This is a genomic window from Aeromonas sp. R6-2 (genome assembly GCF_040908155.1).
Taxonomy (GTDB): Bacteria; Pseudomonadota; Gammaproteobacteria; order Enterobacterales; family Aeromonadaceae; genus Aeromonas; species Aeromonas schubertii.
In genome coordinates this window covers 1-51,202 of the sequence record NZ_JBFODE010000037.1, presented here as the reverse complement: position 1 = coordinate 51,202, position 51,202 = coordinate 1, and the positions used below count along the sequence as shown (strand labels likewise).

Annotated in this window: 41 protein-coding genes; 27 read left to right on the top strand and 14 right to left on the bottom strand. The window is 62.0% G+C overall.

Annotation, left to right across the window (positions count from 1 at the left end; all coding sequences use genetic code 11):
• Positions 1–18: 18 nt before the first annotated feature.
• Genes AB5Y48_RS09020 through AB5Y48_RS09005 form a run of 4 tightly spaced genes read right to left on the bottom strand, consistent with a single transcriptional unit; the run spans position 19 to position 4,682 of the window.
• Positions 19–1,455 carry an HD domain-containing phosphohydrolase gene (locus AB5Y48_RS09020; RefSeq protein WP_224159526.1) on the bottom strand — a complete coding sequence of 479 codons (1,437 nt, stop codon included), beginning with the start codon at positions 1,453–1,455 and terminating at the stop codon, positions 19–21.
• A gap of 46 nt (positions 1,456–1,501) precedes the next feature.
• Positions 1,502–2,638: a beta-ketoacyl-ACP synthase III gene (locus tag AB5Y48_RS09015; protein ID WP_368164246.1), complete on the bottom strand. Its 1,137-nt coding sequence runs from the start codon at positions 2,636–2,638 to the stop codon at positions 1,502–1,504.
• Positions 2,639–2,673: 35 nt separating this feature from the next.
• Complete coding sequence (locus AB5Y48_RS09010) at positions 2,674–3,837, bottom strand: VWA domain-containing protein (protein WP_050666050.1); 1,164 nt, start codon at positions 3,835–3,837, stop codon at positions 2,674–2,676.
• 2 nt (positions 3,838–3,839) lie between these two features.
• A complete protein-coding gene (locus AB5Y48_RS09005) occupies positions 3,840–4,682 on the bottom strand; it encodes a MoxR family ATPase (RefSeq protein WP_050666049.1) in 843 nt (280 codons plus the stop codon).
• Between the two features lie 150 nt (positions 4,683–4,832).
• Between AB5Y48_RS09005 and cysK the strand changes: the two genes are divergently transcribed.
• From cysK to AB5Y48_RS08965, 8 genes are all read left to right on the top strand, one after another.
• A complete protein-coding gene (gene cysK / locus AB5Y48_RS09000) occupies positions 4,833–5,801 on the top strand; it encodes a cysteine synthase A (RefSeq protein ID WP_050666048.1) in 969 nt (322 codons plus the stop codon).
• Between the two features lie 451 nt (positions 5,802–6,252).
• Entirely contained in the window at positions 6,253–6,510 is a 258-nt protein-coding gene (locus AB5Y48_RS08995) for an HPr family phosphocarrier protein (protein ID WP_005338266.1), read from the top strand.
• A 50-nt stretch (positions 6,511–6,560) separates the two neighbouring features.
• Positions 6,561–8,288 (top strand): phosphoenolpyruvate-protein phosphotransferase PtsI, encoded by a 1,728-nt coding sequence (gene ptsI, locus AB5Y48_RS08990; RefSeq protein WP_050666047.1) that lies wholly within the window; start codon positions 6,561–6,563, stop codon positions 8,286–8,288.
• A 44-nt stretch (positions 8,289–8,332) separates the two neighbouring features.
• Complete coding sequence (gene crr / locus AB5Y48_RS08985; protein ID WP_005356937.1) at positions 8,333–8,842, top strand: PTS glucose transporter subunit IIA; 510 nt, start codon at positions 8,333–8,335, stop codon at positions 8,840–8,842.
• Between the two features lie 151 nt (positions 8,843–8,993).
• Positions 8,994–12,302: a mechanosensitive channel MscK gene (mscK, locus tag AB5Y48_RS08980; RefSeq protein WP_368164245.1), complete on the top strand. Its 3,309-nt coding sequence runs from the start codon at positions 8,994–8,996 to the stop codon at positions 12,300–12,302.
• Positions 12,303–12,502: 200 nt separating this feature from the next.
• Complete coding sequence (locus tag AB5Y48_RS08975) at positions 12,503–13,033, top strand: SRPBCC domain-containing protein (RefSeq protein ID WP_368164292.1); 531 nt, start codon at positions 12,503–12,505, stop codon at positions 13,031–13,033.
• Between the two features lie 38 nt (positions 13,034–13,071).
• Positions 13,072–13,383 carry a PTS fructose transporter subunit IIB gene (locus tag AB5Y48_RS08970; RefSeq protein ID WP_050666044.1) on the top strand — a complete coding sequence of 104 codons (312 nt, stop codon included), beginning with the start codon at positions 13,072–13,074 and terminating at the stop codon, positions 13,381–13,383.
• Positions 13,370–14,152, top strand: coding sequence for a PTS sugar transporter subunit IIA (locus tag AB5Y48_RS08965; RefSeq protein ID WP_136613024.1), 783 nt, complete (start codon positions 13,370–13,372; stop codon positions 14,150–14,152). The genes AB5Y48_RS08970 and AB5Y48_RS08965 overlap by 14 nt, the downstream gene beginning before the upstream one ends.
• Here the strand turns inward: AB5Y48_RS08965 and AB5Y48_RS08960 are convergent.
• Positions 14,130–15,011, bottom strand: coding sequence for a helix-turn-helix transcriptional regulator (locus AB5Y48_RS08960; RefSeq protein WP_050666042.1), 882 nt, complete (start codon positions 15,009–15,011; stop codon positions 14,130–14,132). The genes AB5Y48_RS08965 and AB5Y48_RS08960 overlap by 23 nt on opposite strands.
• Positions 15,012–15,114: 103 nt before the next feature.
• Here AB5Y48_RS08960 and manA point away from each other — a divergent pair, with 103 nt between their 5' ends.
• Entirely contained in the window at positions 15,115–16,302 is a 1,188-nt protein-coding gene (gene manA, locus AB5Y48_RS08955; protein ID WP_368164244.1) for a mannose-6-phosphate isomerase, class I, read from the top strand.
• Positions 16,303–16,359: 57 nt separating this feature from the next.
• On the opposite strand, the gene AB5Y48_RS08950 is transcribed toward manA, so the two are convergent.
• Complete coding sequence (locus AB5Y48_RS08950) at positions 16,360–17,283, bottom strand: exopolyphosphatase (protein WP_368164243.1); 924 nt, start codon at positions 17,281–17,283, stop codon at positions 16,360–16,362.
• A 156-nt stretch (positions 17,284–17,439) separates the two neighbouring features.
• Here AB5Y48_RS08950 and kch point away from each other — a divergent pair, with 156 nt between their 5' ends.
• The 3 genes from kch (at position 17,440) to AB5Y48_RS08935 (ending at position 22,513) form a co-directional block, all read left to right on the top strand.
• On the top strand, positions 17,440–18,639 hold the full coding sequence (gene kch, locus AB5Y48_RS08945) for a voltage-gated potassium channel protein (protein WP_368164242.1): 1,200 nt from the start codon (positions 17,440–17,442) through the stop codon (positions 18,637–18,639).
• Positions 18,640–18,887: 248 nt separating this feature from the next.
• Positions 18,888–20,621, top strand: coding sequence for a hypothetical protein (locus tag AB5Y48_RS08940; RefSeq protein WP_368164241.1), 1,734 nt, complete (start codon positions 18,888–18,890; stop codon positions 20,619–20,621).
• A 626-nt stretch (positions 20,622–21,247) separates the two neighbouring features.
• On the top strand, positions 21,248–22,513 hold the full coding sequence (locus AB5Y48_RS08935) for a RidA family protein (RefSeq protein ID WP_136613019.1): 1,266 nt from the start codon (positions 21,248–21,250) through the stop codon (positions 22,511–22,513).
• 67 nt (positions 22,514–22,580) lie between these two features.
• Here AB5Y48_RS08935 and AB5Y48_RS08930 read toward each other — a convergent pair whose 3' ends face one another.
• Positions 22,581–24,197, bottom strand: coding sequence for an NAD(P)/FAD-dependent oxidoreductase (locus AB5Y48_RS08930; RefSeq protein ID WP_368164240.1), 1,617 nt, complete (start codon positions 24,195–24,197; stop codon positions 22,581–22,583).
• A 264-nt stretch (positions 24,198–24,461) separates the two neighbouring features.
• Between AB5Y48_RS08930 and fdxA the strand changes: the two genes are divergently transcribed.
• Positions 24,462–24,785 carry a ferredoxin FdxA gene (gene fdxA / locus AB5Y48_RS08925; protein ID WP_050666035.1) on the top strand — a complete coding sequence of 108 codons (324 nt, stop codon included), beginning with the start codon at positions 24,462–24,464 and terminating at the stop codon, positions 24,783–24,785.
• Between the two features lie 79 nt (positions 24,786–24,864).
• On the opposite strand, the gene AB5Y48_RS08920 is transcribed toward fdxA, so the two are convergent.
• From AB5Y48_RS08920 to AB5Y48_RS08910, 3 genes are all read right to left on the bottom strand, one after another.
• The gene (locus AB5Y48_RS08920) at positions 24,865–25,599 is read right to left on the bottom strand and encodes an RNA methyltransferase (RefSeq protein ID WP_060584489.1); all 735 of its coding nucleotides are present in this window, start codon (positions 25,597–25,599) and stop codon (positions 24,865–24,867) included.
• Between the two features lie 51 nt (positions 25,600–25,650).
• Entirely contained in the window at positions 25,651–27,396 is a 1,746-nt protein-coding gene (locus tag AB5Y48_RS08915; RefSeq protein WP_368164239.1) for an ABC transporter substrate-binding protein, read from the bottom strand.
• 229 nt (positions 27,397–27,625) lie between these two features.
• On the bottom strand, positions 27,626–28,597 hold the full coding sequence (locus tag AB5Y48_RS08910) for a Gfo/Idh/MocA family protein (protein WP_368164238.1): 972 nt from the start codon (positions 28,595–28,597) through the stop codon (positions 27,626–27,628).
• A gap of 382 nt (positions 28,598–28,979) precedes the next feature.
• On the opposite strand from AB5Y48_RS08910, the gene AB5Y48_RS08905 reads away from it, so the two are divergent.
• Entirely contained in the window at positions 28,980–30,881 is a 1,902-nt protein-coding gene (locus AB5Y48_RS08905; protein WP_136613016.1) for a fructose-specific PTS transporter subunit EIIC, read from the top strand.
• Between the two features lie 60 nt (positions 30,882–30,941).
• Here AB5Y48_RS08905 and AB5Y48_RS08900 read toward each other — a convergent pair whose 3' ends face one another.
• Complete coding sequence (locus tag AB5Y48_RS08900) at positions 30,942–32,279, bottom strand: protein-tyrosine phosphatase family protein (protein WP_224159514.1); 1,338 nt, start codon at positions 32,277–32,279, stop codon at positions 30,942–30,944.
• A gap of 192 nt (positions 32,280–32,471) precedes the next feature.
• Here AB5Y48_RS08900 and AB5Y48_RS08895 point away from each other — a divergent pair, with 192 nt between their 5' ends.
• Positions 32,472–32,882, top strand: coding sequence for a CesT family type III secretion system chaperone (locus AB5Y48_RS08895; RefSeq protein WP_050666029.1), 411 nt, complete (start codon positions 32,472–32,474; stop codon positions 32,880–32,882).
• Between the two features lie 64 nt (positions 32,883–32,946).
• Here AB5Y48_RS08895 and AB5Y48_RS08890 read toward each other — a convergent pair whose 3' ends face one another.
• A complete protein-coding gene (locus tag AB5Y48_RS08890) occupies positions 32,947–34,224 on the bottom strand; it encodes an NAD(P)/FAD-dependent oxidoreductase (RefSeq protein WP_368164237.1) in 1,278 nt (425 codons plus the stop codon).
• A 235-nt stretch (positions 34,225–34,459) separates the two neighbouring features.
• On the opposite strand from AB5Y48_RS08890, the gene AB5Y48_RS08885 reads away from it, so the two are divergent.
• The 8 genes from AB5Y48_RS08885 (at position 34,460) to AB5Y48_RS08850 (ending at position 42,823) form a co-directional block, all read left to right on the top strand.
• A complete protein-coding gene (locus AB5Y48_RS08885) occupies positions 34,460–35,848 on the top strand; it encodes a glutamine synthetase family protein (RefSeq protein WP_050666027.1) in 1,389 nt (462 codons plus the stop codon).
• An 11-nt stretch (positions 35,849–35,859) separates the two neighbouring features.
• Positions 35,860–37,308, top strand: coding sequence for an NAD-dependent succinate-semialdehyde dehydrogenase (locus AB5Y48_RS08880; RefSeq protein ID WP_224159512.1), 1,449 nt, complete (start codon positions 35,860–35,862; stop codon positions 37,306–37,308).
• Positions 37,309–37,361: 53 nt separating this feature from the next.
• Entirely contained in the window at positions 37,362–38,648 is a 1,287-nt protein-coding gene (gene gabT / locus AB5Y48_RS08875; RefSeq protein WP_368164236.1) for a 4-aminobutyrate--2-oxoglutarate transaminase, read from the top strand.
• A 364-nt stretch (positions 38,649–39,012) separates the two neighbouring features.
• Positions 39,013–40,362, top strand: a complete 1,350-nt coding sequence (locus AB5Y48_RS08870; protein WP_050666079.1) for an APC family permease — start codon at positions 39,013–39,015, stop codon at positions 40,360–40,362.
• 254 nt (positions 40,363–40,616) lie between these two features.
• Positions 40,617–40,748: a hypothetical protein gene (locus AB5Y48_RS08865; protein ID WP_263434456.1), complete on the top strand. Its 132-nt coding sequence runs from the start codon at positions 40,617–40,619 to the stop codon at positions 40,746–40,748.
• The gene (locus AB5Y48_RS08860; RefSeq protein ID WP_368164235.1) at positions 40,748–42,094 is read left to right on the top strand and encodes an APC family permease; all 1,347 of its coding nucleotides are present in this window, start codon (positions 40,748–40,750) and stop codon (positions 42,092–42,094) included. The genes AB5Y48_RS08865 and AB5Y48_RS08860 overlap by 1 nt, the downstream gene beginning before the upstream one ends.
• Before the next feature lie 89 nt (positions 42,095–42,183).
• Positions 42,184–42,483, top strand: coding sequence for a DUF723 domain-containing protein (locus AB5Y48_RS08855; RefSeq protein ID WP_368164291.1), 300 nt, complete (start codon positions 42,184–42,186; stop codon positions 42,481–42,483).
• A 16-nt stretch (positions 42,484–42,499) separates the two neighbouring features.
• Positions 42,500–42,823 carry a hypothetical protein gene (locus AB5Y48_RS08850; protein WP_368164234.1) on the top strand — a complete coding sequence of 108 codons (324 nt, stop codon included), beginning with the start codon at positions 42,500–42,502 and terminating at the stop codon, positions 42,821–42,823.
• Positions 42,824–42,900: 77 nt separating this feature from the next.
• On the opposite strand, the gene AB5Y48_RS08845 is transcribed toward AB5Y48_RS08850, so the two are convergent.
• The gene (locus AB5Y48_RS08845; RefSeq protein ID WP_136613011.1) at positions 42,901–43,197 is read right to left on the bottom strand and encodes a hypothetical protein; all 297 of its coding nucleotides are present in this window, start codon (positions 43,195–43,197) and stop codon (positions 42,901–42,903) included.
• A 220-nt stretch (positions 43,198–43,417) separates the two neighbouring features.
• On the opposite strand from AB5Y48_RS08845, the gene AB5Y48_RS08840 reads away from it, so the two are divergent.
• The 3 genes from AB5Y48_RS08840 (at position 43,418) to AB5Y48_RS08830 (ending at position 48,008) form a co-directional block, all read left to right on the top strand.
• Positions 43,418–44,572: a Na/Pi symporter gene (locus tag AB5Y48_RS08840; protein WP_050666021.1), complete on the top strand. Its 1,155-nt coding sequence runs from the start codon at positions 43,418–43,420 to the stop codon at positions 44,570–44,572.
• Between the two features lie 156 nt (positions 44,573–44,728).
• A complete protein-coding gene (locus AB5Y48_RS08835; RefSeq protein ID WP_050666020.1) occupies positions 44,729–46,822 on the top strand; it encodes a hypothetical protein in 2,094 nt (697 codons plus the stop codon).
• Between the two features lie 772 nt (positions 46,823–47,594).
• On the top strand, positions 47,595–48,008 hold the full coding sequence (locus AB5Y48_RS08830) for a GNAT family N-acetyltransferase (RefSeq protein ID WP_136613009.1): 414 nt from the start codon (positions 47,595–47,597) through the stop codon (positions 48,006–48,008).
• 265 nt (positions 48,009–48,273) lie between these two features.
• On the opposite strand, the gene AB5Y48_RS08825 is transcribed toward AB5Y48_RS08830, so the two are convergent.
• Positions 48,274–48,570 (bottom strand): YciI family protein, encoded by a 297-nt coding sequence (locus AB5Y48_RS08825; protein WP_368164233.1) that lies wholly within the window; start codon positions 48,568–48,570, stop codon positions 48,274–48,276.
• 608 nt (positions 48,571–49,178) lie between these two features.
• On the opposite strand from AB5Y48_RS08825, the gene AB5Y48_RS08820 reads away from it, so the two are divergent.
• A complete protein-coding gene (locus tag AB5Y48_RS08820) occupies positions 49,179–51,137 on the top strand; it encodes a M4 family metallopeptidase (RefSeq protein WP_368164232.1) in 1,959 nt (652 codons plus the stop codon).
• Positions 51,138–51,202: the final 65 nt, after the last annotated feature.

Genomic DNA, 51,202 nt, shown 5'->3' with positions numbered 1-51,202 from the left:
GGGTGGCGCCTTCTGGTATCAATGACGGTCCCGATGGCGGCTGGCGATGTCGCGAAACTGGGCCTCACAGGCGAGGAAGGCATCGACCAGCGCCGGGTCGAAGTGGCTGCCCCGCCCCCGGACGATGATCTCCCGCGCCTCTTCATGACTGAAGGCCGGCTTGTAGACCCGCGCCGAGATGAGGGCGTCATAGACGTCGGCAATCGCCATCAGGCGTCCCGAGAGGGGAATCGCCTCCCCTGCCAGCCCGGCCGGGTAGCCGCTGCCGTCCCACTTCTCGTGGTGGGTGAGGGCGATTTCCCGGGCCAGACGCAGGAAGGAGTTGGACCCCAGCTGAGCCTCGGCACTGGCCAGGGCATCGGCCCCGATCTGTGGATGGCGCTTCATGATGGCGAACTCTTCGTCGGTCAACTTGCCCGGCTTGAGCAAGATGGCGTCGGGGATCCCCACCTTGCCCACGTCGTGCAGGGGGGCAGATTTGAACAAGAGATCGATGGTGGCATCATCCAGGGGATAGCGATCCCAGTCGAGCCGACTGAGGTACTCGGCCAGCGCCTTCACATAGTGCTGGGTGCGGATGATATGGGCCCCGGTCTCGTTGTCCCGGGTCTCCGCCAGGGAGGCAAGACCGAGTATGGCCACATCCCGAGTCAGGTTCAGCTCGTCGCGGCGCGCCTTGAGCTCACTGATCATCTGGTTGGTCCCGGCGGCGATGAGGCCAAACTCATCATCCCGGGAAACCGGCACCCTGGCGTCGAGATCACCCACCCGAACCCTGGCCATGGTACGGGTCTGATAGGTCAGTGTCAGGGTCAGATTGCGCCCGTAGGCACGAATAATAAACCAGAGATAGGCAAATGCCGTCCCCATCACGAAGGCGACCTCCAACAGGATGAGAGCCTGGGCCGTCTGCCTGGGGAGCTGATGCTCGGCCGCCACCAGCCACTCCAGATCCTTGTTGAAGAGCAGGAAGAAGACGGCCCCGAGCAATACCAGAGTCGCCAGGGTGAAGAGGGAGAACTTGCGTGTCAGCGGCATACCGATAGGGCCGCTCAGCTCGAACACCTCATGGGCCTCACACTCCCTGGCCTGCAACCACTCCCGCTGCAGCGACAGCTCGGCCGCCACCAGAAAGCCCAGGGTCAACATCCCCAGCAGGATCTTGAGATGGCTCTCCAGGGGGAAGTCAAACAGAAGCGCGTTATAGAGCGACCAGAGCGCACCGCCGAGCAGGAAGAGACCCAGCTCCACGAAGAAGCCGTTCTCCTGTGCCTCCCCCCTCGCCATCAGTCGGCTGCGCAGGGCATACATGGCGATGAAAATCACCACTACCGGTGCCCCCAGCTGGGTCAGGGTCAGCCCCTCCAGGAAGGGGCAGACCTGAATGCCGTAGAGCAGAATAAGCAGCAGGCTCGCCCCGTAATGGAGGGCGGCCCTTCGATAAATTGGATGCATAGACCCACCTGAACATGTTGTGTTGTTATTGGTGGGTCTGGCCCACCTAGCGGCGCCGAAGCAACAGGCTACCGACAGAATAGCCGGCCCCAAACGAGCAGAGAACCCCACGGGCCCCGACGGGAAGGTCGCGATTGTACAGATGAAACGCGATGATGGAACCCGCCGAGCTGGTGTTGCCGTAACGATCCAGGATCACCGGCGCCTGCTCGGTAGTGGCATCCTGGCCCAGCACCTTGCGTGCGATAAACTGGTTCATGGTGAGGTTGGCCTGGTGCAACCACAGGCGCGCCAGGCTCTCACTCCCCCATCCGGCCTCGCCAAGCTGGGTCGCGACAAGCTCGCTCACCATGAGCAGCACCTCCTTGAACACCTTGCGTCCCTGCTGCACAAACAGCTTGTCGTCACCGTAGCGGGTGTCGGGGCTGCAGCGGTTGAGGAAACCGAAGTTGTTGCGGATGTTGTTGGAGTACCGGGTCACCAGGCGCGCGTCAACCAGCTCCCAGGGGTGCGGAGTGCGGCTCGTTTCCGCGCGCTCCAGCAGCACGGCGGTGCAGGCGTCACCGAAGATGAAGTGGCTGTCACGATCGCGAAAGTTGAGGTGACCCGAGCAGATCTCCGGATTGACCACCAGAGCCAGCCGGGCGGTGCCGGCGCGCAGCAGATCGGCGGCAGTCTTGATGGCGAAGGTGGCCGAGGAGCAGGCCACGTTCATATCAAAGGCGGCTCCCCCGGCCCCCAGGTAGTGCTGCAGCTCGACGGCCAGCGCCGGATAGGGGCGCGGCATGTTGGAGGCGCCGACGATGACCAGATCGATCTCTCCCGGCTCGCGGCCGGCCTCCCGCAGCGCCTCTTCGGCTGCCGCCACCGCCATCTCCACCATGAGCGAGGGCTTGTCGTCGGCCCGCTCGGGGATGAGGGGCTGCATCACTTCAGGGTCGAGCACCCCCTCCTTGCTCATCAGGTAGCGGCTCTTGATCCCCGACGCCTTCTCGATAAAGTCGCAACTCGAATACTGCTTGGCCGGGATCTGGCCGGCGTCGATGGCCGAGGCGTTCTCCTCGTTGTAGAGGTCTACCCAGCGGTTGAAGGCCTCAACCAGCGCCTCATTGGAGACGGCGTGTGGCGGGGTATAGAGCCCACTGCCGCTGATCACGATGGCGTCCGTCGTTGTCGATGTCATTTCAGCTCCTTGGATGGGCCGCTGCTCGGCCTCGCTTATAGTTGCTCCACCGCCTCGGCAAGGCCTGCCAGCGTCAGAGGATACATGCGCTCGCCCAGTAGCGAGCCCATCAATTTGATAGAGGGGTGCCAGAGCCATTCCCGACGCGGAGTGGGATTGAGCCACACCAGCTTGGGAAAGTGAGCCTGCAGCCGCTCGAGCCAGACCTGTCCCGGCTCTTCGTTCCACTGCTCGACCGAGCCTCCCGGCCAGGTGATCTCATAGGGCCCCATGGTCGCATCCCCCACCAGGATCACCCGGTAGTCACTGCCATAGGTGTGCAACAAACGCCAGGTATCGAAACGCTCCTCATGGCGCCGTGCGTTATCCTTCCACACCGACTCGTAGAGACAGTTGTGAAAATAGAAATACTCCAGATGTTTGAACTCATGGCGCAGGGCCGAGAAGAGCCGCTGCACCTGCGCCACATGGACATCCATGGAGCCCCCCACATCGAAGAAGACCAGCAACTTCACCCCGTTGTGGCGCTCGGGACGCAACTGGAGATCAAGCCACCCCTGACGGGCGGTGCGCCGGATGGTCTCGTCAAGATCGAGCTCGCTCGGGCTGCCGCGGCGCACCCAGCGCCGCAGCCGGCGCAGGGCCAGCTGCATCGCCCGCTGGCCGAGGGGCTCCTCATCGGTGAGGTTGCGGTAAACCCGCGCCTCCCACACCTTGGCGGCGCGGCCATGGCGCGACTGCCCTCCCATCCTCACCCCTTCGGGGTGGTAACCGCCATGCCCAAACGGGCTGCTGCCACCGGTGCCGACCCACTTGTTGCCGCCGGCGTGGCGCTCCTTCTGCTCGGCCAGCCGCTCATTGAGGCGCTCGAGCAGCTTGTCGAGCCCGCCCAGGGATTGGAGCAAGGCCTTCTCCTCGGGGCTGAGCAAGCGCTCGAACTCCTGGCGCAGCCAGTCGTCCGGCAGGCTCTCCGGTAGCAAGGGGGCCTCTTGCAGCCCCTCGTAATACTCACCAAAGGCACGGTCGAAGCGATCGTAGTGGGCCTCATCCTTGACCAGTACGCAGCGCGCCAGTTGATAAAAGGCCTCCATATCGACCGACACCAGGCGTGCCGCCAGCGCGCCGTGCAAGTCGAGCAGCTCGCGCAGGCTCACCGGCAGGCGGTGGCGGCGCAGGCAGGTGAAGAAGTCGAGCAGCACGACTAGGCTCCCCGGCGGGCCAGGAAGGCCAGCTTCTCAAACAGGTGCAGGTCTTGCTCGGTCTTGAGCAGGGCGCCATAGAGGGGCGGGATCAGCTTGCCCGGCTCTCGGCTGCGCAGCAGTTCGGGGTCGATTTCGTCGGCCAGCAGCAGACGAACCCAGTCGAGCAGCTCCGAGGTGGAGGGGCGCTTGCGCAGGCCCGGCACCTCGCGCAGCTCGAAGAAGAGCTCCAGCGCCTCACCGAGCAGCGCCTCCTTGAGGTGCGGATAGTGCATGCGGACGATGGCCGCCATCTCCTCTTTCTCGGGGAAGCGGATGTAGTGGAAAAAGCAGCGGCGCAGGAAGGCATCCGGCAACTCTTTTTCGTTGTTGGAGGTGATGATGACGATGGGGCGCCGATGCGCCGTTACCCGCTCGCCGGTCTCGTAGACGTCGAACATCATGCGATCGAGCTCGAGCAGCAGATCGTTGGGGAACTCGATATCGGCCTTGTCGATCTCGTCGATCAGCAGCACGGGACGCTCATCGGCGGTGAAGGCCTGCCACAGCTTGCCGCGGCGTATGTAGTGATGGATGTCGGCGACGCGCGGATCGCCAAGCTGGGAGTCGCGCAGGCGGGCGACCGCGTCGTACTCATAGAGTCCCTGCTGGGCCTTGGTGGTCGACTTGATGTGCCAGGCGATGAGCTCGCAGCCAAATGCCTCGGCCACCGCCTCCGCCAGCATGGTCTTGCCGGTACCGGGCTCCCCCTTGATGAGCAGGGGTTTCTCCAGCACCACGGCGGCATTGACCGCCATCTGCAGTGCCTCTGAGGCGAGATACTGCCCACTTCCCTGAAATTGCATCCTCGTCACTCCTTGCGCTCGAGGTGGAGAACCACAGCATAAGCTGCATAGGTTCTAATAACATATGGTTATAACAATTCGTCACTTCTCATTCAGATTCGAGGCGTTACTCTTAACCCATCTCCGACCGACACCACAGGGACCAGTACCATGAGCAAGATCTACGAGGACAACAGCCTGACCATAGGCAACACCCCTCTCGTTCGCCTCAACCGGGTGACCAAGGGACGTGTCCTGGCCAAGATAGAGAGCCGCAATCCCAGCTTCAGCGTCAAGTGCCGGATCGGCGCCAATCTGATCTGGGATGCCGAGAAACGCGGCGTCCTCAAGGCCGGTAAGGAGCTGATCGAACCGACCAGCGGCAATACCGGCATCGCCCTGGCCTTCGTGGCGGCGGCTCGTGGTTATCCTATCACCCTCACCATGCCGGCCACCATGAGCCTGGAGCGTCGCAAACTGCTCAAGGCCCTGGGTGCCAATCTGGTGCTGACCGAAGGCCCCCTCGGCATGAAGGGGGCGATCGCCAAGGCCAACGAGATCCTCGCCTCAGACCCCGACAAGTATGTACTGCTGCAGCAGTTCGAAAACCCGGCCAACCCGGAGATCCATGAAAAGACCACGGGTCCCGAGATCTGGGAAGCCACCGACGGCGATGTGGACGTGTTTGTGGCCGGCGTCGGCACCGGCGGGACTATCACAGGCGTCTCCCGCTATCTGAAACAGACCAAAGGCAAGGCCGTGGTCTCGGTCGCCGTCGAGCCGGCCGAATCCCCGGTGATCAGCCAGACCCTGGCCGGTGAAGAGCTCAAGCCCGGCCCCCACAAGATTCAGGGGATCGGTGCCGGCTTCATCCCGGGTAACCTGGATCTGTCGCTGCTCGATCGGGTCGAGCAGGTAACCAGTGATGACGCCATCGAGATGGCGCGTCGCCTGATGGAAGAGGAAGGAATCCTGGCCGGCATCAGCTCGGGCGCCGCCGTCGTGGCCGCCAATCGCCTGGCCGAGCTGCCGGAGTTTGAAGGCAAGACTATCGTGGTCATACTGCCGAGCGCCGCCGAGCGCTACCTCTCCAGCGCCCTGTTTGCCGGTGTCTTCACCGAGCAGGAGCTGCAGCAGTAAGGACTTTACCTCCTCTCCCTCCCCCCGATCACGGCGCTCACTTGAGCGCCGTGCCTCCTTTGGCTAGCCTCTTCGACACCAGACAAGAACGACGCCCTTATTTTAAGGGGTAAAATAACAACCCTTTGCACGTCGAAAAGAGCAGACAAAACGTGATAAATCTCATACTCTATGGCCCGTCACGGCATGTTTGCCGGCAAGGTATCACAAAGTAACATAGTGTTATTTTTCGTTATGAAATAATCTCCAAGCCCGACGCCGTGCGGCCTTGCGAGAGAAATGACGAGAAAAATGAGCGTTCTCCACGGAGAAGTGCACAGAAAATTGACCTGGATTAAACCTTTGCCAGTTCGATTTCGTTACTTTACAACATATGCATACTGCAACTGTCCGGAAAACGGTTACATGTGCCGAACCGGACGTGAAAATATCAATAATATGGGGTGAAACCATGTACGAGAAGTCTGTAGTCATCACTGCTGAAAACGGCCTGCACACCCGTCCGGCAGCTCAGTTCGTCAAAGAAGCCAAAGAGTTCCAGAGCGAGATCACCGTGGTTTCCGGTGGTAAGTCCGCCAGCGCCAAGAGCCTGTTCAAACTGCAGACTCTGGGCCTGACCAAGGGCACCAACGTGACCATCCAGGCCGACGGCCCGGACGCCCAGCAAGCCGTAGAGAAGCTGGTAGCCCTGATGGACGAGCTGGAGTAATCCAGCTTTTCCCTCCCCCCACAGTCTTAGGTTCTATTTAGGATAGGGTTATGATATCTGGCATTCTGGCGTCCCCCGGCATTGCATTCGGCAAGGCGCTGCTCCTGAAAGAAGAAGAGATCGTGATCAACCAGGCTCCCATTGCACAGAGCCAGGTCGAGAGCGAAATCAGCCGCTTCATCGAAGCGCGCTCCAAATCCGCAACCCAGCTGGAAGCCATCAAAGAGATGGCGGGTCGCACCTTCGGTGAAGAGAAAGAGGCCATCTTCGAAGGCCACATCATGCTGCTCGAAGATGAAGAGCTGGAAGGCGATATCAAGTCCTTCATCAAAGAGAACCAGGCTTCGGCTGACCGTGCAATCTATGAGGTCATCGAGCAGTACGCCCGCATGATGGCGGAACTCGATGACCCCTATCTGCGCGAGCGTGCCACCGACTTCCGTGACATCGGTACCCGCCTCATCAAGAACACTCTGGGTATCCCCGTTGTCAACCTGAGCACCATCGATGAAGAGGTGATCCTGGTCGCCAAAGACCTGACCCCCTCCGAGACCGCTCAGATCAACCTGAAATACGTGCTGGGTTTTGTCACCGATATCGGTGGCCGCACCTCCCACACCTCCATCATGGCCCGCTCCCTCGAGCTGCCGGCCATCGTGGGCACCAACGACATCACCAACCGTGTCAAGAACGGCGACATGATCCTGCTCGACGCCATCAACAACAAGGTGGTGATCAACCCGAGCGACGCCGAGCTGACCCAGTTCAAAGAGACCCAGGCTCGCTACCAGGCCGAGAAAGATGAGCTGGCCAAGCTCAAGGATCTGCCGGCTATCACCCTGGACGGCCATCAGGTCGAGGTGTGCGCCAACATTGGTACCGTCAAGGATACCGAAGGTGCCATCCGCAACGGCGCCGAGGGTGTCGGTCTCTACCGCACCGAATTCCTGTTCATGGATCGTGACGCCCTGCCGAGCGAAGATGAGCAGTTCCAGGCCTACAAAGAAGTGGCCGCGGCCATGCCGAACCAGCCGATCATCGTCCGTACCATGGACATCGGCGGTGACAAGGAACTGCCCTACATGAACTTCCCGAAGGAGATGAACCCCTTCCTGGGCTGGCGCGCCGTGCGCATCTTCTTCGACCGTACCGACATCATGAATGCCCAGCTGCGCGCCATCCTGCGTGCCTCCGCCTTCGGCAAGCTGCGCATCATGTTCCCCATGATCATCTCCGTCGAGGAGTTCCGCAGCCTCAAGGCAACCGTGGAACAGCTGAAGGCCGAACTGCGCGCCGAAGGTCATGCCTTTGATGAGAACATCGAAGTGGGTATCATGGTCGAGACACCGGCTGCCGCCGTGATGGCTCACCACCTGGCCAAGGAAGTGGACTTCTTCAGCATCGGCACCAACGATCTGACCCAGTACACCCTGGCCGTGGACCGTGGCAACGAGATGATCTCCGCCATGTACAACCCGCTGTCGCCCTCCGTCCTGAACCTCATCAAGATGGTGATCGACGCGTCCCACGCCGAAGGCAAGTGGACCGGTATGTGCGGCGAGCTGGCTGGTGACGAGCGTGCTACCCTGCTGCTGCTCGGCATGGGGCTGGACGAGTTCTCCATGAGCGCTATCTCTGTTCCGCGCATCAAGAAGCTCATCCGCAACACCAACTTCGAAGATGTGAAGGCGATGGCAGACCAAGCCCTGAGCTTTGCAACCGCCGCCGAAATCGAAGCCTGCGTCGATAGCTTTATCAAGCAGAAGGCAGTCTGCTAAGATCGGCAGCAAACAGCGACAATAATTCTCTAGGAGCTTTAACTATGGGTCTGTTCGACAAACTGAAGAAACTGGTCTCCGACGACAGCAGCGACACCGGCGGCATCGAAATCTTTGCCCCTCTGTCCGGTGAAATCGTACCGATCGAAGATGTGCCGGATGTCGTGTTTGCCGAGAAGATCGTAGGCGACGGTATCGCCATCAAGCCGGCCGGCAACAAGATGGTTGCGCCGTGCGACGGTACCATCGGCAAGATTTTCGAGACCAACCACGCCTTCTCCCTGGAGTCTGACAGCGGCATCGAGCTGTTCGTCCACTTCGGTATCGACACCGTCGAACTGAAGGGCGAAGGCTTCAAGCGTATCGCTCAGGAAGGCCAGCAGGTCAAGAAGGGCGACGTGATCATCGAGTTCGATCTGGCGCTGCTGGAAGAGAAGGCCAAGTCTACCCTGACTCCGGTTGTCATCTCCAACATGGACGAGATCAAAGAGCTGACCAAGCTGACTGGCGCCGTGACCGTGGGTGAAACCCCGGTAATCCGCATCAAGAAGTAAGTCGCTGACGACCACGGTTGTCGAGTGAACGAGACCGGAGCCCCCAGGCTCCGGTTTTTTTTTCGCCCCCCCACTGCGCCACCCATTTGAGCGGTGATAGAATCCGCGCGCCCAAGTGAACCACAAGCCTGATGGCTACACCGGAATCCCTATGCGAATAATGAACAGAGGCGTGCTCCAGGCCATGCTGCTGATCCTGGTCAGTCTGATGCTGACCATACCTGCGGCTCAGGCGCAGGAGCCGCCGACCCGTAACCAGATCCAGCGTCAGCTCGACGAACTCGCCAAGCAGGAGACGCTGACGGCGGGCCAGCAGGATGACCAGAAACGCCTGAACGAGGCGCTCTCTACCCTGGATGCCATCACCAAGGCCAGGAACAAGGCCAAGGAGAGCGCCCAGCAACTGCGCGACCTGCCGACCCGGCTCAAGAGCGTGACCGCAGAACTGGCGGCGCTGGGCAAGGGGAAGAGCCGGGAAGAGCTGGCCAAAGAGTATGACAAACTCCCCCTGGAGCGCCTCGATGCCCTGCAGAGCGAGACCCTCACCAACCTGCAAACCCTGCAGGAGCAGCTTGGCGCCATCAATAGCCGTCTCACTTCGTTGCAGACATTGCCCGAGCGCGCCCAGGCCACCATGAGCCGGGATTACCAACGCAGCCAGGATATTCGTAGCCGACTCACCAGCGGTGAAGCCTCGTCGGCCGCCAAACTGCAACTGCAGGCCGAGCAGGTGCTCATCGAGCTGCAGCTGGCCCAGCTGCAAAAAGAGCTCGACAGCCGTACCGGCTTGCAGGAGTTCACCACCAAGCAGCGGGATCTGGTCAACCTTAAACTCTCGGCCGAGCAGCTGAGGCTGGAGGTGCTGCAAGAGCGCATCAGTGCCAAGCGGCTGGGAGCGACCGAGAAGGCGGCCGAGGAGACCGGCGAGCTGGTTGCCAACGAAGACAGCCCCCTGATCCAGCACGAGCAGGAGCTCAACCACCAGCTCAGCCAGCAGCTTATCGCCGCCACCGGCAACCTGAACCAGCTGGTACAGAAGAACCTGCAATCCAAGAGCTGGCTCGATCGCGGCACCCAGATGGAGCGCAACCTCAACGAGCAGGTGGAGATGCTCAAGGGCAACCTGCTGCTGTCGCGCATCCTCTATCAACTCTACCAACAGCTGGAGAGCGCCCCGACCCAGCTGGTGAAAAACCTGGCCGAACAGATCGCCGACTTGCACCTGGCCCAGTTCGAGCTGAGCCAACAGCGGGATCAGCTCTATCAGAAACAGAGCTATATCGACACTCTGATCGCCCAGAGCAGCGACCCGGTCAGCGACGAGGATCGCAACCAGCTGGCAGAGCTGGTGGACACCCGGATCGTCCTGCTCGATCAGCTCAACCGGCAGCTCGATTCGCAGCTCACCACCGCCATCAGCCTGCAACTGACCCAGCAGCAGATCCAGCGGGTCTACAGCCAGATAGAGTTCACCCTGCAGCAGCACATCTTCTGGGTAAGCAGCAACAAGCCTATCGACGGCAAGTGGCTGATCGCCTGGCCGGGTCTTGCCTTCAAGCAGTCGAGCGAGTGGGCATTGCGACCGGACTGGAGCCAGTGGGGCGAGATGCTGCTGCCGGTGAGCCTGCTGGCCCTGCCCATGCTGCTCCTCGCCGCCCTGCTGCGCTGGAAGCGTCCCTTGCTGCAACACAAGCAGGAGAAAATCCGCAAGGATCTCGGCCGCTTCCGCCAGGACAGTCAGTGGCACACCCCCAAGGCCCTGCTGTGGGTCCTCATCACTCGCCTGCCCGGCAGCCTGACCATAGGGGCCGTCGGCCTGCTGCTCACCTACTGCGGCCTGCTCAGCCCCAAGCTCATCTTCGTGATGACGGTCAACCTGGCCCTCGGCTACCTGGTCTTTGGCCTCTATCTCGATGTGATGCAACCGGGCGGCATCGGCGAGAGCCACTTCCGCCAGCCCAAGGCCGAGCTGCAGGCCAAGCACGCCAGCATGCGCTACCTCTGGCTACCCTTGCTGCCGCTTATCATGCTCTCCACCAAGGGGACGGTCGAGCCCTCCACCCTGGCCAATGACGTCATCGGCCAGGCCCTCACCATCGCCCTGTTGGCCCTGACCGCCTACCTGGTCTTCCCCATCAGCCGTGCCCGCATCAAGGGCGAGGCGAGCCTGGGGCAGAACCTGTTGGCCATGGCGCTGGCGCTGGCCCCCCTGGCCCTCATCGTGCTGGTGGTGATGGGCTACTACTACACCTCCCTCAAGCTGACCGGCCGCCTCATCGAGTCCTTCTACCTGATGCTGCTGTGGAGCCTGGTCTACCGCACCGCCCTGCGCGGGCTCGAGCTGGCAGCACGCCGTCTGGCCTGGCGCCGCGCCGTCGCCAAGCGCGAGCAGAAGGTCACCGAGGATGCGGAAGGAGGCGAGACGGTTGAAGAGCAGCCCATGGCACTGGAAGAGGTGAGCCAGCAGTCTCTGCGTCTGGCCCGCATCGTGCTTCTTGGCATCTTCGGCTTCGCCTTCTACTGGCTCTGGTCCGATCTGGTGGCCGTCTTCTCCTACCTCGACGGCATAGTGCTGTGGCACAAGAGCGAGGGCACCGGGGCCAATGCGGTGCTCTATCCGGTCAGCCTGCGCGATGTCATGGCCGGCCTCTTCATGCTCGGGGGCGCCTGGTCGCTGGCCCGCAACCTGCCCGGCCTGCTCGAGGTACTGGTGCTATCGCGCCTGCGCCTGGGCCAAGGCACCGCCTACGCCATCACCACCATGCTCAACTATGTGCTGCTGAGCGTGGGCGTGCTGGTCTCCCTCTCCCTGATGGGGGTGCAGTGGGACAAGTTGCAGTGGGTGGCGACCGGTCTGTCGGTCGGTATCGGCTTCGGCATGCAGCAAATCGTGTCGAACTTCGTCTCGGGCATCATCATCCTGTTCGAGCGTCCGGTGCGGATCGGTGACACCGTCACCATCGGCACCTTCTCGGGCACCGTCTCGAAGATCCGGATCCGGGCCACCACCCTCACCGACTTCGACCGCAAGGAGGTGATCATCCCGAACCAGCAGCTGATGACCGAACGTCTCATCAACTGGTCACTGAGCGATACGGTCACCCGGGTGATCGTCCGGGTCGGGGTGGCCTATGGCTCGGATCTCGAGATGACCCGCAAGCTGCTGCTGCAGGCCGCCCAGGAGAACAGCCGGGTGCTCAAGGAGCCGGAGCCCATCGTCTATTTCCTCACCTTTGGTGCCAGCACCCTGGATCATGAGCTGCGCTTCTTCGTCAGCGAATTGGGGGACAGAAACCCGGCCATCGACGAGCTGAACCGTCGCATCGACCTGCTCTTCAAGGAGCATGGCATCGAGATCGCCTTCAACCAGATGGATATCTACATCAAGAACATGAAGGGGGACGAGCAGAAGATAGAGTCACGCTCTTCCCTCCCTCCCGCCGACGAGGCCAAGGGTTAATCCCCTAGCCTGCCCAGAGGCCCGCTCCGTGCGGGCCTCTCTTATTTCGGCCCCCCACGATCCTGGCCCTCTTCTCCCCCTCCCTCTATGTTTACTGACAAGGTTATCGGACCACTTCTGACGGCCACATTTTGGCCTCCCCCCTTGGAGGCAGATGGAGCTATACTGGTCCGACTGCATGACCCAGGAGGGCGTACGTGATGGAAAACAAGCAGCTTGAAGGTAGTATTCTCATCCCGGCCCCGGTCGAGGCGGTCTGGAATGCCTGGACCACGGAGCATGGTATCCGCAGCTTCCTGGCCCCCGATTGTCTGGTGGTGGCCGAACCCAACGGTCCCTTCGAGATCTATTTTCGCCCCGACGAGGCCCACGGCCTGCGTGGCACCGAGGGGTGCCGTATGATGGCGGTGATGCCCTATGATCTGCTCAGCTTCAGCTGGAACTTTCCACCCCATCTGACCCATATCCGTCATCAGAAGACCCAGGTCTGTCTGCGCTTCGCCCCGGAGGGGATGAGCACCCGCCTCCACTTCGTCCAGACCGGCTGGGCCAACGATCCGGAGTGGAATCAGGGTTTCGAGTTCTTTCAGGACGAGTGGTTCAACCTCTTCCTGCCACGCCTGCGCTGGTACTTCCTCAATGGTCCCGTTGACTGGCGCGATCCGCCGAGCCTGGAGGCACTCGCCACCACGGGTGCCGACTACTGCGTCATTGGCTGCGCCACGGTTTGAGGCTATGCTGGGGGCCCGTTGTCAGCAGCCCTCAGCCCATGAATATCGTCGCCGTCACCGCCTGCCCTACCGGTATTGCCCACACCTACATGGCCGCCGACGCCCTGCGCAAGGCGGCCAATGCCCTCAACATGAAGATCAAGGTCGAGACTCAGGGCGCCATGGGGATCGAGAACATCCTCACCGCCCACGACATCGCCCGGGCCGATCTGGTGCTGCTTGCCTCCGATATCGAGGTCGAGCAGAAGGAGCGCTTCCTCGGCTGCCCCCAGCGTCGGGTCTCTCTCGAGGCGGTGCTGCTCGATCCCATCGCCGTGCTGCAGGCGGCAGGTGGCCATGCCCCGGCGTGAGCTCACCTTCTACTGCCATCGCCCCCTTACCATTCCCCAGGCACGCCAGCTGCGGCGGCTCGGGGGCATGTTCCGCGCCCGACTCTGCCTGATTAACCTGAGCCGTCGCCAGCAGGGGGACCCGGCGCAACTGCTGGCCCTGCTCAGCGCCGCCGCGCGTCAGGGGGATCTTTGCCAACTGGTGATCGAGGGAGCGGATGCCGAGCTGGCCCACATGGTGCTTACCTCCTGGGTCACCGAGCTGGGACACTTGCTGGGCGGCAAGCGCCCCGGCTTCGCCCAGGCCCAGAGCCGGCTCGAACGTGCACTGCCCGGCTATCGTCTGACGCCGGCCATGGTGAGTGAGCGACACGATCCCCTCACCAAAGAGCAGGCGTTGGCACATCTGGTGGGGCGACTCCCTGCCGATATCCTGACGGACCCGGAACAGCTGCTCCGTCAATTGCAAGAGCGCGAGCAGATCTCTCCCACCCTGATCCGCGCCGGGCTCGCCATGCCCCATGTGCTGAGCGAGGCGGTGCAGGCCCCCGCCCTGACCCTGCTGCAGAGCCCGCTCGGACTGGAATGGGGCTCCCCCCTCGGGCCAGTCAATACCCTGATCCTGATGGCGGCCCCGCGTGCGCTCCCGCCCGAGCGACTGCGCCCCCTCCCCACCCTGGTGCAAAACCTGCTGGGAGAGACGCTGGGCCCGGCGCTGCTGCGCGCCTCCAGCGCCAGCGCTCGTCACGCCATCCTGGTCGAGGGTCTCACCACTTGGGTGACGCTGTAACGGCCCCCTCTCCCGGCTGGCTCAGCTCCCGGTATTGAGAGGGCGTCAGGCCAGTCTTCTGCTTGAAGACCCGGCAGAAGTAGTTCACGTCCCGATAGCCACAGCGGCGGGAGACCTCCTCGAGGCGAAAGCGATACTTCTTGAGCATGAATTTCGCCCGCTCCAGCCTCACCCAGCCTATGTAATCAGCCAGGCGCATGTGTCCCTGCTGGCGAAACAGGCGTGACAGGTGGCTGGCCGAGAGGTTGAAACGTGCCGCTATGCTCTCCCGGCAGATGGGGCGGTGGAAGTTCTCCTGAATGTAGATGCAGATGCCGTGGAACAGATCCGCCCCGCGGGCGCGTCCGGCGGCAGACTCCAGCAGCAGCTGGCGGCTCCCCGCCAGCAGGGCCAGTAGCAGGTAGTTATCCATCGGCGCCGTCACCGCCTCCCGGGCCAGGGTGTCGAGGGCCTGCAGTGTCGGATCCAGGGCGCGCCCGGTGGCCCCCGGGATACTGTGTTTCTTCACATCGGCAAACCCCGTCTCTCCCCGGCGCTTGACCACCAGGCTCAGCCCCAGTTGCCGCTTGCCAAAGAGCAGACTCAGCACGGTGCACTCCCGCTCCCAGTCCGGCTTGTTCCAACCATTGGGGGGAATATAGAGGGCCTGGCCCGGCAGCACACTCACCTCTCGCACCTCTTGCTCGGGGCACCAGAGCCGGTTCACATACTCGCCGTCGAACACCAGCTCGAGACGGGGAAAGTTGACCTGGTAGCTAAAGCTGGGGGGGACCCCGCGATCGGCGGCAAACCACACCCGCTCAAAGCCGGCGTCGGCGCCGAGCAGCCCATCCAGCAACTGGGTAAAAACAAGGCTCATCAATGATCTCGCTCAAGGGGAGCGACCACGCCGTTGGGTCGCGCCATCCCCGCCATGTTATAGTCCGCACCTGTTCCGTTGATGCCGTATGAGGAGCCCATCCATGAGCCAGTGCGCCTTCTTTCCGATGACCAACCCCATCCAGGGGTATGAGTGGGGCAGTCGCCATGCCCTGACCCGGCTGTTTGGCATCGCCAACCCCGATGAGCAGCCCCAGGCCGAGCTCTGGATGGGTGCCCATCCCAGCGGCTGCTCGCTGGTCGAGCAGGAGGGTCAGCTGATTCGTCTCGACGCCCTCATCGCCGCCGATCCGGCCGCCATGCTGGGCGAGGCGACGGTGACGCGCTTCGGTACCCTCCCCTTCCTGTTCAAGGTGCTCTGCGCCGAAAAGGCCCTCTCCATCCAGGTGCACCCGAGCAAGGCCCAGGCCGAGGCGGGGTTTGCCCGGGACAACGAGGCCGGGCTCGCCCCCAATGCCCCCCATCGTAACTATCGGGACGACAATCACAAGCCCGAGCTGGTCTTCGCCCTCACCCCTTACCAGGCCATGAACGGTTTTCGGCCCCACGCCGAGATCCTCGCCCTGTTCGAGCGCCTCGCCTCACCGGCCCTGGCCCCTCTGGTAGAGGCCTTCGCCCGCGCGCAACATGAAGCGGGTCTGGCCACTCTGTTTCGTGCCCTGCTGACTCTGCAGGGGGCCCAAAAAGAGGCAGCCCTGGCCGATCTGGCCCGCACCGCCGCAGCCTGTCGCACGGAGGAGACCTTCGCCCTCATCCTGCACCTCTTCGAGCAGTACCCCGGGGATGTGGGACTGTTTGCTCCGCTGCTGCTCAATGTGGTGACCCTGCAACCCGGTCAGGCTATGTTCCTCGACGCCTGCACCCCCCACGCCTATGTGCGTGGCACCGGCCTCGAGATCATGGCCAACTCCGACAACGTGCTGCGCGCCGGTCTCACTCCCAAGCACATGGATGTGGACGAACTGCTCGCCTGCACCCGCTGCGAGCCCAAGCCCGCCGCCGAGATCCTGCTCGCCCCCCGGAGAGAGGGACGTTGCTGCCACTTCCAGGTGCCGGTGCCCGACTTCACCTTCCGCATCTACGAGGCGGGGGAGCACGAGCTGCAGAGCCAAAGCGCCGAGGTGATCTTCGCCATTGACGCCCCCGTTACCCTCGTCAGCGGCGAGCAGCGCCTCTCCCTGGCTATCGGACATTCGGCCTTCGTGCCCGCCAGCACGGCCCGCTATCGGGTCGAGAGCGAGGGGCGCTTCGCCCGGGCAGGCAACCGCTAAACCGGTCGTCACAATGAGAGCGGGAGGCCATGGCCTCCCGCTCTTTATTTGGCTGCGTTACCCCTGGGTAAGCGCCTCGATAAGGGCCCTGAGCCGGGTCTCGGCCTCCTCGTTGGCCACCTGGCAGGTGCCTGCATTGGCATGTCCGCCCCCGCCGTTGGCCAGCATGAGTTCCCCTATGTTCACATGGGGGTCGAGATTGAGGATGGAGGCCCCCACGGCGAAGACGGTGTTCTGTTTCTCCCGCCCCCACATCACATGGACCGAGACGTTGCACTCGGGGAAGAGGGCATAGATGAGGAAGCGGTTGGCCGCGTAGATGATCCCTTCGTCGCGCAGATCGAGCACCACCAGATTACCCAGTACCCGACTGCAGCGCCGGATCTGCTCCCGGGCCAGGGGCTCGTGCTCAAAATAGAGACGACTGCGCTCCTCCACATCGGGCAGGGCCAACACCTGCTCAATGGTGTGGGCACGGCAATAGCGGATGAGATCCATCATCAGGGCATAGTTGGAGATGCGAAACTCGCGGAAACGCCCGAGCCCGGTACGGGCATCCATCAGGTAGTTGAGCTGCACCCACCCCTGTGGCTGGAGGATCTCGTCCCGGCTGAAACGGGCCGAATCGGCCTTGTCCACCGCCACCATCATGTCGTCGGCAATATGGGGGAAGCGGGCCTTGCCACCGAAGTGCTCATAGACCACTCGGGCCGCGGAGGGGGCATTGCCATCGATGATGTGATTGGGGCGCTCCCCGCTGTTGCGCAGGGTCTCCGAATGGTGATGATCGAACACCAGATGGGCCCCCGGCACATAGGGGAGATTGGTCACTATGTCACGCCCGTCGATGGCGACCTTGCCATCCTGCATATCCTTGGGGTGTACGAAGAGGATGTCGTCGATCATCTCCAGTTCGTTGAGAAGCACCGCACACACCAGACCATCGAAGTCGCTGCGGGTCACCAATCGGTATTTAGTCATAGGGAGGCTACTCCATGCCGGGGTAAGAATGTGCCCGAACTCGGGCACCAACACGCTTTGAGGTTAATCGCCCCCGCGCCCCTTCGCCAACCCGCGGCATGACCCAAAAGGACCTTGGTGGTAGGATCCCGTGGTCACATCGAGAGGAGAACGAGGGTGAGCCGCTGGAATCGACTCAGGCAGGGAATGAGACAGGGCTGGCAGAGCCTGCGCCACGGCATGGTGGCCCTGGCCGTATTGCTCAACGGCCTGCTCATCTTCAGGACCATCTATGGTATGCCGGTGGATCTGCTGGATATCTTTCACCTGCGCACCCTGGCGGGGCTGGACTTGTCACTCCTGATCAACGGACCCTGGTTTATGCTGGGGGTCTTTCTGGTGCTCAGCACTCTGGGCCTGCTGTTTCGGGCCAGGCTCGCCTGGGCCCTGAGCCTGGTGCTGCTGCTCATCACCCTGATCTATATGCTCCGCTTCTATCCGAATCTGCACCCCAATGCGGCACTCTGCCTTGCCACCATGGCCTCCCTGCTGCTATTGCGCCGGGATTTCAATCGCAGCAGCGCCACCGCCGGCAGTATCTTCGCCTTTATCAGCTTCGCCTCTCTGCTCTTCTATTCCAGCTACGGAGCCCTCTATCTGGGAGACGGCTTCGAGCCTCCCATCGAAAACCTGATGGGCGCCTTCTACTTCTCCATCGAGACCATGACCACGGTGGGTTACGGGGACATACTGCCGGTCTCGGAGGCGGCCCGCCTCTTCACCGTCTCCGTGATCATCGCCGGCATCACCGTCTTCGCCACCTCCATGAGCACCATCTTCGGCCCCCTCATCAGCGGTGGCCTCAGCAAGCTAGTCAAAGGGGACCATAAAACCATGCAGCGCAAGGATCACTTCATCATCTGCGGCCACTCCATGCTGGCCATCAATACCCTGTTGCAGTTGCACGAGCGCGGGCAGCCCATCACCCTCATCGTCAATCTGGGAGAGGAGGAGCTGGCCCAGCTGCGCCAGCGGTTGGGGGGAGACTATGACATCATGGCCGGTGACAGCAGCGACAATGCCACCCTGACACTGGCCGGTATCGGCGGCTGCAAGGCGATCCTGGCTCTGGGTGATAACGATGCCGACAACGCCTTCGTGGTACTGGCGGCCCATGATCTGGCCCCCGGAAGCAAGACCATAGTGGCGGTCAACGACAGCAAGAACATCAACAAGATCAAGAAGGTGCAGCCCGATATTCTGCTGTCGCCCCAGCTCTTCGGCAGTGAGGTGCTGGCCCGGGTACTCAACGGGGAGGAGATAGACAACCAGATGCTGATCTCTTTGCTGCTGACCCAGGGCAAGGAGGCATCCTGATGGTCCATTATTGTCAACAAGATCAATAACATAACCAGGAATAGAGTCCGACAGCTCGCCTATTTAATCACCCGATGCCACCCCTGTAGAAGGGGAACGCTGGCACTCTGCGGCGCCACTCACACTACTCAAAAGAGGTAGTTAAAAACCAAAAGGGAGTCATTGTAGCCACGAATTGATGGGTCCATATTGGCGCGGTTCCGACCCCGGTCGGCACGTCACGCATACAACAATAATGGAGAAAAACCATGAGTTTCAGGCTATATGGCTGGGCGCTGCTGCTGCCCCTGGCCGCTCAGGCACAGGGCGACCCCGTCGCCCTGCTACAATCGACCCCCTTCTATCAGGAGGCCTGCCACTCCAGTGGAGAGCCCCTCGCGCTGGCCCCGTGCAACTACACCATGCTGGATCTGGCGGGGCGCACCCGGGAGGAGCGGCGAGCCCTCACCCGCCAGATAACCGGTCTGGGTTTTGACAGCCCTTATGTGCTGGTGCTCTATCCCCGTGAGGCCGCACGGCGCCAGATCTATCTGCTCGATACCCTGGATGAACCCTATCTCCTCGAGCTGCTCTATGATCGGCTCGACAGACCGGCGCCCAGGGCCCGCCGCATGGCCCGCTCGGCGGGCACCGAGGCAACCCCGCTGCACGAGGTCGCCATCATCAAGCACCTCCCCCTTGGCCGCGATGGCAAGGGCAGCGCGGATCTCAAGTACAAGGTGAGGATGTACAGCACCTCCCCCTACTACAGCCAGGGCAGCGATTCGGACAAGTATGTGGAGGTGTTACTCGAAGAGGGGGCCGGGATCACCTTCCTGCCCGAGAAGGAGCACTACTACCTGCATCGCACCTTCTCCTCGCGCAAGGACAACAGCAAAAACTTCGTCTATCGCCAGTACCTCGACAGTGTCCGCTCCCGGGTGAGCATCACGGCCCCCGCCAGGATGAACCGCTTGGTCCCGACCCAGCAGATGCAAGACAGCACCAGCTACCAGAAGGAGGAGAACACCACCGTCAAGGTGGGCTTCAGCAGCTTCCCCAAGATCCCCATCAAGGACATCTCGGTCGGCGTCAGCAGCAAGACCACCATAGAGGCCAAGACCTCCTACACCCTCAACGCCGCCAACGACGAGCGCTCTGCCTGGGTCGAGTACGCCAACAACCTCTATGGCTCGCGCGGCAGCAACAAGTACTGCGACCTCAACACCGCCAGCGGCTGGTGCTGGGACTACTACGACCAGGGGGGCGCTCCATACGACTTCAACAAGATCCGTGACACCATCCCCACCGCCATGGCGGGCATGAAGCCCGAGTTCAAGGTGCAGATGCGGGCGCCCCGCGAGGCCAGTGGCCACTCCACCCTCACGGTGGAGACCGATATCCGGGGCATCGAGTTGCTGGCCCACAATCGCTGGATCATCGGTCGTCGCTGGGGAGCGGGTAACAAGCTGTGGCAGGACGATCAGAGCCGGGGAGCCAACGGGGAGTGGCGCACCGGTCAGGACTACCTGATCCAGCACTACCCAGTCCGCTTCGAGATGGACGTGGACTGGAGCAGCCCTCTCTTCCTCGGTGCCGACAGCGTCTACATCCAGTCCACCTATCTGAGCGAGCAGCAGGCCCACTGCCTCACCGTACGTTCGGGGCAACTCGGCTTCGAGCCCTGTCGGCTCGGCGACCGCAGCCAGGCCTTCGTCTTCGATCAGATGAATCGCTACCGCAGTGTGGCCGACCTCGACCGCTGCCTCAGCAGCGAACAGGGGCTGGCACTGAGCAGCCGCTGTGACCAGCCCCTGCCCCCCAACGGGCAAAACTGGCGCTGGCAGCAGCCCGAGCTCTTTGGTAACGACGTCCTCTTCACCGGTCGCAGCGATGGACGCATCAACCTGCTCGACGCAGCAGGGCCCGGCATCCTGACTCAGGAGGCCAACGCCCCCATTCCCAACACGGCGAGGTTCACCACCCAAAAACAGATCTGGTGATCATCCGGCCTCCACCCCCGCGGGTGGAGGCCCACCTCCTTGCATATTCATGGCATAAACTCCTGTCAATCCCCCCGATATTTCCCCGATGGATAGCCCGCCTGAAGCAATATCCTCATGGCCTTCATGCAATAGCGATGAATGATATTCCACCCCTGCCCGTCGCAGGCCAAAAATAGCCTGGCGCTAGCATATTTAACCGACCATGAGAAGGGGGGCAGCAAGGGTTAAAAATAGATATTCATGCAGATGAAGTGCATCGACCGCCCACATTATTCCTTTATTAACCCTCTGTTCACATCCCCTAACCGACGCCCGCCCACAGCATTGGCACACTCTGGAAGGTGATCGTTAAAAAAATCGACATACGTTTCCTGTTACCCATGAAATGAATAGCATCGGGACGATTTTTCAGAGCATTGAGGCGCCTCATAGAAATAGATTTTGGTTTTGCATCCGGTTTCTGACCGCTCCTAGAATCCCCCCTGTCTGAAACGATATTCCCTATCACCCCCTATAACGGGCAGCACAGAGACACCGTTGAGCAATCAATGACTCCGATGACGGCCTCACAAGAATCGATAGGGAAACCCTGAACCTTATAATCCATAGCGAGGTCGACTCCCATGAGTGGCACTATCATCAAGGCGGCAAGAAATACCGACAAGGCTCCCCTGAACCTGGGTCCCTACACCCAGAGCGTGGCCTTCTCCCACTACAACAACATCTCGGCCCAGCTCCCGGTTGACCTGGCTACCGGCAAGCTGATCGAGGGAGATGTCCAGGCTCAGGCCAGGGCGTGCCTCACCCATATCAAGGCCATTGTCGAGAGCATCGGCCATGTGATGGACGATGTGGTCAAGATCACCCTGTTCCTGCGCGACATGGGGGATCTGGAGGCGGTGAACGCCGTCTACGGCGAGTTCTTCCCGGCCTATGTACCGACCCGCTCCGTGCTGGCCGTTGCCGCCCTGCCCCTGGGTGCCCGGGTACAGATGGACGCCATCATCTCCAACGGTGAAGGGACCCATCCCCAGGCCCCCTGCGCCCTGATCAAGCTGGCCCGCGACAGCGAGCAAGCCCCCAGGAGCGCCTTCTCCACCCAGACGGTGGCCTTCTCCCACTACAACAACGTCTCGGCCCAACTGCCGCTGGATCCGGTCTCCGGTCAACTGGTCGAAGGTGGCATCAAGGCCCAGGCAGCCCAGTGCCTGAAGAACATCAAGGCAATCCTTGAGAGCATCGACGTTCCCTTCGACGATATCGTACGCGTCAACGTCTACCTCAAGAGCCTCGCCGATCTGGAGGCCGTCAACGAGGTCTACACCACCTTCTTCCCCGATTCAGGGATCGCCCGCGCCGCCGCTTATATGCCGGCTCGCTCCATCATCAGCGCCTCGGCCCTGCCCATGGATGCCCTGGTACAGATGGACGTGGTGGTCTCCCACGGGGATGGCACGCCGCCCCAACTGGTCGAGGATCGCCACGGCCTGGTGATCAGACCCCGTAACACGGATCTGGCGCCGCGCAGTGCCCTCTACACCCAGACTGTCGCCTTCTCTCACTACAACCACATCGCCGGCCAACTGCCCATCGACTCGGCCACCGGCAAGGTGCTGGCAGGGTGTGTCAGGGAGCAGGCCGGCCAGTGCCTGACCCAGCTCAAGGCGATCGTCGAGAGCATTGGTCATGTGATGGATGACATCGTCAAGATCAACATCCATCTGAAAAACATCGAGGATCTGGAGGCGGTCAACGCCATCTATACCCGCTACTTCCCCGACTACCTGCCGGCTCGCACCGTGATCGGCGTCGCCGAGCTGCCGGAAGGCGCCCTGATCCAGATGGATGCGGTGCTCTCCAACGCCGAGAGCACCCCGCCCCTGGCCTGATGATCCGGGATCTCCCTGCAGAAACAAAAAAGAGCTCAAACGAGCTCTTTTTTTTCTGCCTGGCGCCTTACGCCTGCTGCAGGCTGGCCAGCATGTCGAGGGCCACCGCCTCGGCGACCTTGATGCCGTCGATCCCCGCCGAGAGGATACCTCCCGCGTAACCGGCCCCTTCACCGGCCGGGTAGAAGCCCTTGAGGTTGATGCTCTGGTAATCCTTGCCGCGCTTGATGCAGACGGGCGAGGAGGTACGGGTCTCAACCCCGGTCAGCAGGCCGTCTTCCGAGGCGAAGCCCTTGATCTGGCGATCGAAGGCGGGGATGGCCTCGCGGATCGCCTCGATGGCAAAGGCCGGCAGGGCCTTGGAGAGATCGGTCAGATGAATCCCCGGGGTAAAGGAGGGCTGCACGTCCCCCAGCTCGCCGGGTTTACGCCCCTTGAGGAAGTCGCCGATCTTCTGGGCCGGCGCGTCGTAGGTCTCGCCGCCGAGGACATAGGCGTTGGCCTCCAGCTCGCGCTGCAGACGAATGCCCGCCAGGGGATCCCCCGGGTAGTCCTGCTCCGGCGAGATGCCGACCACGATGGCGCTGTTGGCGTTGCGCTCGGCACGCGAGTACTGGCTCATGCCGTTGGTCACCACGCGCCCCTCTTCCGAGGTGGCCGCCACCACTGTGCCGCCCGGGCACATGCAGAAGCTGTAGACGGTGCGGCCATTCTTGCAGTGGTGCACCAGCTTGTAGTCCGCGGCCCCCAGGATCGGGTGGCCGGCGCTCGGCCCGAAGCGGGCGGCATCGATCATCGACTGCTTGTGCTCGATACGAAAACCGACCGAGAAGGGCTTGGCCTCCATGTAGACGCCGCGCTCGTAGAGCATCTCGAAGGTGTCGCGGGCGCTGTGTCCGACCGCGAGCACCACGTGGCGCGTCTTGATCTCCTCGCCATTGGAGAGGGTCACCCCGGTTATCTGCCCCTCTTCCATGTGGATGTCGTCAACCCGGGTGCTAAAGCGGATCTCGCCGCCCAGCTCGAGGATTTTCGCCCGCATCTTCTCGATCATGGTCACCAGCTTGAAGGTGCCGATGTGGGGCTTGCTCACATAGAGGATCTCCTCCGGGGCGCCCGCCTCGACGAACTCGGTGATCACCTTGCGGCCGTAGAAGTGGGGATCCTTGACCTGGCTGTAGAGCTTGCCATCGGAGAAGGTGCCCGCCCCGCCCTCGCCAAACTGCACGTTGGACTCGGGGTTCAGGGTGCGCTTGCGCCAGAAACCGAAGGTGTCCTTGGTGCGCTCACGCACCTCCTTGCCGCGCTCGACGATGATGGGGTTAAAGCCCATCTGGGCCAGTACCAGGCCGGCAAACAGGCCACAGGGACCGAAACCGATCACCAGGGGGCGCTCTTGCAGGTTGTCAGGGGCCTTGGCCACAAACTTGTAGGCCATGTCCGGGGTCGGGCGCACCTGGGGGTCGCTTTTGAACTTGGCCAGCAGCGGCTCGGGGTTGGCCACCTCCACATCCACGGTATAGATGAGCTGGATATTGCTCTTCTTGCGGGCATCGTAGCCACGTTTAAACAGGCTAAAGGAGAGCACCTGCCCGGCAGGTATGGCCAGCTTGGCGGCAATGGCGTCGAGTAGCGCCCCTTCCTCGTGATCGAGCGGCAGCTTAAGTTCGGTTAAACGTATCATGGGATGTCTCGTGGATAATGGGTGTCTTGGCCTAACCAGCACAGTGGCGGCTCACAATGGCGCGCATTTTACGAAAATTCCCCCCGCCTGTCATACGGTCGATCCATGTCCGCGGGGCGCAGGCGGCAGGGTGAGGGCACCGGGAGAGCTACACTTGCCAAAGCGCGGGTTGAATTTTAGCGGCCGCTCAGTATCATCCCCGTTCTCCATTTTTGCGTGTACTTCGCGTGTGCGCTGCGGCTAACCAGAATAGAGCGAAGAGTCATGGCGTTTGTCGTCACCGAGAACTGTATCCAGTGTAAATACACCGACTGTGTGGCGGTCTGCCCGGCCGACGCCTTCCATGAGGGACCGAACTTCATGGTGATCAACCCGGTCGAGTGCATCGACTGCGGTCTGTGTGTACCGGAATGCACGGCCCAGGCCATCTTCCAGGAAGACGAGCTGGTGGGTGACGATCGCCTCTTTATCGAACTCAACGCCGAGCTCTCGACGCTATGGCCCAACCTGACCGAGGTCAGGCCGGCGATGGATGAGGCCGAGCGCTGGGACGGGGTGCCGGGCAAGCTCGGCATGCTCAAGCAGTAAGTGCTGCGAGCTCACAAAAAAAGCGTCGGCAACACCGACGCTTTTTTTATCCCTGACTTCTTATCCCTGAGGCATCTCGTCAGCCATGCTGGCGGCGCATATTATCGAGGATGATGCCGGTAGCCATGGCGACGTTGAGCGACTCGGCGCCGCCAAAGGCGGGAATGGTGATCTTGTCGGTCACACAGCGGGCGGCCTGCTCGCGAATGCCGTGGGATTCACTCCCCATCAGCAGGATCCCTTCGGCCTGGAAGGCGGTGCGATGGATGCTCTCCCCTTCCAGAAAGGCGCCATAGACCGGCAGACCCGCCTTGGCCAGATAGTCGGGCAAGTCGACCTGGCTCACCTGCACCCGGCCAAAGCTGCCCATGGTGGCGCTGATGGTCTTGGGGTTGTAGGGATCGGCGCTGTCCTGGCTGGCGACGATGTGCTGGATGCCATACCAGTCGGCCAGGCGAATGATGGTGCCGAGATTGCCGGGATCGGAGACCCCGTCGAGGGCAATCATCAGCCCCCTGGCCTTGGGCACCGCCACCTCGGGAATGGCCACCACGGCGATCGCCGCATTGTTGCTGACCAGGGTGCTGGCCTTGGTGAGATCCTCAAGGTCGGCGTCGATGCACTCGTAGCGGTGCAAGGCCTGCCCGTGCAGGGCGAGAAACTCGGGGGTGGCGAAGATCTGTTTGACCACCAGGTCGCTGTTGGCCAGCTCCAGAACGTTCTTCTCACCCTGAACCAGAAAGAGGCCGAGCGCCTTGCGCTGTTTCTTCTGCCCTAACGCGCGCAGCAATTTGAGTTGGTTCTTCGAAATCATGGTGTCGTCCCGGATAAAAGCGCGCCGATTATAGAGCAAAGCCTTGGTGAACTAAAGGCGCCCCCCGGAGCCAGGGTCTTCTTGTGGAGCACAGATATTGACCCCAAGTTCGGGCTCGTCGAGCCAGAGATGCCGGAAGGAGCAATACCCCTGATGGTTGACCTGGATCCCGCGCAGACGCGGGTCGAAGATGACGTGCTCCTGCTGGCGAAAGAGAGGCAGATAACGGTACTGGCTGCAGAGCCGGGTCTCCTGTTGCAAGAAGAGAGCAAGCCGCTCTTGCGGCCGGCAGCGGGCGAGGTGTGAGCGCAAGGTCGCGGCCATCTGCCTGTGCGCCCCCTGACCCAGTGCCAAAGAAATACCCGAGCTGGAAATAAGCAGCTCGAAGAGACCCCACTCCCCCTCACTGTCGAGCACCTCGGCGAGCAGCACCAGATCGGCCCCGTCAAGCTCCCCCATCTCACTACCCGACTCGGGCAAGGGCAACCAGTCGCACTCGATGCCGAGCCGCTCCAGGCTCTGGGCCAACCAGCGGCGCTGTCGCCGGCAACGCTCGTTGTCGGGTGCCGCGATGCGCAGGGGGCGCCCCAGGGGTGTCCAGGTCGGCGGCTCGGGACAGAGAGGGGGCAGCATATGGCCGCCGGGAAAGATCGAATTGGCGGGCACCATCTCTTCGGCATGGTGCCGAGCCTGCTCCAGATAGTGCCAGAGGGCCTGACGCCGCGCCTCCGTCTGCCAGAGGGGGCTCAGGTGATGGAAAATGAGATAGAAACAGCCCGCCGTCTCGTGGATCTGGTTGACCGCATCCCCTTGCGGGTGCTGACTGGGATTGGTATGCAGCCAGAGATTGGGCTGCCGGCCCGAGGGAAGAAGATGCCAGATCTCGATCTGCTCCAGCTGTGGCAAGAGCCCCCAATGGTGCTCGTGACGATGCAGGATCAGGTGATGTTCACTGCGCTGGTGCAGCTGGAAGGGGCCCGTGCCGAAGGGGGTGAAGCGCCCCACTGTGTCATGACTTCCCTCGCCGGCGATGATGCGGCTATGGGGATTGGCCAACAGCTGCAATAAAAAGGGATCGGGGTGGGCCAGACGCACTTCCACTTTTAACGGCGAGAGGGCCCGCACCTCAACGATATGCATATAGAGGGAGTAAAAGAGGCTCGCCGGATCCCTCAGCCGCTCGAGGGTACGGACCACATCTCCGGCTTCCAGAGTGGGGCCGTGGTGAAAGCGAACCCCGCTGCGCAGCCAAAAATGCCAGCAGAGCCCCTCTTCCCGCGCCTCCCAGTGGTGTGCCAGCGCAGGTTGAAGAGCGCCGTCGAGGGGAGAGACCTCGAGCAAGCCATCGTAGAGATGCTCGATAATATGCAGCGCACTGCTGCTACTGGTTCGGGCCGGATCCAGCTCGAGGATGGGGCAGGCCATGGGGATGATGATGCCGTCCACACAGCGGCGCCGCTGCACCATCTGGCCTAGCAGCTGGCCAAAGTCGGCCCGGGCCCCAATCTCCTCGAGCAGGGCCATGGCCAGATCGAGCTGTCCCCTCTGGCACGCCGCTTCGGCCTCCTGCATCGTGAGTCGATGGTGGCTCTGCAGTAGCGCAATCCGTGACCGATGGCCGCGCCCCCGCCCCGGTGACCAGCGGATCCAGCCCGCCTCGCTCAGAGAGCCCAGTACCAGCTGAATGTTGCGGCGGGAACAGCTAAAGGTCTGCGCCAACTCATCGAGGGTGATCTCCCCCTCTCCCAGGGGACCCAGTTTGTGCTCAAGCTGCAGCAGACGCCGTCTCTGACTCATGTTCCCCTCGTCGCGTTAAAGGCGTAGTTTCTTTTATCACCTCTTCAATTTTACTACACCTTTTTTCCGACCAAGATGCAGGCATCCCCATCCTGGAGTGCCATCATGAACGATCATATCTACCCCCACCGCCACTGGCTCAGACCCCGTCATCACCCCTGCCCAGTGGTAGAGACCGGCAGGCCTCCCCTGACACGCAGAGTGCTGGCAAGGCTCCTTGCTCTCTTCCTCAGGCGCCCCAGAGCCGTGGTTCCTGCCTGCTGCCGGCAGCGCCCTCTCTAGCTGGGGTGCCAAGGCGCGCTGCCCTCGCCACCAGCTGCTCGGCCAGTCGATGGCTATGCAGGTAGGAGTCGACAAGCCCGGTGTCGGCGACCCCGCCATCGATCTGCCGATACCAGTGCTCGAGCATGGGGGCGAAGCCGCGCTGGGCCAGCACCGGCTGCCAGTCCCCCGGCTCCAGCCGCTGCACCACCCCGCCACGGGCCAGGGTGCCGCGGGTACAACTCTCAAGATGCAGCGAGAGATCCTCTCCATAGGCGCTGATGCGCTCCTCGGTGACCCCGGCACTGCGGTTCATGCTGCCGCCGATGGCGCGCCCGTCGCTCTCCCAACTGACGCTCACCGCGGCCAGCAGGTGTGGGTCCCGGGATGAGGTGCGCAGCACCGAATGAACCTCGCCTTGTGGCACGCCACCAAAGTGACAGAGGGCATCGAGCACATGGATAAAGTCGTCAAACACAAAATCTCGCGCGACGCCCGGCAAGGCGTGACGGTGCTTGTGCCAGTGCAGCTCGGTCAGTGGCTGGCAGCGCGCCGCCTCCATGGCCGGCAGATAACGACGATTAAAGCCGACAAACAGGGGACAGTTGCGGGCCAGGGCCAGCTCGCACAGACGCTCGGCCTGCTCGGCGCTGTCACACAGGGGTTTGTCCACGAAGGTGGGGATCCCCGCTCCCAGGGTGGCCCTCGCCAGCTCGTCGTGGACCCGGGTGGCGGCATGGATCATCACCGCATCGGGGCGGGCGGCCAGCAAGGCGTCCAGGTCGGTAAACAGCTCGGGGATACGATACTGCCGGCCGAGGTGTGCCAATGTCTCGGGATGACGGGTGCACAGCAGCGGGGTGACCCGGGCGTCGACGGCGAGCAGGGGCAGGTAGGCCTTTTGGGCAATGTCGCCGAGGCCAATCATGGCAATGCGCATGGAAACTCCTTGATGCAGGTGACGGGGCAGCATAGCACGCCTCTGGCGAGCCAATCCCGTGCGCGGGATCACACTCCCACGGCTCTGAAAATGCCACAAATTTACAATTTCTCTTTTCCCTTCCCCTGCCGCTCATGGCCCATGCCAGCTCTTAAACGTCCTGGTGACAGGATGTAACTCATTGATTAATGTCGGCAACAAGCATCAAAAGGAACCATAAGAGGCTACCACTATGGTTGCGACCTGGATCACAGCCACGGACAAATGACACAAAAATCCAGTTAACGGCACGAATATGCGATTTTTTACCCCCCCCCTGGCGCGAAATAATAGGCTCGAGAAAAACGATTCACGCGTACTGCACACGAGAGGGGAGAGCGTCATGATCACCACATTGATCAACCGGCAGCTGATCTGTCTGGATCTGGCCGCCGGGAGCAAGGAAGAGGTCTTCACCGAGATGGCCCGCATGCTCAAGGAGCAGGGGAAAATTGGGGACGAGCAGCAGTTTGTCGCCGATCTCTGGGCTCGGGAAGAGCTCGATAACACCGGCTTCGAGGAGGGGATCGCCCTGCCCCACGCCAAGAGCGGCGCCGTCATCACGCCAGCCGTGGCCATCGGCATCAGCCGCCAGGGGATCGACTATGGCGCCGAAGATGGCCAGCCATCACGCCTCTTTTTCATGATCGCCTCCCCCGCCGGTGGGGCCAACCACCATATCGAGGTACTGGCCGAACTCTCGTCCAAGCTCATCGAGCCGGGCTTTGTCGAGCGCCTGATGCAGGCCAAGGATGCGGACCAGGCCCTGGCCCTGCTGCTCGCCGAGAAGCAGGAGCAGGCTACCGGCAGCGCCGATCAGGGCTTTCTTATCGGGGTGACCGGCTGCCCCGCCGGCGTGGCCCACACCTATCTGGCGGCCGAGTGCCTGGAGAAGGCGGCAGCCGAGTTGGGATACGCCATCAAGGTGGAGACCAACGGCTCCATCGGGGTAAAGAATGCCCCCAGCACCGAGGAGATCGCCCGGGCGAGCGCCATCATAGTCGCCTGCGACAAGCAGGTGGATCTCGATCGCTTCGCCGGCAAGCCCCTGGTCAAGACCGGGGTCAAGGCCCCCATCAAGGATGGCAAGGGGCTGATCGAACAGGCGCTCAAGGCTCCCGCCCACGTGGCTGGCGGAACCAAGAAGAGCGAGGAGAAGAGCAGCAGCGGCAGTTCGGATCTCTACCGCTATCTGATGAACGGTGTCTCCCATATGATTCCGTTTGTCGTGACGGGCGGTTTGCTTATCGCCCTGGCCCTGGCCATCGGCGGCGTGCCGACACCGGCGGGCATGCAGATCCCGGAAGGGAGCATGTGGAACCAGATCCTCAACGTGGGTGTGGCCGCCTTTACCCTGATGATCCCCATCTTGGCTGGCTATATCGCCTATGCCATCGGTGATCGTCCGGCCCTGGCGCCGGGCTTTATCGGCGGCTGGATCGCCAACAATGGCAGCTTCTACGGAGCCGATGCCGGTACCGGCTTTATCGGTGCCATCATCGCGGGCCTCCTGGTCGGCTACCTGGTGCGCTGGATTGCGACCCGCAGCTACCACAAGATGGTGCAGCCGCTGGTGCCGATCCTGATCGCCCCTATCGTCGGTTCACTCTTTATCGCCGCCGTCTTTATCTTCATCATCGGAGCCCCCATCGCCGACATGATGACCGGCCTCAACGCCCTGCTCCTCTCCATGAGTGGCGGTAGCCTGGTGCTGCTCGGCATCGTGCTCGGGGGCATGGCGGGCTTTGATATGGGTGGCCCGGTCAACAAGGTGGCCTTCCTCTTCTCCGTCGGCATGATTGCCTCCGGCCAGACCCAGTTTATGGGGGCCATGGCCTGCGCCATCCCGGTTGCGCCGCTCGGCATGGGCATCGCCACCGTACTCGGTCGCAAGCTCGGCATCTTCGACAAGAGCGAGATCGAGGCGGGCAAGGCGGCCGGCGCCATGGGCCTGGTCGGTATCTCGGAAGGGGCAATCCCGTTTGCCGCCCGCGACCCGCTGGCCGTCATTCCGGCCAACGTGCTGGGCAGCATGGTCGCCGCCGTCATGGCCTTCCTGTTTGGCATCACCAACAGCGTCGCCCACGGCGGCCCCATCGTGGCCCTGCTCGGAGCCATGAACAAGCCCCTGCTGGCCCTGCTCTGCATGGTGACCGGTGCCGTTATCACCGGCATCACGGCGGTAGCCCTGAAAAAGCTGCGCCTGAAAAAGAGCCAGGAGGTCGCGCTGGCCAAGGCCGCCTGATCGCGCCATAAAGGTGCCATAACGAAGAGGCCACCCCGGGGTGGCCTCTTCTCCTGCCACTTAGGCACGCAACAAAGAACGCCCTTGCTGCTGAGCCAGATTGACCAACTCGTCAAGCTGACCCTGAGTCTGAACCATGATGCCGTTTCGATGCTGGCGCATCTCACCCACCACATCTTCAACACTCAGAGCCCCATTGCGGGGGTCATTCATGGCCATGGTCCCAATCACCTGACCGGTGCGTCCTACCCCGGCGCGGCAATGGATAACCGGCAGTAACTTCTTGTCGTCACCCACGGCCGAGCTACCAGCTCTGGTGTACATATCCTTCTTTTCCTGAGTGGTCTGTTCAAGAAGCCTCGCCAGGTTATCGCTAACGTCAGTCCCTACCGCTTGCTTATCCGGCCAATTGCTTACGTGTACCACGGGCACCATAATCCCCTTCTTACCGGAATTGGGCTGAGAGAGTGTCATATGGTAAACATCAGCCTGGATGCCTCGTCCCAAGTCGACGGAGTGGTGAAGAGCAGACTTCACCTTCATCTGGCCATATTGGCCATCCTGACGGAAGTAATCGGGCATCTTGTTACCCGGTGTGTCGATCTCGCTCGCGGAAGCCAACACCGCCAGCACCGGAGTCCGGTTATCAAACAGCATCTGCATGTGGCTCTCAAGTTGAGCCTGCAACGGATACTGACAGGCGATGGAACGATGGGCCCCGACCTGCACATAGTTGGCGTTGAGATCCTCGCGTACGGCAGTCGCCTTGTTGGCCTGAATGTCTCTGAAGCGATTCACCCCGCTCCCCTGCTGATAACGGTCAGGATCATTGCCCGGTGAGAGTTGATCCTGCAGCGCCTTGAGGCGGTCGCTGAGCTGTTGTTTCTGAGCGGAACCATAAGGATCTGCAGGCGGGGCCGCTACCAACCGCGGAGCAGTTCCCATCAGACGTTCATGCTGATGGGCCAGTGCGGGTCGGTCGGTCCGGACAGGCGCGCTACGCGGGGGAAGCGGGGGAGCCTCCTCACGACCTTGCTGACGCAGTGCCGCATCAAGCAGAATCTTGGCATCTTTCAGGGTGAGCTGATCGCTGTGCAATCCACGAAGTTGAACCCCCTTGCCATCATAATGCAGCTCAAAATTGCTCTGGGCATAGCGGCTTCCCTCAGTCAAACCACGCACCTCACCATCGTTAAGAGAGACATGCTGTAGATGTTTGAGCACCTCCTGGGCAAAAGCCCGCTCTGTCGGTCTGGCTCCGCTCGATACGGTTAGCCCCTGAAAAGAGCCCTCTTTATGGGCGGCAAGAGAATCGTTTTTGAATTTACCGGTCAGTTCACCATTGTTCTGAGCCAGCTGGGTGACCTTAGAGTGCAGGGCTTGAAGAGATAATGTCATATGAACCTCAGCTTATGTTGTCGAGCCGCGAGTATAAGAAGCTTTCCAAATCTCTCTTTTCAGTCATGGCCGGTTTTTTTTAGCCCTGCTACAAAATGGCGGAAAGCGATAAAACGACGACAGGGAGTGACAAAGGAGGGGGGGCTTTTTCGGTAGTTTGCTCCCACAAATCACAGGTAAAGAGACGCGAACATGAGCGAACGATTTAATGCCACCCTGGAGGCGCTGGGTAAGCAACTCGGGATCGAACTGATTGCCGAAGCGGGGATAGCCAGTCTGACCCTCGATGGTGAGCAGGTGATCCACCTTGCCCCCCTGGGTGAGGATCAATTGGCAATGTTTGCCCGAGTACAACCGCTGGAGAATGAGCAACAAGCGGTGACTCTGTTGCAGAGAAACCTCTTCTCGGAACATTGCAATCATCCCCGAGTCGGCCTGTCGCCAGACAATCATCTTATCGCTTGGAGCCAGCACGCCCTAAAAGATATGGATGGCGTGGCCCTCTACCAGGCCCTCAGTACCTTGCTGGCCTTCGCCGATGCCCTTGCTTCGACCACACCTGCAACAGAGCCGGTATCCCCTCCCGCCAGTGTCAGGGTCTGATTCCCGCGTTCCTGTATAAAAAGAGGAAGGCCACCCCTGGGTGGCCTTCTTCATGATTGAGGGATTAGACCCCCAGGCTGTCGCGCAGACTGTACCAGACGGCCCCCATGGCGGTGAGGGGGACTCGCAGCAGCCGCCCGCCGGGGAAGGGGTAGTGGGGCAGGCGGGCGAAGGCATCGAAACGCTCGGCCTGACCGGCCAGGGCCTCGGCCAGCAGCTTGCCGGCCAGATGGGTGCAGGTGACCCCGTGGCCGCTGTAACCCTGCATGTAATAGATGTTGCTGCCAATGCGGCCAAACTGGGGCAGGCGCGACAGGGTCAGCAGGAAGTTACCGGTCCAGGTGTACTCCACCTTGACCCCGGCCAACTGGGGGAAGGTCTTGAGCAGCTTGGGCATGATAAGGCGCTCGATATCCGCCGGATCCCGTGCCCCATAGACCACGCCCCCCCCGTAGATGAGACGGTGATCCCCTGTGGTGCGATAGTAGTCGAGCAGATAGTTACAATCCTCGACACAGTAGTTTTGAGGCAGCAGCTCGCGTGCCCGCTCCTCACCCAGCACCTCGGTGGCCACCACCTGGGTGCCACACGGCATCGATTTGGCGGCAAGCTCGGGCACCAGATTGCCCAGGTAGGCGTTGCCGGCCACCACCACGAAGCGGGCCTTCACCGTCCCCTGCGCGGTCTTCACCAGCACCCGCTCCCCCGGCACTATATCGGTCACCGGAGATTGTTCGAAGATGCGGCCTCCCAGGCTGCGGATCGCCTCTGCCTCCCCCAGGGCCAGGTTGAGGGGATGGATGTGGCCTCCCCGCTTGTCGAGCAGGCCGCCCACGTAGCGCTCGGTCTGAACCACATCGCGGATCCCCTCTTTGTCGAGCAGCTCCATCTGATCGTTGCCCCAACGCCCCCAACGCTCCTTCTGGGCCTTGAGCTCGTGCAGTTGCTTCTCGGTATCGGCGGCAAACACCCCCCCCTGACGGAAGTCACACTGGATCTGATAGCGCTCGATCCGCTCGCGGATGATATCTCCCCCCTCGAACAACATGTTCCCGAGCAGGCGAGCCTGCTCCGGTGGGCAGTTGCGCTCTATGGTGTCGATGTCGCGACTGTAGGAGTTGACTATCTGCCCCCCGTTGCGGCCGCTGGCCCCAAAGCCGATGCGTGCCGCCTCCAGCAGCACCACCTGATAACCCCGCTCGGCCAGGTGCAGGGCACTGGAGAGGCCGGTATAGCCTCCGCCCACCACACAGACATCGCACTCCTGATCACCGGTCAGGGTGGGCCAGGGCGCATGGGGGTTGGCACTGGCGGCGTAGAAGCTCTTCACATGTTCGGTCATATCCCTTGTCCTTGCGGGCCGAACCTGCGGCCCATGTTCGCTATATCCAACGGGCCGAATGTTCAGTATTCTGCACACCCTTGGCAGAGCACTACCCACTCAAGGCCCCCGAATAGGCTCATTTCTAGCATGGCGCCCCCCAAAATTTCAAATATATTTAACACTTGCAAAACATTTGCCGCCATCTTAAGGTCATATCATGCTCAATATTTTTGACAGTCGATGAAGGTGATCTATGACAGACACGACCAGGGACGGCGTGCGAAGTCCGTTCATGGAAGAGGCGGCCGCCTTCTTCCAGCAAAACCCCGATCTGCAATATATGGATATGTTGTTGCCTGACTTGAACGGCATACTCCGCGGCAAGCGCATTCCCATTGGTTCCCTGGAAAAGCTCGAGAAGGGTTGCTACTTCCCCGTCTCGGTGTTTGCCCTCGATATCAACGGCAATACGGTTGAAGAGGCGGGGCTTGGTCAGGATCTGGGCGAACCCGACCACCGCTGTATCCCCATTCCCGGCACCCTGATGCCGGCGGCGAGCGACCCGGAGCGGGTCGGGCAGATGTTGCTCACCATGCTCGACGACGACGAGAGTGCCCTCAATATCGAGCCGCGCAACATCCTCAAGCGCCAATGGGAGGCCCTCAAGGCCCAGGGCGTTCACCCGGTGGTGGCGGTGGAGCTGGAGTTCTATCTCATCGACCGGGAGCGGGATGAGGATGGACGCATCCAACCCCCCTGCTCACCGGTGACCCAGCGCCGGGACATCGGTGCCCAGGTCTACTCGGTGGACAACCTCAACGACTTCGACGACTTCCTGCAAGAGGTTCACTCGGTGGCCGAGCAGCAGGGCCTGCCCCTCGACGGGGCCGTGGCCGAGGCGGCCCCGGGTCAGTTCGAGATCAACCTGCGCCATACCGATGACGTGCTGGCCGCCTGCGATCAGGCCCTGGCCCTCAAGCGCCTCATCCACGGGGTGGCCGAGCGCCACGAGATGGAGGCCACCTTTATGGCCAAGCCCTACCCGGATCAGGCGGGCAGCGGCATGCATATCCATATCAGCATCGTCGACAAACAGGGCAACAACCTCTTCTCCGACGCCGAGGGGGACGACTCGCCCCTGCTGCTCCATGCGGTGGCGGGCATGATAGACCTGCTCCCCTCTTCCATCGCCCTGCTCGCTCCCAACGTCAACTCCTACCGCCGTTTCCAGCCCGGCATGTATGTGCCCCTGCACGCCTCCTGGGGTCACAACAACCGCACCGTGGCCCTGCGCATCCCCTGCGGCGATCGCCAGGACAGGCGCATCGAGCACCGGGTGGCCGGCGCCGATGCCAACCCCTATCTGGTGGTGGCCACCGTGCTGGCGGCACTGCAACACGGCCTCGACAACCGGCTGCAACCCCCGCCTCCCGTGGTGGGCAACGGCCTCATCGTCGAGGGCGACAGCTTCCCCTTCCGCATGAGCGACGCCCTGACCGCCTTCGAGGAGTGCGATGTCCTCAAGCGCTATCTGGGGGAGGAGTTCTGCCACATCTATTACATCTGCAAAAATGACGAGCTGCTCCAGTTCGAGCGCCACGTCACCGAACTCGAGCTCAACTGGATTTTGAAAACAACCTGAGGTTTCCCACCATGCAGCATACCCTCATCAAGTCCCAGGCCTATCTGGATGGCCACTGGTGCCCGGCCGCCAGCGGCCGCACTCTGGATGTTCTCAACCCCGCCAGCGGCGCCGTCATCACCCAGGTGCCCGATATGAACGGTGAGGATACCCGCCGCGCCATCGAGGCGGCCCACCGGGCCCAGGGACCCTGGGCGGCCCTCACCGCCAAGGAGCGGGGCAACCGACTGCAAGCCTGGTTCCAGGCCATCACAGAGAACGGCGAAGAGCTGGCCCGCATCATGACCTGCGAGCAGGGCAAACCCCTGGCCGAGGCACGCGGTGAGGTGGCCTACGGGGCCAGCTTCATCCAGTGGTTTGCCGAAGAGGCCAAGCGCGCCTATGGCCGCACCATACCGGGCTTTAGCGCGGATCGCCGCCTGGCTACCATCAAGCAACCGGTCGGGGTGGTCGCCGCCATCACCCCCTGGAACTTCCCCATCGCCATGATCACCCGCAAGGCGGGTCCGGCGCTGGCCGCCGGTTGCACCATCGTCATCAAACCCGCCGCCGAGACCCCCCTGTGTGCCCTGGCCCTGGCGGCCCTGGCCGAGCAGGCGGGCATCCCGGCCGGCGTCATTAACATCGTCACCTCGGCCCATGCCAGCGAGGTGGGGAGCGAACTCACCGCCAACCCCCTGGTGCGCAAGCTCTCCTTCACCGGCTCCACCCGCATCGGCAAACAGCTGATGCGCCAGTGCGCCGACACCATGAAGCGCCTCTCTCTGGAGCTCGGTGGCAACGCCCCCTTTATCGTCTTCGATGATGCCGATCTCGACGCCGCCGTCGCCGGCGCCATCGCCTCCAAGTTTCGCAATGCAGGCCAGACCTGCGTCTGCGCCAATCGCATCCTGGTTCAGTCCGGGGTGCACGATCAGTTCATCGAGCGCTTCCAGGCTGCCATCGCCGCCCTCAGGGTGGGCGATGGCATGGGCGACGGGGTCCAAATTGGCCCCCTCATCAACCCGGCCGCCATCAACAAGGTCGAGAGCCTGGTCGCCTCGGCCCGGGATGCCGGCGCCCACCTGGTATGCGGGGGGAGTCGCCACGACGCCGGTGCGCTCTTCTATGCCCCGACCCTGCTGACCGGCGTCCGCCCCGGCAATCCCATCCTGGATGAGGAGATCTTCGGTCCGGTCGCCCCTGTGGTGTGCTTCGAGAGTGAAGAGGAGGCCATCGCCCTGGCCAACGACACCCCCTATGGCCTCGCCTGCTACTTCTATGGCCGTGACATCGCCCGGGTCTGGCGAGTGGCCGAGCGCCTCGAATATGGCATGGTCGGCATCAACGAGGGGATCATCTCCACCGAGCTGGCCCCCTTCGGTGGCATCAAGGAGTCGGGTCTGGGCCGCGAAGGGGCAGCAGAGGGACTCGAAGAGTACCTTGAGACCAAATATCTCTGCTTTGGCGGCATCCGCTAATTCACCACGACATCTGCCGGGGGCGAGGGCCCCCGAGCATTCAGGGAGGAATCATGAGTCAATCGAGCAACCAACAGTGGCAGGCCCGCCGTGAGGCCGCCGTGGTTCAGGGCGTGAGCACCCTGCTGCCCGCCTTTATCGAGCGCGCCAGCAACGCAGAGCTGTGGGATGTGGAGGGCAAGCGCTATATCGACTTCGCCTCCGGCATCGCCGTGCTCAACACGGGCCACAACCATCCCAAGGTGATCGCCGCGGTGCGCGATCAGCTGGAGAAATTCAGTCACACCTGCTTCCAGGTCACCCCCTACCCGGGCTACATCGAGCTTGCCGAGCGGCTCAATGCCCTGGTACCCGGCCCCACCCCCAAGCGCACCCTGTTTCTCTCGACCGGGGCCGAGGCGGTGGAGAACGCCATCAAGATAGCCCGCGCCCACACCGGACGCAGCGGCGTTATCGCCTTCAAGGGGGGCTTTCACGGTCGCACCATGATGGGCATGGCCCTCACCGGCAAGGTGGTTCCCTACAAGGTGGGCTTTGGCCCCTTCCCCGGTGAGGTCTACCACCTCCCCTTCCCGGCCGACTATCTGGGGGTGAGCGAGGAGAGTGCCCTCACCGCCCTGGAGGGGCTCTTCGCCGCCGACATCGAGCCGGCCCGGGTCGCCGCCATCATCATAGAGCCGGTACAGGGTGAAGGGGGCTTCTACCCCGCCTCTCCAAGCTTCCTGCAGGCCCTGCGCCGGGTCTGCGACCAGCACGGCATCCTGCTTATTTGCGACGAAATACAAACCGGCTTCTGCCGCACTGGCAAGACCTTCGCCACCGAGTACAGCGGCATAGAGCCGGACATCATGACCCTGGCCAAGAGCCTGGCCGGGGGCTTCCCCCTCTCGGCCGTGGTGGGCAAGAGCGAGGTGATGAACGCCGCCAAGCCGGGCGGTCTCGGCGGCACCTATGCCGGCTCCCCCATCGCCTGCGCCGCCGCCCTGGCGGTACTCGATGTGCTCGAGGAAGAGCAGCTCAACCAGAAGGCCCAGGCCCAGGGCGAGCTGATCAAGAGCCGGCTGCATCGCATAGGCGAGCGTTTTGACTGCATAGGTCAAATTCGTGGCCCCGGCGCCATGGTGGCCATGGAGCTGGTGAAAAACGGGGATGCCGGCCAGCCGGATCCCGATCTCACCAAGCGCCTGGTGGCCGAGGCGGGCAAGCGCGGTCTTATCCTGCTCTCATGCGGGGTTCGCGCGAATGTTATCCGTTTCCTGGCCCCCCTGACGGCCCCTGTCGCACTGCTGGAAGAGGGGCTGGCCATCCTGGAGCAATCCCTGGAGGCCGCGCTGGCCTGACCAGCGTGAAAGTGACCGCTTACCACTGCAAAAAAATGCATTTTCGCCCCCTTTTGTGCTTGTCAAGGGGGCATCACGAATGCACAATGCGCCACCGCAGAAAGAGCCGGTGTCGAGTCGTACACCGGTTCTTTTTTTGCGGTACACAAATCCATAACGAGGCCGGCATCAACCGGAAAAGATAGCGAGATTGGCAGCAATCTCACGACACCCGCTGTTTAGTGAGGAACATCATGGGGAATATCATTGCTTTCCTGCCGGCCCACGCCGGTTTGCGCCATCCTGGCGCCCCCGATGCCGGGATCCGCTTCCCGGGTATGTTTGTGAAAGGTTCTGCCCGGAACCTTTGCGAGGAGAAAGCATGATGGCGACCCAACCGGTCGGTCTGAAGAAGACCCTCAAGCTGTGGCACGTGGTGATCATGGGCCTCGCCTATCTGACTCCCATGGCCGTCTTCGATACCTTCGGCATCGTCACCGAGATCACCGAAGGGCACGTTCCCACTGCCTATCTGTTTGCCCTGATCGGCATGCTCTTCACCGCCCTGAGCTATGGCCATCTGGTGCGCAAGTTTCCGTCGGCAGGCTCCGCCTACACCTATGCCCAGAAGGTGTTTCACCCCTATGTGGGCTTTCTGGTGGGCTGGGTCTCCCTGCTCGACTACATGTTCATGCCCATGATCAACATGTTGCTGGCCAAGATCTATCTGGAGGCCCTGTTCCCGAACGTGGAGCCCTGGACCTATATCTTCGGCCTGGCCGCCGTGATGACCGCCCTCAACCTGCGCGGCATCAAGCTGGTGGCCAACTTCAACAGCCTGATCGTCATGATGCAGTTCAGCATCATCGCCGTCTTCATCGCTCTTATCGCCTGGGGTGTCTATAACGGCGAAGGGCTCGGCACCCTGGCCAGCAGCCGCCCCTTCTTCTCCGAGCAGATGCACATCAGCCCGCTGCTGACCGGCGCCTCCATCCTCTGCCTGTCGTTTCTTGGCTTTGATGCCATCAGCACCCTCTCGGAAGAGACCCCGGATGCGGATCGGGTGATCCCGCGCGCCATCGTGCTCACCGCGCTGATCGGCGGCGTGCTGTTTGTCTCCACCTCCTACTTCCTGCAGCTCTTCTTCCCGGACATCTCCCGCTTCCAGCATCCGGATGCGGTGCTGCCGGAGATCGCCCTCTACGTGGGTGGTACCTTCTTCCAGGCCGTGGTACTGGTCTGCACCACGGTGGCAGTGCTCGCCTCCGGGCTCGCCTCCCATGCGGGCGTCTCCCGCCTGCTCTATGTGATGGGGCGTGATCGCGCCCTGCCGCGCCGCTTCTTCTCTTATGTCCATCCCAAGTGGCAGACCCCGGCCTGCAACGTGCTGCTGGTGGGCGTGCTGGCCCTCTCCGCCGTCTCCTTTGACCTGGAGATCGCCCTGGCCCTGATCAACTTCGGCGCCCTGGTGGCCTTCACCTTCGTCAACCTGGCGGTGATTGCCCACTTCTATGTGAAGCTGGGTCGCAACAAGACGCTGAAAGACCATCTGACCTACCTGCTGCTGCCCCTGTGCGGTGCGGCCTGTATCGGGGTGCTCTGGCTCAATCTGGAGCCCGCCTCCTTCGAGCTCGGGCTGATCTGGGCCGCCCTCGGCGTTATCTATCTGTTCCTGCGGCTGGCGGTATTCCGCATCCCGTTCCGGGCGCGCGAAGAGGCCGAGGCAGTGCAATAAATCGACCACAAGGAGCCTGCGGGCTCCTTGTTCGTTTCCCCCTCCCGGGAGGGGCGGAAAAATGCGATCTGGCGCCCATTTTTGCTTGTCTGCCCACCCCTGCGAATGCACAATACGCCCCCCATCGAAGGACCGATGCCCAACCGGCATCGGTTCTTTCTTTTATGGGACCAAGACCACCACCCAAGAGGCCGGAACCGTTCCGGAAGTGATACCGAGATTGGCTGCAATCTCTCGTTGTAGATGAGGAATAAATGGGGCGTTTTACTGCTTTTGTGCCGGAATGTGCCGGCCTGCGCCTCCCCGGCGCTCACGATCTCCAGGCGGCCCCCTGCCGCACCCGATTCATCTCCCTGACGGGAGAGAGCACGGAGGAGACCCGATAATGGCTGCACAAGGCGCCAAGCTGCTCAAGACCCTGACCCTGGTCCAGGTGATCGTCATGGGTCTGGCCTATCTGACCCCCATGGCCGTGTTCGATACCTTTGCCATCGTCGGCGAGATCACCGACGGTCGCGTCGCCACCGCCTACCTGCTGGCGCTGGGCGGCATCCTGCTCACCGCCTTCAGCTACGGCCACCTGGTGCGCAAGTTCCCCTCCGCAGGCTCTGCCTATACCTACGCCCAGAAGGTGTTCAACCCCTACATCGGCTTCATGGTCGGCTGGTCTTCCCTGCTCGACTATATGTTCATGCCGATGATCAACATCCTGCTGGCCAAGATCTATCTAAGCGCCCTGTTTCCGGGGATCGAGCCCTGGGTCTTCATCTTCGCTCTGGTGACCGTGATGACCTTCCTCAACCTGCGCGGCATCAACCTGGTGGCCAACTTCAACGGCGCCATCGTCCTCATCCAGCTGGCCATCATCACCGTCTTTATCGGCCTGATGGGCTGGGGCATTTATCACGGCGAAGGGGCCGCCACCCTGGTGAGCAGCCGGCCGTTCCACTTTGAGTCGGCCGGCATGGTGCCGCTCTTTACCGGTGCCACCATCCTCTGCTTCTCCTTCCTCGGCTTCGACGGCCTGAGCTCTCTTAGTGAAGAGACCCCCAATGCCGGCAAGGTGATTCCCAAGGCGATCGTACTGACCGCCCTCATCGGCGGCGTCATCTTCGTGGTGGTCTCCTACTGTCTGCAGCTCTATTTCCCGGATCTGGCCCGCTTCAGGGAGCCGGACGCCGTGCTGCCGGAGATCGCCCTCTACGTGGGCGGCACCCTGTTCCAGAGCGTGGTACTGGTGTGCACCACGGTAGCCGTGCTGGCCTCCGGCATGGCCGCCCACGCCGGCGTGTCGCGCATCCTCTATGTGATGGGGCGCGATCGCATGATCCCGGAGCGGGTATTCGGCTACATCCACCCCAAATACCGCACCCCGGCCATCAACGTGCTGATGGTGGGCGCCCTGGCCCTCTCCGCCGTGTCGTTCGATCTGGACATGGCGCTGGCGCTGGTGAACTTCGGTGCCCTGGTGGCCTTCACCTTCGTCAACCTCTCGGTGATCGGTCAGTTCTGGGTGCGCGAGAAGCGTAACAAGAGCTTGAAAGATCACCTGCTCTATCTGCTGCTGCCGCTGCTGGGCGCCGCCACCATCGGGGCCCTGTGGATCAATCTGGAGCAGAGCTCACTCGAACTGGGCCTCATCTGGGCTGGTATCGGCGCCACCTACCTGTTCCTGCGTCTGGCCGTGTTTCGTGTCCCGTTTCGTCAGTACGAAGAGCTGGATGCCCGCTAAGGGACTCCCTCTGATAACAACGGCGACCCTCTGGTCGCCGTTTTCATTGCGCCCTCTGGCATCCCCGATCCTTTCCAACACGGCTCGATATCGGCAGCGGCCTCTTTTTCATAAAAAGACGATGCCCGGTGACATCCCGGTGTCCAATAAACGGCTATCTTGTCCTCTTCCGGCCCCCGGGGATGATGGCGTCTCGTACAGGCAATCCGAGTTGCACACTGGAGACATCAGCAGGGATGAAAAAAGGACCTGAACAGAACCTTTCTCATTTACCCACAAAAATGCACACAACGGCGACACCTCAGTCTCCGATTAATTACCATCTCGCAACATGTTCACCCCCAGGTCCCCGCTTCCGATCCCCGGTTCGGCCGACCCGTTTTTGTTAGATACAGGCTAGTTATCATGATTATTTTTACCGCCGACTCCGTACGCCACATCACCAAGCTGCTCGACGGGCAGCCAGTCGATTATCTCTTTTTCAACGATGGAGCACTCACACGCAAAGTGGTCAAGATCACCCGGGTCTGTGAAGAGTTCGATTGCAACGGGTTGACGATGGAGGTGCCACTGGGTTACCACCTGAAACTGGAGGATGGCAAGGTGATGGGTTTAGCCCTCGATGCAAGCGGCACTCCTCACACAAAGGAGGCCATCTCGGCGATTCAGGAGGAGCCCGGCTCGCTCAAATCCTGGATTGAGGCAGGAGTAGACCGCTATCACTTCTGACAGGGCAAGCCGCGGCTCGCAGAGTGAGTCACTTCGCATGCCGCCCTGTCATGAGAGGGGGTGCCAGCCCCCTCTCTTCACTGCCGAGTCAGGGCCTCTTCGGCCGAGCGAAGCGGTTTGTCGGTGACCTTCTCCAGCTTCTCGTGCCCCGCCTCTATCTTGTCCCCGGCCCCCTCCTTGACCGCCTTCACCTCTTTCCTGGCCTGCTCACTCTTCTGCTCGACCAGGTCCTCTGCATCACAGCGACCTTTCACCCCGACGGCAGCATTCATCGCCCCATTTTTGGCCACCTTCTCCAGGGTACAGTCGGGCTTGAGCAGATTCGCCTGGGCAGTGCCCATCACCAGCAACAGAGGGATCATCAGGTATCGCATCGCGAGACTCCATCAGGGTAGGAAAACCGCCAGCCTAGAGGGGGCGATGACAGGATGCAATCCCGCCGGCGTGATGGATGAGCCGGGGCCCCGTCGAGCCGCCAGAAAATGTCATCGAACCATCATCAAAACGTCAAAGTGTAATAAAAGCGTCATAAACCCCTGCTGTAATGCGCCCGACTTCAGCTACCCGACGGCCCGACCGTCCCAAGAGGCTTCAATGCACAGCGAACACACCCAGTCCCAAGTCCAGCACCGTTCTTACGGCCAACTGCTCAACTGGGCCAGCGTCATTGCCCTGGTCTATCTCATCCTGGTCGCCGTCGCCGCCGTCTCCCACGGCTTCAAGGGCTTCTCCGGTGGCGCCGAAGGGGCCGCCCAGATCTTCGCCTTCGCCAGCAACCCCTTCGTGGCCCTGCTGCTCGGTATCCTGGCCACCGCCCTGGTGCAATCGTCCAGCACGGTCACCTCGGTCATCGTCGGCCTGGTCGCCGGTGGCCTGCCCATGGCCATGGCCATCCCCATGGTGCTGGGTGCCAACCTCGGCACCACCATCACCAACACCATCGTCTCCATGGGCCATGTGCGCAACCGCGAGGAGTTTCGCCGTGCCTTCGCCGCCGCGACCGTGCACGACTTCTTCAACCTGATGGCCGTAGCCATCTTCCTGCCCCTGGAGCTCGCCTTCGGCCTGCTCTCCCACAGCGCAGAGGCCCTCGCCAACCTGCTGGTGGGCAGCAGCAACCTCTCCATGAAGGGGATGGACTTTATGAAGCCCCTGACCGCACCGGCCATGGATCTTATCGACGGGATCACCGCCTTCCTGCCCGGCAAGGGCCCGGCCCTGGCCACCATCGCCATCGGTATTCTGCTGATCCTCGGCTGCGTCACCTGGCTCGGTAAGGTATTGCGCTCCGTGCTGGTGGGCCGCGCCAAGGAGCTGCTGCACAAGGCGCTGGGCCGTGGCCCGATCGCCGGTATCACCTCCGGAGCCCTGGTGACCATCATGGTGCAATCCTCCTCCACCACCACCAGCCTGATGATCCCCCTGGCCGGCGGCGGTGTCTTCACCACCCGCCAGCTCTACCCCTTCACCCTGGGCGCCAATATCGGCACCACCATCACGGCCCTGCTGGCGGCGACCGCCATCACGGGTGAGGGTGCTCACCTGGCCCTGACCGTGGCCCTGGTGCACGTGCTGTTCAACATCTTCGGCGTCCTCTTTATCTATGGCTTGCCCTTCCTGCGCGACCTGCCGGTGCGTGCCGCCGAGAAGCTGGCCGAGGTGGGCAGCGAGAACAAGCTGCTGGCCATGGGCTATGTGCTGGGACTCTTCTTCGCCCTGCCGGGCATGATGATGATGCTGGCCAAATAAACGGCGTGGCAGATGACGGCGACCCCTGGGTCGCCGTTTGCATTTGGGGATCAGTCACGAGTCGGACCGACGTCCTCCCGATTCTTCGACTAAGGTTAACAGGCAGCGCAAAGTTGCTGATTTATATGCACTCCCAGATGCAGAGGACGCCAATTCATGACAGAGCACACCGATCACCTGCCCGGCGAAGGCATGGTCGAGCCGGCCCCGACCGGTAACCGCTATCTCTACTACACGGAAGGGGATCTCGCCCGCATTCTCGATAACCTCGAACAGCTTCGCCAGGCGGTCTTTCCCACCGTACCGGGGGGCGCTGAAGAGACCTCTCAACCCCCTCACAGTTTCCCTTCTGTCTGCCTGGTCGGCCTGGGGCGATGCGGCTCCAACATAGCCCAGGATGTGGCCTCTCTGGTCTACAACGCGCGCAGCTTCTACCTCAACGAGTTCAATAGCGAAGAGCAGCGCAAGCGAGAGAAGGAGTTTGGCCCGGTGCGCTGGATCCGTCGCAACCTGCGCCTGCCCCATCACGGCGCCCGCCCCGTCTTTCTGATCGAGCCCATGGTGATGCTGGGAGACCTCGACAAGGACATCGACGGTCGAATTCGCCACTCCAACCGCGGGGGTGAGGGGGGGTTTCTGCGTGATTACGCCAAGATGCGGGTCATGGATCTCTCCGAGATCCATGCGGGGGGCGCCGGTAACGCCCCCATCCTCGGTCAGTACCTGGCCAAGATCATCCTCAACAAGAGCCCCCACTACTTCTCCAACTCCCAGTGGCAGGCCATCCACACCTATCTGGTGGATTCGTGCGGCATCAAGGCCAACCAGTCTCGTCTCTACTTCTACATCTTCAGCGCCGGCGGTGGCACCGGCTCGGGCATGGCCTCCGAGTTCGGGCTGGCCCAGCAGTACTCCTACATGAGCAAGACCTTCTCCCCCCCGTCAGAGGAGCAAGAGCCCCTCTCCCTCGGGGAACACTTCATGTTCGACCCCATCTTCACCAGCGGGATCTGCATCCTGCCCAACATCTGCGATCGGGGCATCGAGATCTCCGAAGCACTGCATATCAACGCCGGGCGCCTGCTGTGCAAATACCTCTCCGAGGAGTGGGACTTCTCCTATCACTTCGACAACGAGGTGTCGGGAGATACCACCATGCTGCAGCGGATCCGCCCCTGGAACGCCATGATGCTCATCTCCAACGACATCATGCGCTACGCCGAGCAGAGCGACGACGGGGATATCCAGCATGTAGACGTCAACACCATGGAGAAGTACGCCAACCAGTACATCTCCCAGCAGATCTTCAACATATTGACCGCCCAGGCCGTCACCACCGACTACGACGAGAACTATTTCCGCCGCGCCGGCATCGACATCAGCGAGACCATCCGCCTCGATGCCAACGACCTCTTCATGAGCCTGGCCGGGCCGGTCGCCGTCGCCTATGCGGAGTCGGTCTCCCCCGAGGAGGGGCTGTTCGACCGGGAGGGGGGGCTGAACGTGGACGATCTCTTCACCCGCTCCATCCAGCTGCCCCACTTCAACAAGACCACCCAGGCCATCGAGGGGATCAGCCTGCTCCCCATCGAGGCGGAGCACTATCAGGAGTATCTGGACGACTATGTGCAAAGCGGTCACAACCCGACCCGCCTCAACGATCTGCACTTCTTCAAGAACTGCTCCTCCATCGTCTCGATCATCTCCCTGCCCAAGGAGTACAAGCTCTCCTACGTGGATCTCAACCGGCTCAAGTCTCATCTCAACGGGCTCTTCCCCAACACCACCCTCAAGCGCTACGCCCTGGTGATCGGTGCCTCGGCCAACATCTCCCTGACCACCCTGATCGTCAAGAGCCCCTGCCTGAGCGATGACTTCCTTACCCTGATCGTCGCCTTTATCAAGCGCTGCTTCGCCCGGGATCACTACCGCTTCGACGATCACCTCGACAAGGCGATCCTCGATCTGATCCAGGATGACCAGTGGGATGCCGAAGCGCTGGACGACATGCTCAACGAGTTCGAGAACCCGGCCAAGATCCTCGACACCAACTGGTACGCCATCAAGCCCATGTACGAGAAGAAGTACCGGGAGCTGATTCGCGAGAAGGAGAAGTATGTCTCCATCAACGACATTCGCCTCAGCCGCGAATGCGTCAAGAAGGCGGTCCTCTATCTGCGCGAGATCTACCGCCACAAGGTCAGCAAGACCCGGATCCTCTCCCTCAACCCGAGAAAGAGTGGCGCCTGAACGACGCCTTGACCCAGGAGGCGCGGTATCGACCGCGCCTTTTTATTTCTGCGCCTTGGGCATTTGCGGCTACGCCGAACACGGGAGGCGCTCGGCCAAGCTCCTTGCCTGTGGCATGCCCTTTGATGCGGCTGCGCCGCATGGGGGGTTCGCCCGCCCACCAGGAGGAGCTCGGTCGAGCTCCTTGCCTACGACGGGCACCCTGCATGCGAGGGCGCTGCCCTCGAAAGGGTTTCGCCCGCCCTGCGGGCTGTGGCGAGTGACTTTTCTTTGCGTAGCCAAAGAAAAGTCACCAAAAGAAAGGCCACCCCCGCTGATTCGCTCTCCTTCGTCGAGTACCCTCGCCTCAGCCATCAGGCCGACGGCACGCGCCGACGGTCCATCCTTGGACCGCCGCCCCTCGCTCGACATCCCTGTCTCGCGACCTGGCCTGATGGCTTCAACTCGGCGAATCAGAGGGGGAACCAATACCCTGCCCCACGGATACTCTTACCGATACGGGATGCATTGATGTAGCCACTGATCGTCCCTGACCTTGCGCCCTCCCCTCGGCGGATTGAAGGGGGAGCCAATACCCTGCCCCGCTGATGCCCTTGCTAAGACTTGATGCATCGAAGCCGCTACTGAGCGCTTCTGACACAGTACCCTCCCCTCGGCGGATTGAAGGGGGCTCCACTCTTCGCCCCTTAGCGGCGCGGCCTCCCTCTTGCCTTTTGGTGCAAAGAGTGGGCATATCACCCCTCTGTTACCCCATCACGGATGAGCCCACATCATGGATATTGACTACCGTATCAACCACCCCGTCACGGCCGAGCAGTTTGTCGCCTTGCTCAAACGCACCAGCCTGGGGGCCAGGCGCCCTATCGAGAATGCGGCCACCATAGCCGGCATGCTGGAGCACGCCGACCTGCTGATCACCGCCTGGTCGGGAGAAGAGCTGGTGGGGGTGGCCCGCTCGGTGACGGACTTTCACTACTGCTGCTACCTGTCGGATCTGGCGGTCGCCGATGAGATGCAGGCAAGAGGCATCGGCAAGGCGCTGATCCGCCACACCCTCGAGGCGCTGCATCAGGGGTGCAAGCTGATCCTGCTTGCCGCCCCCCAGGCCACCGGATATTACCCCAAGCTAGGCTTTAGCGCCCATTCCAGCGCCTGGACTATCGCCAGCGCCGAGGAGTTGGTTTAGCCGGTCGCTGCCCCGGCCAAAGGGAGGGACACCCTAGCCCCCGGCGAGCCAACAAGGCACCGCTCGACACCCAAAGACACCAGGGGGGGCTCCCTGTTTTGGGAAATCGCGTCATTTTTCCCCAATCCGTATAAGTATCCGCCCCTGTGCTTGGGTAACGTGATGGCACAGGGTGATGCCGTGCATCACCCGATAAACCCGTTAAGGAACCGAGCGATGAAAAAGGTATGTGTGGTGACGGGCGCCTCTTCCCGCACGGGGTCGCTTATGGCAAGGCGATGCGAAACGGCCACAGACGCGCCAGCATCACACCCTGCACCACAGCCGGGTCTCCCTCCATCACGGCCCTGGCGGCTGGCTCATCGACAGCCTCGAAGATCACCAGGCCGAAGGTGTCGGGCCCCTCGTCCAGTGTCCGGCCAGCCAGCCGTACCACACCGCGCCGGCTCAACGCCTCCAGATAGGTAAAGTGGGCGGCGATATGGGCCGCCTCAGTCGGGGTTGGGCCTGTGACCAACAGATCGCCCCGGGCCGGTGTGAGTCGATACAGGTAGTGCGCCATCGCCATCTCCCAAGCAGCTCGCCCGCGGGCTCCCGCTCAACTTAACATGACGGTGCCACCTAGAAAGCGATGGGCGTCACCGCCCTGCGCAGCGGCCTCTTCGCGGCGTTGGCCAATAGCGGTTGCCGCAGGCCACCACCAAAAGAGGGCTTCCATTCACCGCCCCATATTACCGGCGAAAATACAAGCCTTTTAGAGCGGAACTATCAAGATGGGTGAAAGAGAGATAATGACAAACGAACCATTAAACCGCCTCCACCTCAATGGTCAGACCTGATGCCACAGGAATAATAAAAAGGGAATAAACCAAGCCCGAAGGGGGCTGGAGCAGAGCGCAAAAAAATAACAATAAAAGCAGTAAGTTCATATAAGAAACAGCTAATCACCAATTCATCAATCCCTGTTATTTCATGGGGTTACCGATGTCAATTGACACACCTTTCAACTTACCACGCCTCACGATGGCAATACCCTTTACCAGGTGCGGGGATATGGCTGTCGGTCACCGATAAGCAACCCGCTCTGTTTCCAGTATCGTCTATTCCGGCCACGACATCGCAGGCCCTTCCTGCCTGTGGATATGCGTGCCAAACCATAAGGAACCGGTCATGAAATATTTCCCCTGCGGCGTCCTGCTGCTGTCACTCCCCTCGATGGCGGCCGACCTGATCGACATCGCCGACCTGGCTATCACCCCCTTCGCTGCCCCAACGGGCAAGGATTCCCTCGCCTTTCGCGAGGAGCAGAGGCTCACCATCGGCGACCAGACCTGGAGCCGGCAGCAGCAGCTCTATCAAGGGATCCCCGTCTACGGCCACTCCATCGTTCAGGGCTCGGGCAAGGGGGTGCTGCTGGCGCGGGAAGGGAAGGTGGTCACCGCCATCGGCGAGGATATCGACTCGACCACCCCCACCCTCGGTGAGCGAGAGGCCATCGACATCGCCGAGGCCGAGCAGGGTGTCGCCGGCGGCGATGCCGCCAACGTCCGCCTCCTGATCACCCTCGATGGGGAGCAGAAGGCACGTCTGGCCTATCTGGTCGATTTCCTCTATCCGAGCGGCGATGGGCTGGCCCGCCCCTTCACCCTGATCGACGCCCACAGTGGCGAGGTGCTGGATCGATGGGAGGGGCTCACCCGCCAGGAGGCCAGAGGCTATGGCGGTAACCAGAAGAGCGGGCGCTATGACTTCAGCCCGGGCAGCAGCTATGGCCCCATGACGGTGAGCCCGGATTGCCGCATGGAGACTCCCCAGGTACGCACCATCGATATGGGTCATCAGCAGTATGGCGGCCAGGTCCATCGTTTCAGCTGTCCCGTCAACAGTGCCAGGCCGGTCAATGGCGCCTACTCCCCCCTCAACGACGCCCACTACTTCGGGCAGAAGGTGTTCGATCTCTACCGGGAGTGGCTGGGGGTCAACCCCCTGCGCCAACAGCTGGTGATGCGGGTGCACTACGGCTATCAGTACGGCAACGCCTTTTGGGACGGGCGGCAGATGACCTTCGGCGATGGCAACGCCTACATGTATCCTCTCGCCACCTGGGATGTGATCGCCCACGAGGTGAGCCACGGCTTCACCGAGCAGAACTCGGGGCTGGAGTACAGGGGCATGTCGGGGGGGATCAACGAATCCTTCTCCGACGTATCGGCCGCCGCCCTGGGGCAATATGTCCATGGCAGCTTCAACTGGAAGATGGGTGAGCACGTCATGAAGCAAGCCGAGGCGATGCGCTATTTTATCCAGCCGAGCCGGGACGGCGCCTCCATCGATCACGCCAGTCGCTACTACCCCGGCATGGATGTACACCACAGCTCGGGGGTCTTCAACAAGGCCTTCTATCACCTGGCCACCACTCAGGGGTGGGATATTCGCAAGGCCTTTACCGCCTATGCCACCGCCAACCGGCTCTACTGGGGACCGGCCACCGACTTTCAGCAGGGAGCCGACGGAGTATGCAAGGCAGCAGCCAAGCTTGGCTACCCGACCGGGGACGTGGCCAACGCCTTCGCCCAGGTCGGCGTGCAGACCAGCCAATGCCAGGGGGGCGATCCCCGGCCAGAGCCCACCCCCGAACCCCAGCCGCCCCGGGATCTCGAGGCTGACCGCCCACTCCCCCTCTCCCTCGCCCAGGGTGAGGAGCGACACTTTCGCATTCCCGTCACCGGCGCCGGCATGATCTGGCTGCAGACCTATGGCGGCAGCGGCGAGGTGGATCTCTACGCGGCCCTGGATCAGGCCCCCTCGACCAGTCGCTATGACTGCCGCTCGGCCAATCAGGGCAATGACGAGGCCTGTGGTTTCGAAGGGGTTGAGGGACAGACCCTCTATCTGATGGTGCGCGGCCGCGCCAACCACAGCAGCACCTATCTGCTGGCCACCCAGGAGGAGGCACAACAGGGCTGCAACCAGCTGCCCCAGTGGAGCCCCTACAGCTTCTACCGCAGCGGCAGCGAGGTCACCTATCAGGGCTATCGCTTCATGGCTCTCGCCGACAACTGGGGAGCCGATCCCTTCGCCAACCCCTGGCTCTGGTACTATCTGGCACCCTGTGACCAAGCCGGGTGACGCCCCCCATCAGGAGGAGCTCGGTCGAGCTCCTTGCCTACGACGAGCCTCTCGATGCGGCTGCG

Excerpts from the sequence above, each read along its gene's own strand:
- AB5Y48_RS08910 (WP_368164238.1), bottom strand. The coding sequence starts at position 28,597 with ATGCGCATTGCCATGATTGGCCTCGGCGACATTGCCCAAAAGGCCTAC.
- AB5Y48_RS08900 (WP_224159514.1), bottom strand. The coding sequence starts at position 32,279 with ATGACATTATCTCTTCAAGCCCTGCACTCTAAGGTCACCCAGCTGGCT.
- AB5Y48_RS08850 (WP_368164234.1), top strand. The coding sequence starts at position 42,500 with ATGATTATTTTTACCGCCGACTCCGTACGCCACATCACCAAGCTGCTC.
- AB5Y48_RS09015 (WP_368164246.1), bottom strand. The coding sequence starts at position 2,638 with ATGACATCGACAACGACGGACGCCATCGTGATCAGCGGCAGTGGGCTC.
- cysK (WP_050666048.1), top strand. The coding sequence starts at position 4,833 with ATGAGCAAGATCTACGAGGACAACAGCCTGACCATAGGCAACACCCCT.
- AB5Y48_RS08950 (WP_368164243.1), bottom strand. The coding sequence starts at position 17,283 with ATGACTAAATACCGATTGGTGACCCGCAGCGACTTCGATGGTCTGGTG.
- ptsI (WP_050666047.1), top strand. The coding sequence starts at position 6,561 with ATGATATCTGGCATTCTGGCGTCCCCCGGCATTGCATTCGGCAAGGCG.
- AB5Y48_RS08890 (WP_368164237.1), bottom strand. The coding sequence starts at position 34,224 with ATGACCGAACATGTGAAGAGCTTCTACGCCGCCAGTGCCAACCCCCAT.
- AB5Y48_RS08930 (WP_368164240.1), bottom strand. The coding sequence starts at position 24,197 with ATGATACGTTTAACCGAACTTAAGCTGCCGCTCGATCACGAGGAAGGG.
- AB5Y48_RS09020 (WP_224159526.1), bottom strand. The coding sequence starts at position 1,455 with ATGCATCCAATTTATCGAAGGGCCGCCCTCCATTACGGGGCGAGCCTG.
- AB5Y48_RS08970 (WP_050666044.1), top strand. The coding sequence starts at position 13,072 with ATGAATATCGTCGCCGTCACCGCCTGCCCTACCGGTATTGCCCACACC.
- AB5Y48_RS08885 (WP_050666027.1), top strand. The coding sequence starts at position 34,460 with ATGACAGACACGACCAGGGACGGCGTGCGAAGTCCGTTCATGGAAGAG.
- gabT (WP_368164236.1), top strand. The coding sequence starts at position 37,362 with ATGAGTCAATCGAGCAACCAACAGTGGCAGGCCCGCCGTGAGGCCGCC.
- AB5Y48_RS08965 (WP_136613024.1), top strand. The coding sequence starts at position 13,370 with ATGCCCCGGCGTGAGCTCACCTTCTACTGCCATCGCCCCCTTACCATT.
- manA (WP_368164244.1), top strand. The coding sequence starts at position 15,115 with ATGAGCCAGTGCGCCTTCTTTCCGATGACCAACCCCATCCAGGGGTAT.
- crr (WP_005356937.1), top strand. The coding sequence starts at position 8,333 with ATGGGTCTGTTCGACAAACTGAAGAAACTGGTCTCCGACGACAGCAGC.
- AB5Y48_RS08865 (WP_263434456.1), top strand. The coding sequence starts at position 40,617 with ATGGGGCGTTTTACTGCTTTTGTGCCGGAATGTGCCGGCCTGCGCCTC.
- AB5Y48_RS08960 (WP_050666042.1), bottom strand. The coding sequence starts at position 15,011 with ATGAGCCTTGTTTTTACCCAGTTGCTGGATGGGCTGCTCGGCGCCGAC.
- AB5Y48_RS08975 (WP_368164292.1), top strand. The coding sequence starts at position 12,503 with ATGGAAAACAAGCAGCTTGAAGGTAGTATTCTCATCCCGGCCCCGGTC.
- AB5Y48_RS08845 (WP_136613011.1), bottom strand. The coding sequence starts at position 43,197 with ATGCGATACCTGATGATCCCTCTGTTGCTGGTGATGGGCACTGCCCAG.
- AB5Y48_RS08825 (WP_368164233.1), bottom strand. The coding sequence starts at position 48,570 with ATGGCGCACTACCTGTATCGACTCACACCGGCCCGGGGCGATCTGTTG.
- AB5Y48_RS08995 (WP_005338266.1), top strand. The coding sequence starts at position 6,253 with ATGTACGAGAAGTCTGTAGTCATCACTGCTGAAAACGGCCTGCACACC.
- AB5Y48_RS08830 (WP_136613009.1), top strand. The coding sequence starts at position 47,595 with ATGGATATTGACTACCGTATCAACCACCCCGTCACGGCCGAGCAGTTT.
- AB5Y48_RS08920 (WP_060584489.1), bottom strand. The coding sequence starts at position 25,599 with ATGATTTCGAAGAACCAACTCAAATTGCTGCGCGCGTTAGGGCAGAAG.
- fdxA (WP_050666035.1), top strand. The coding sequence starts at position 24,462 with ATGGCGTTTGTCGTCACCGAGAACTGTATCCAGTGTAAATACACCGAC.
- AB5Y48_RS08915 (WP_368164239.1), bottom strand. The coding sequence starts at position 27,396 with ATGAGTCAGAGACGGCGTCTGCTGCAGCTTGAGCACAAACTGGGTCCC.
- AB5Y48_RS08940 (WP_368164241.1), top strand. The coding sequence starts at position 18,888 with ATGAGTTTCAGGCTATATGGCTGGGCGCTGCTGCTGCCCCTGGCCGCT.
- AB5Y48_RS08880 (WP_224159512.1), top strand. The coding sequence starts at position 35,860 with ATGCAGCATACCCTCATCAAGTCCCAGGCCTATCTGGATGGCCACTGG.
- AB5Y48_RS08905 (WP_136613016.1), top strand. The coding sequence starts at position 28,980 with ATGATCACCACATTGATCAACCGGCAGCTGATCTGTCTGGATCTGGCC.
- AB5Y48_RS08895 (WP_050666029.1), top strand. The coding sequence starts at position 32,472 with ATGAGCGAACGATTTAATGCCACCCTGGAGGCGCTGGGTAAGCAACTC.
- AB5Y48_RS08835 (WP_050666020.1), top strand. The coding sequence starts at position 44,729 with ATGACAGAGCACACCGATCACCTGCCCGGCGAAGGCATGGTCGAGCCG.
- AB5Y48_RS08935 (WP_136613019.1), top strand. The coding sequence starts at position 21,248 with ATGAGTGGCACTATCATCAAGGCGGCAAGAAATACCGACAAGGCTCCC.
- mscK (WP_368164245.1), top strand. The coding sequence starts at position 8,994 with ATGCGAATAATGAACAGAGGCGTGCTCCAGGCCATGCTGCTGATCCTG.
- AB5Y48_RS08870 (WP_050666079.1), top strand. The coding sequence starts at position 39,013 with ATGGCGACCCAACCGGTCGGTCTGAAGAAGACCCTCAAGCTGTGGCAC.
- AB5Y48_RS08860 (WP_368164235.1), top strand. The coding sequence starts at position 40,748 with ATGGCTGCACAAGGCGCCAAGCTGCTCAAGACCCTGACCCTGGTCCAG.
- AB5Y48_RS08840 (WP_050666021.1), top strand. The coding sequence starts at position 43,418 with ATGCACAGCGAACACACCCAGTCCCAAGTCCAGCACCGTTCTTACGGC.
- AB5Y48_RS08820 (WP_368164232.1), top strand. The coding sequence starts at position 49,179 with ATGAAATATTTCCCCTGCGGCGTCCTGCTGCTGTCACTCCCCTCGATG.
- AB5Y48_RS09005 (WP_050666049.1), bottom strand. The coding sequence starts at position 4,682 with ATGCAATTTCAGGGAAGTGGGCAGTATCTCGCCTCAGAGGCACTGCAG.